This window comes from Vibrio sp. C8, from assembly GCF_054051265.1.
Genome location: NZ_JBPAOE010000001.1, coordinates 115,344 through 169,467, shown reverse-complemented (window position 1 = coordinate 169,467; position 54,124 = coordinate 115,344). Strand labels below are relative to the sequence as shown.

Here is a 54,124-nt window from a genome sequence, read left to right as displayed (position 1 = left end):
TGTACGTTTACCTATTGATTTCATGACATTCTCCAATTGGTTACTGGAAAAGTGTCAACCTTATTTAGGACGGGTCAATTTCAATAAAAAGAGCGCTAATTAAGCGCTCTTTTCCTTTTTTAACTTAGCTTGAAAATCGGACTTTACGATTTCTAACGCAGCGAGAACAACTTTTGTGTTGACGTTATTGGATTCCAGAAGATAAATAAGATCAACGGCAAGTTTGATTTCATCCGGAGCATTTTCTAAAGAGGAGCTGGTGTCATTCATTTATTGATTCTTCTCTCTAAAGGTAATCTGTTTTTCGATTTTTGTTTTCGCTTCCTGACAGCGTTTAAGCCTCTGTTCCGCTGCGAGCAAGGCTTGCTGGGCGGTTGTTTTATTGCTTCCAAACGCGCCATCAACAGCCACTTGCTTATCTTGAACTAGGAGCATCAGTCTTCGTTCCCAGTCTTGGTGTTGTGCGAGATCCTGATACAAATCGCTGATTGGCTTTCTGGTGTCTCTGTAATACTTTGGTTCTTTCTTACGAATAGCTTGGGTCGACATTTCGCGCTGAATCGCACTAATCTGCGCAAGAAGGCGTTCGGTTAGATATTCTGCTCGAAGTTGAGTTAGCTTCCCTGCATTTTGCTCTCGGAGAATGGCATTCAATGTGCTCTCTGTTTCTATAACACACGGAGTCAACAGTTTGCCGTGACAATGAAACAAGGTGTCATCAAATAATGGGCGATAGTGTTCGCCTCGAGTTCGGTCGATGAGTGCAGCCGTAGATTTAAGCTCTTCAATGATGGGATTTAATCTGGATAAGTCTTTCATAGCGTTACAAACCAAGCATCAAAAGCAAGTTTTACCGCAAGTATACTAACTACGGTGACAAATACAGGGCGAATGAATTTAGCACCAAAGCGAATCGCGGAATGCGCACCGACAAAAGCGCCAGCCATTAAACAAACGCCCATGGTTAAGCCGAGTACCCAGTCAATATGACCTAAAATAGCGAAAGTGATCAACGATGTCAGGTTGCTAGTAAAATTCATTGCTTTGGCTAAACCCGATGCCAACAGAATATTTAATCGATAAAGCGCCATGGAACTTACAGTCCAAAATGCGCCTGTTCCTGGGCCAGCTAAGCCATCGTAAAACCCTAAACCAAAGCCTTGCAAATATTGCTTAGTATTGAATTTCTTACATCCAGCAGGCATTTCATTTTGTACAGTTGTAGGAGCTTTATGCCAAACCGTATAAATTGCAGCGGCAAGAATGATCAAAGGAAGCACTTTTTGTAACCAGTCGGTACTGATAGCATCAACGACAAGTGTACCCACAGTTGCACCGATTAGCGTCATAACAAAAGCACGCAGCCAGTACTTGGGCTTGAATAGCTTCTTTCGGTAATAAGTCAATGCAGCGGTGGAAGATGCAAAAGTCGCTGCAAGTTTATTTGTACCCAATGCAATATGTGGAGGCAATCCTAAAGAAAGCAATGTAGGGACAGTTAACATGCCACCACCGCCAGCAACAGCGTCGATAAACCCGGCGATAAAAGCCACTAAAGCCAACACGACCAACATGGTTGGTTCGACTAATTCAATCAAAAATACGATCCTGAATTCTATTTTTTAAAATGATAAGTAGGGAAGGATATACCCAAACTATAGGGGCTGCAGTTAGGCAGCAAGCGAATGAGACCTCATAAGCATATTTTACTGTTTATTCACAGGTAAATCGTGATTAATGCGAATTGATAGAGTTAATTCCCTGCTATTTCATATAGCAAGAGAATTGCGATGCTATTTAATACTCGATGGTTCGCTTAAATGGGGGAAGGGAGTCTAACAACGCCTTTCCGTATCGTTTTGATACCACTCTGCGATCAAGTATCACGACTCTACCAGAATCCTTCTCTTTACGCAGCAAACGTCCTACTGATTGGATAAGCTTTTTGCTTGCCTCTGGTACTGAAATTTGTAAAAACGGATTACCGCCACGATGCTCAATATACTCAGCGTGCGCTTGCTCAACAGGTGAAGTTGGGACAGCAAACGGGATCTTGGTAATAATCAGGTTTTCCAATAAGTCGCCCGGTAAGTCTAATCCTTCGGAAAAACTACCAGTACCAAATAGCACGCTTGTTTTTCCGCACTGCACGAGCATTTTATGTTTTTTTAGAATTTCTCCGCGAGATTTTTCACCTTGAATTTGAAGCGTCCACCCTTTTTGAGTGATGGTTGACGACAACTTTTCTGCGACTTCTTTCATTTGCCAATAAGAAGCAAACAAAACAAGGTTGGCTTTATCAGCAACTAGATACTCTTTTACTTTATCGGCAAGATAAGGAGTAAAGTCTTTGGCTGGTGGTTCAAGTTTCATTACAGGTACTAACAACTCTCCCTGCTCTATATAGTTAAACGGTGACGCCAGTGAGAGAAATTGAACACCATCTTCAGGTTTTTCACTGATGCCTGCTTGGCGGCAGAAAAAACTGAACGAGTTGAGAGCCCGTAATGTCGCGGATACCAGAATAGCGCCAATACAACGGCTCCAAATTTGCTGATCTAGCTGCCAACCGATCTCTAAAGGGGAAACGTGAACGGTAAAATCACCTTCACGTTCATTATGAGTCTGTAACCAACGAGCGAGCGGTGCGCCTTTTTCCCGTTTAGGTTCCGCCATTAAGTTCCATACTTGGTACAAGTTCTCCAAACGCTGAATATAGAAGCCCAGCTCCGTCAATGCAGGTTCAGCTAAACGAGAAGCAAGTTCGCCTTCCTTTACTTTCTCTGCAATCAAATCTGCAATTTTCGCAACACTTTGATTGGCTTTCTGGCTTTGACGTTTTAGATGCTTTGATTCTTCTTCCAGCCACTGAGGCAAATCGCCGTGCTCAAAGCGATAAATGTTTTCTTCAAAAGAAGCGGGGTCAAAGCGCTGGGTCAGCTGGCTTAATCCCGGAATTAACTCTTGGATTGCGGTTTGTGCTTCATCTAAAAAGCGCGATGCCCTTTTCGCTTCAGCGAGATTGCTCAATTTAGGTAAAGTGCGGTTGAGACTTTCAAGCCAAGAGGCTGCGCCTTTTAACGAAGTTGCGGCTGAAGCGTGATCCCTAGCAACATGAGGAAGGTGGTGTGCTTCGTCAAAGATGTAAATGGTGTTTTCAGGCTCTGGCAGTATTATTCCGCCTCCTAAATCAGCGTCTGCCATTACTAAACTGTGGTTTGCGATAATTACATCCGCTTTATCTAACTCTGATCGAGCTTTTTGGAATGGACAGTGTCGGTGAGCCGGAAAACTGCCATTGCAGCTGTGTTTATCGCTGACAATAGAATTCCAGATTTCATCGCTGACCGTTTTAGGCCAGGAATCTCTGTCCCCATCCCATTTTCCTCTATTAAAGGCGTCAAACATGTTTTCTAACATGTTTATGTCAGCAGCCTTAGGCTTGGTTTCAAACATTGCGAGTTGAGCACCGTCTGCGCCTGAAGCCGCAGCCAACTTTTCAGCACAACAATAGCGTTGGCGACCTTTAGCAATAATAAAAGTAAAACTCTGATCAGTGATTCGTCTATATAAAGGTAAATCTTTGTGTACAAGCTGCTCTTGTAACGCAACTGTGGCGGTGGATACCACAATTTTACGATTATTGGAGATCGCGACAGGAATCACTCCCATTAGATAGGCGAGTGATTTACCAATTCCGGTACCAGCTTCGGCTACCATCATTCGCGTTGACTTGTGATAACTGCCACACAATGTCTTTGCAATTTCTGCAACAAGAAAGTTTTGTGCTCGGCGAGGAACGAAATTATCGAGCTGATTTTGCAGGTTTTGGTAACTACTGCGGATCGATTGTTGGATTTTTTTTGTAAGCATAACGAGCCCTGCGTGACGGGAATCGCATGTTAGCACAGTTTACAAATCCTACGTAGCTCACGAATTTGCATCATTTTAAGAGGAATATAGATCTCCTTCACAAAAAAAAACTGAACCTTCAGGAACTTAAATTTAATTCACAAAATAAAAAATATAAAACTTAACAATATTGCTGATGAGTTTATTTAATCCTGTATTGTTGGTCTTTATAATTATATTTAAGAGTATTATTCTGATTTGGCTGTTTGTGAAACGTTTACATTTTTATGAATATTTCAATACACGCTGTTCGATAAATGTGCGCTTTTTTGATTAAGTTAATGAATTTTAAATGATTTATTTATTTTTATGCGAGCAATTTAGAGTATTTGACACGCAGGATATTCTTTTGCAATCTAAACCTCGAAATTTAGTGGCGGTAGGAACTAACCGAAGAGTTGGTCACTACCATCAAAAATAAAAGGGAACCGGATAAGGATTTCCCACATTTAAGAAAAGGCAGTGGATTACTATGAAAAAGACTCTATTAGCACTAGCAGTTCTTGCAGCAGCAGGTTCAGCACAAGCTGGTATCGAAATCTATAACAACGAAGGTGTTACAGTTAACCTTAAAGGTGACATCGAAGTTACTTACCAAAATTCAACTTCTGCAGCTTCTATGAGCCAACAAATTGAAGATGCTGATTTCGGTTTTGACGTGCGTTACGCAATGAACGACCAAGTATCTATTGGCGCGTACTGGGAATTTAACGGTTCTGAGTCAAATAACGCAGAGTGGACAAAAAATGGCGATAACTATGTAGCCCTTTACACTGCTGACTTCGGTTCTGTAAAACTAGGTCGTCTATGTACTGCTATTGATGATATCGGTATTGGTAACGATTACCAGTTCGGTATCAACTCATTCTTCTCTAAGGATTCTTTTGAGTGTGCTGATGAAGCCGTTCGTTATGATTATGACAACGGTTCGTTCTACGCAACTTTGGGCTATGTACAAAATAAAGTAAAAGCAACAAACACTGATGGTGTTATCGATGATAACGCTTCCAACCAAGGTTCTGAAGGCGATTACATTGATGGTTATGTAGGTGCACGATTTGCTGGCTTTGATGTGAAAGCTATTGTAGCTGACTATGACAGTGACCGTGAAGTTTCAGAACTTGATTCAGATGGCAAATCTCTAGCAATTTCAAACACTCTATTTGGTCTAGAAGCGGCTTATAGCGGAGTTGAAAACTTAAACCTATCTGTTGGCTATTACACAGTTGACCGTACACAAGGTACTGCTAAGCAAGATAATGATACTTGGGCTCTAGCTGCAGATTACACTGTAGGCAAAGTAGTGTTTGGTACTGGTTACTCTCAGTCTGAGTACGATGCAACAGACGAAGAGCGTACAAACATGTTCGTAAACGTTGGTTACAAAGTGCTTCCAGCGGTTACAGTTTACGGTGAAGTTGCTAAACAAGAGAAAAGCGGCACTGGTGTAACTGCACTGAACAACGAAAATCTAGCTGCAGTTGGTGTTACAGCTTCTTTCTAATTTCGTAAGAAATTGAATATATTTAAAAGCCACCTTATGGTGGCTTTTTTACTACCTAAATGTTAGTAGTAAATACCTATAAAATTAGTGTAATTAAAGGTAAGTTAATGAAGAAGACATTATTGGCTGTTTTGGCTTCAGCCCTTTGCTTTAGTAGTAGTGCTTTGTACGCAGCGACAATTACTCCTACTCCAGGTGTATCTATCCTATACGTCAATGGGCAACCTGCGGTAGATCAGTTGTCGGAAAATCAACTTAACGATGGTTTTAACCAAGTGGTTGTGCGAATGGATAAAAATATGGCACCTGCTGGAGCGAGTAGCTCGGATGTCTTTACTTCAAAACCATACGTTTTAAATATTGAAAATGTGCATGGTGATTTAAAAATTGCTCATCCTCAAGCTCGTAGCAAAATGGAAGCAAACAAGGTTTTTAAATCTGACCAACCAAATTGGTTACTTGAGCAGGATGGAAAAGCAATTAGTTACAAGCAAGAAGTTCTAAAAGGTAAGTCTGGGTTATTTCCTTATCTAGGTATGGATAAGCTGATTGCGGAACATAACCAATCTCGTGGTGTTTACTTTAAGAATGGTCAGGTTGTTGATCAGCCAGTAGCAGTACAAGTTGCTACGGTTACTGCAAACTCAGCCGCAAGCGATAAAGCATCTAAACCCCAAGTCATTACCAACAATGTCGAGCAACTCAAAGCTTGGTATTTACAGTCATCAACTGAAGAGCGTAAAGCGTTCCGCCGTTGGATGATTGATCAAGAGTAATTTTAAAAACGCCAGTCTTTAGACTGGCGTTTGCTTTATAGCGGTTTGGTACTTTATTTCTCACAAAACGAAGTGGGTAGATTTAGCCGCAGCACTTTTTATACTTCTTACCACTGCCACATAGGCATGGTTCGTTACGGCCGATTTTCTTAGCTTCAGAAGAGGTAGGAAACTCGCCATCAATATAAAACCACAAGCCATCTTCACGGACAAAACGCGAACGTTCTTCTAAACACAGCTCTTTACCTTGGTCCGTCAAATATGCTTTAAAATGGACGAAGCCTTCGCTGGCCGTTGTCCCATTTGCACTATTGATAACTTCTAATCTGCACCAATCACTATTGATGGAATCTGCAATCGCGGCACGGTCGATTTCAGCATTGCAAGAAGGGTGATACGTATTCACAACGAAATCTACTAAGCCGAGCACATGAGCGCTATAGCGAGCTCTCATCAATTGCTCTGGCGTATGTGCTTGGGCATGGTCAGTGTTAATAGGCTGGCAGCATTCTGAATAAGGTTTTGCGTTACCGCAATAGCAGTTGTTCATAAGATGATAGGGATGAAAATGGCCTCAAATTGAGGCCAAGTTTAGGGATGTATAGATTAAAAGTCTAGATATCGACTTGTAGAAGATCAGCACTCCATTGAAGTGCTTCATCATAGCTCTGACTTAACACCTCATCGCTTAGTTCTAAACTGATTCTCAATTCAGAGACCTGTTCCCAATCTGCGTGCTCATAAGCTTTTGACAGGGATAAAATTTTACCTAATGCCCCTTCACCCTTGGTTAGTGCAATCTTCACGACTTCGTCGATGTGAATGAGCTCAACGATACTTTCTATAGGTTGGTCTAACAGACAGTCAAGCAACGAAAACATTCCGGTAAGGAATGCAAGATCTGCATCATTATGTTGCCCACTCTTGCTCCATGCTAACTGACAAAAACGAGCGCGTTGAATAGAAAGACCATAGAGATAGTTGGGCTTAGAGCTGTCAGTTGATGCTATAGCTACAAGCGAAATAAACTGCCTTAGTCGTTGTTCACCCAAATACACCAGCGCTTGCTTAAATGACTGAATCTTTGAGCTAACGATAGCTGAAGCATTAACGAAAGTGAGTAGCTTATAGGATAGAGAGAGATCTCGTGCTATCAAAGATTCTAATTCCTTGTAGTCTATCTCTTCTTTCGCTATCTCTTTACACAACTGGACTATGGTTAAAAACGTTGGCTGCAAAGCTTTGCGTTGGATGATCTCAGGCTTACTAAAGAAATAACCTTGAAAATAGTCAAACCCAGCTTTTTTCGCTTGCTCAAATTCATCATAGGTTTCAACTTTCTCGGCTAAAAACTTAATTTTTGAACCTCGCAGTTTACTGATGAATAGACCCGCTTTTGCGATAGGGACGATGCGAATATCAAATTTGATGAAAGAGACATAAGGTAAAAAAGGCTGCCACTCTTTACTTGGTACAAAATCATCTAGAGCGATTCTATAACCTTGTGTAGCCATCTTTTTAATTGCATCTAACAACTCTGAGGTTGGCTCGCAATCTTCTAGAACTTCAACCACTAAACTGTCTGACGGGAAGAGAGTTGGTACAAGGTTCACTAAACTTTGATAAGGGAAGTTCACAAAGCCGACGTGATTACCCAGAGTTTGATAATGGGTCGAAAGGAAATGATCCGAAAGCAGCCTGCTGGTTGCTTTATCGGGGTCAATTTCTGGAAACGTGTTCTTCGGCCCATCTCTGAATAGCAATTCATAACCGAAAGTTTTTCGGTCGCTATCTAATATAGGCTGTCTAGCGATATATGAGTACTTCAAGGCTTTACCCTAACTCCATTTTTGGTGTGCCAATTATATCAATATAAAATCGATTTATTGTGCACATCCTCAAATCCCTCTGAGACATCGGTCACCAATTTTATGATGCAAATTTTCTGTTTTGCAATTCATACCCTTGTTGCGAATAAACAAGGACAGAGCCTTGTGTGTACCAATCGCCTAAAACAATGCGAGTCTTTTCCTCGCCTTCCGCTGAAATCTTATGGATGTTTGGCCGATGGGTGTGTCCGTGAATCATGGTATTTACCTGATGCTTTTCCATCACTGCTAAAACTTCGCTGGGTGTCACATCCATAATAGACATTGATTTGTTGCTTTTATCGCTGCTGGTATCAGATTGGATCTTTCTTACAATTCGGGTTTTGATACAGAAAGGTAGGCGATTGAAAAACCATTGTAACCACGGTTTATGCACTTTCTCTCTGAATGCTAAATAGCGCACGTCTTCTGTGCACAATGTGTCACCATGAAGTACCACGACTTTATCACCATAAAGATCAATGACTTGTTCTTCATCGAGCAGAGTGACACCTGTTTGTTTAGCGAATCTTTTCCCAACCAGAAAATCACGGTTGCCGTGTGAGAAGAATACGGGAATGCCTTTGCCAACTAGTGTCTTAAATTCGCTTTTAATCTGCTCTGCGAAGTTGGTTGGGTCGTCATCCCCAATCCAAAAATCGAAAAGATCGCCTAACACATAGAGAGCATCTGCCTTGATGGCATCTTCACGCATAAAAGAGATAAAACAATCGGTAATATCTGGGCGCTTAGGAGTGAGGTGGAGATCTGAAATAAATAATGTATGCATAGGAAGAGTATTTTATGTTGGGTTATAGACAGTGGAGCGCATATCGCGCCCCACTTTAAAGATTACTCTTCGATAGTTGTGCCAGTGATGACAACATCTTCTAGTGGTACGTCTTGGTGCATACCGTAAGAGCCAGTGCTTACACCTTTAATTTTGTTTACTACATCCATGCCTTCTACAACTTCAGCAAAAACACAGTAACCCCAACCATCTAGGCTTTCTGAACGGAAGTCTAGGAATGTGTTGTTGTTTACGTTGATGAAGAATTGAGAACTTGCAGAGTGTGGTTCCATAGTACGAGCCATTGCAAGAGTGCCTACTTTGTTGCTTAGGCCGTTGTTTGCTTCGTTACGGATAGGTGCGCGAGTCTCTTTTTCACGTAGACCAGAAGTCATACCGCCACCTTGGATCATGAAGCCGTCGATAACACGGTGGAAAAGTGTGTTGTCGTAAAAACCGTCACGGCAGTACTGTAAAAAGTTTGCGCTAGTTTCTGGCGCTTGCTCTGTATTCAGCTGAACTTTAATGTCACCAAAGTTTGTATGAAGGGTGATCATGTGCATTACCTTTGCTTGTTTTGTATGAGTATTGGATTTTAGCTTAACTTTTTGCTCATTCAAAACATCAAATGGATGACCTAGCGATAACAGAGTTGTTATACTGCACAACTATTTTGGTTTTAACGGTAATTAGATAGAGATCATGCTGAAAATATATAACTCACTAACAAAACAGAAAGAGGAATTTAAACCCATTACTGCTGGTAAAGTCGGCATGTATGTCTGTGGAGTGACCATATATGATCTTTGTCATATCGGACATGGCCGTACATTCGTTTCATTTGATGTGGTTGCTCGTTACCTTCGCTACTTGGGTTACGATTTAACATTCGTTCGTAATATCACTGATATCGACGACAAAATCATTAAGCGCGCCTCTGAGAATCAAGAGTCATGTGATTCACTGACTGAACGCCTGATTCAAGAAATGTACACAGACTTTGATGCGCTAAACATCAAACGCCCTGATATTGAACCTCGTGCAACGGCTTATATCCAAGAAATCATCGAACTGGTTGAACGTTTAATTGAGCGTGGTTTTGCTTATGTTGCGGACAACGGTGACGTGATGTTCGAAGTAAGCAAATATGATGAATACGGTAAGTTGTCTCGCCAAGATCTAGACCAACTGCAAGCCGGCGCTCGTGTAGATATCGAAACAGCAAAACGTAGCCCATTAGACTTTGTACTTTGGAAAATGTCTAAGCCGGGAGAACCGACTTGGGAATCGCCATGGGGACCGGGTCGCCCAGGTTGGCATATTGAATGTTCAGCGATGAACTCTTCAATCTTAGGTAATCATTTCGATATTCACGGTGGTGGTTCTGACCTTATGTTCCCACACCACGAAAATGAAATTGCACAGTCTTGTTGTGCGCACGGTACTCAATATGTAAACACGTGGATGCACAGTGGCATGGTGATGGTAGACAGAGAAAAAATGTCAAAATCACTAGGCAACTTCTTCACCATTCGTGATGTATTGAACCACTACGACCAAGAAACTGTACGCTACTTCTTGATGTCGGGTCATTACCGTAGCCAACTGAACTACAGCGAAGAGAATTTGAACCAATCGCGTGCTTCTCTTGAGCGTTTATATACTGCACTTCGTGGTTTAGACATGAACGCGGCTGCGGCGGGTGGTGAAGAGTATGTTAGCCGCTTTACTGCTGCGATGAATGACGACTTCAATACACCTGAAGCTTATTCTGTGCTGTTTGATATGGCTCGTGAAGTGAATCGCCTTAAGAATGAAGATATGGCCAACGCGAGTGCTCTTGGGGCATTGATGCGTGAACTTGCAGATGTGATTGGTATTTTGTACCAAGACCCAGAAGCTTTCCTAAAAGGTGGTCAAGGTGACGATGATGAAGCAGCAGAAATTGAAGCTTTGATTAAGTTACGTAATGACTCTCGCGCTGCGAAAGATTGGGCAAATGCGGATTTGGCTCGCGACAAGCTTAACGAGATGGGTATCGTTCTAGAAGACGGTCCAGCAGGAACAACTTGGCGTCGTAAATAATTCGTTTTAGGTTTTAGATTGTGGGCGTAAGCCCACTTTCTTTATCTAGATTATTGTCCTTTTCTAGACTCTTTTTAAGTTACTCAAATTTTAAAATGGCACTGAATGTCGATTATTTTAGGGATTGACCCCGGCTCCCGAATAACGGGCTATGGCGTAATCAAACAACAAGGCAGACACCTTTATTATTTAGGCAGTGGCTGCATTCGCACCTCAGAGAAAGATCTTCCCACGCGCCTAAAGCAAATCTATGCAGGTGTCACCGAAATCATTACCCAGTTTCAACCTGATGTATTTGCTATCGAGCAAGTCTTTATGGCGAAGAACGCTGACTCTGCACTCAAGCTAGGTCAGGCGAGAGGTAGTGCTATTGTTGCAGCGGTAAACGCAGACCTTCCGGTTTACGAGTATGCAGCACGTCTAATCAAACAAGCGGTTGTCGGCACTGGTGGTGCAGACAAATCCCAAGTTCAGCATATGGTTCAACAGATGTTGAAGTTACCTGCAAAGCCACAAGCGGATGCAGCCGATGCGCTGGGAGTTGCTATTTGTCATGCCAATACCAATAAAACATTGATAGCTCTGGCTGGTAAAGCGACAGGGGCCAGAAAGGGGCGCTATCGATAAGGTTTGAATTCTCGCTGGCACAAAAGAAAGTGTGAGAATTTCCTTACCTATCTTTTACTGGCTATATATCCAGTTATTTATTATCATCTTTGCCATTACAAATTTCCCAACCAAAGGAATCTCAAGTGATTGGACGTCTTCGTGGCACTCTAATAGAAAAGCAACCACCAGAACTATTAATTGAAGTTGGCGGCATTGGTTATGAAGTGCAAATGCCTATGAGCTGTTTCTATGAACTACCAAACATAGGTGAAGAAGCCATCATTTATACTCACTTTGTTGTCAGAGAAGATGCACAGCTTCTTTACGGTTTTAATACTGTTAGCGAACGAGCACTCTTCCGTGAAGTGATTAAAGCAAATGGGGTGGGTCCTAAAATGGGCTTGGGTATTCTGTCTGGTATGACGGCATCTCAATTTGTCTCTTGTGTTGAGCGAGAAGACATTTCAACTCTGGTTAAATTGCCAGGGGTCGGTAAGAAGACGGCCGAGCGTCTAGTGGTTGAAATGAAAGACCGATTGAAAGGCTGGGGGGCAGGAGATTTGTTTACGCCTGCAACTGACGCTGCTCCAATCGATTCTCGACCGAATGTACAAGAGCAAGGTGCAGAAGACGAAGCGGTAAGCGCTCTGCTCTCATTAGGCTACAAAGCACCACAAGCGGCTAAAGTCGTGTCTCAAGTTGCTAAACCGGGGATGACCAGTGAGCAACTTATTCGTGAAGCATTGAAATCCATGGTTTAGAATGTTTGGTTTATTGCGGACGTGTTTTATCTTAGAAGTGTTGACACATAAGAACGACGAAGAGCAGACGTTAGGAAACTATATATGATTGAAGCTGATCGCCTCATTGCTCCAATGAACCCTTCATTTAAAGATGAAGAGGTGATTGATCGTGCGATTCGTCCTAAGAAATTGGCCGATTATCAAGGTCAGGATCACGTTCGTGATCAAATGGAAATTTTTATCAAAGCTGCGCAAATGCGTAGTGAAGCTCTCGACCATCTGCTGATATTCGGCCCTCCCGGGTTGGGTAAGACCACACTAGCAAATATTGTTGCTAATGAGATGGAAGTGAATATCCGCACCACTTCTGGTCCTGTGCTTGAAAAGGCGGGTGACTTAGCGGCACTGCTCACCAATTTGGAAGAGAACGATGTGCTCTTCATTGATGAGATTCATCGCCTTAGTCCTATGGTTGAAGAAGTTCTGTATCCTGCAATGGAAGACTATCAACTGGATATTATGATCGGTGAAGGGCCTGCGGCTCGTTCTATCAAAATAGATTTGCCTCCATTTACGTTAATCGGGGCAACAACCAGAGCGGGTTCCCTAACCTCTCCGCTAAGAGACCGCTTTGGTATTGTACAACGCCTTGAATATTACAAAATTGCTGACTTGCAACATATTGTGCAGCGCAGTGCCAACTGCCTAGGCTTATCTATGGATAGTGAAGGTGCGTTGGAAATTGCCCGTCGAGCACGAGGAACACCTCGTATTGCTAACCGTTTACTACGCCGTGTTCGTGATTATGCGGAAGTGAAGGGTAATGGACACATATGTGATGACACCGCAGACAAAGCATTGAATATGCTGGATGTCGACAATCAGGGCTTTGACTACATGGATAGAAAGCTGCTTCTCGCCATTATGGAGAAGTTTTCTGGTGGCCCTGTTGGTCTTGATAACCTTGCAGCTGCAATAGGTGAGGAGAAAGATACCATCGAAGATGTTATAGAACCGTATCTAATTCAACAAGGTTATTTACAAAGAACTCCGCGTGGACGTATTGCTACTGACCGTGCCTATCTGCATTTCGGTTTAGTTAAATAAAGTTACAATTGTGGTTGATTAAATTGTAGACACACGCTTTGTGATTGATGTCACATTTCAAAAATCTTAAAAGGTTATAAAGGGTTATCATAGTTTGTTGGCTTGTTAATTCTTTGTTGCTCAATATCTGCCTCCTTCGGCTATTTTTACCTAACGCTAACAATAAATATCAGTTTCTGTTGATCTGGGTCATTTTGTTGTTCTGTTGTATAAAATTCACGCAATAAAATTGATTTAAGTCAAAGCGCTTTTGTACGAGAAATCTTTTGAATCGTAGGTTTTTTCTCAGTAGTATTAGCTCAAGCTATATTAGCTGTTACTTAACAATTAACTAACCACAAAAGCACATAAATGCAACAACTAGCTGTTAAATAGCAACAAATAGACGCTATCCTTAACAGGTGCTGTGTTGTTGTAATATGTCATAAGGTGTCATTCAGCCGGCACAAAGGAGTTACTATGATTGACGTAGTTGATCTGTCGCGGTTGCAGTTCGCACTGACAGCGATGTATCACTTCTTGTTCGTTCCATTGACTCTTGGTATGGCTTTTTTACTAGCCATCATGGAGTCTCTATATGTAATGACTGACAAGCAGATCTACAAGGACATGACTAAGTTCTGGGGTAAGCTTTTCGGTATCAACTTCGCATTGGGTGTGGCAACAGGCCTGACAATGGAATTCCAGTTTGGTACTAACTGGTCTTATTACTCTCACTACGTAGGCGACATTTTTGGTGCTCCTCTTGCAATCGAAGCCTTAGTAGCGTTTTTCCTAGAATCTACCTTTGTTGGTTTGTTCTTCTTTGGATGGGACCGACTCACTAAGCGTCAACACTTGGCGGTTACGTGGTTAGTTGCACTAGGCTCGAACTTCTCTGCACTGTGGATCTTGATTGCTAACGGCTGGATGCAAAACCCTGTGGGTGCTGAATTCAACTTCGAAACCATGCGTATGGAAATGGTGAGTTTTGCGGAAGTTGTATTCAACCCAGTAGCTCAGGTTAAGTTTGTTCATACCGTGGCTTCTGGTTACACAACGGGTGCAATGTTCATTCTTGGTATCAGTTCATACTACCTATTGAAAGGACGTGATGTTGCTTTTGCTCGTCGCTCTTTTGCTATTGCTTCATCATTCGGTATGGCGGCTATTCTGTCAGTAATCGTACTGGGTGATGAATCAGGTTACGAAGTTGGTGAGGTTCAGAAAGTGAAGCTGGCTGCTATTGAAGCGGAATGGCATACAGAACCGGCTCCAGCAGCGTTCACCATGTTTGGTCTTCCAAACCAAGAAACCATGCATACAGATTACGCAGTTAAGATTCCATATGTAATGGGTATTATCGCGACTCGTTCATTTGATACTGAAGTAAAAGGTTTGCGTGACCTTCGTGATGAACACGTTGATCGCATTCGTAACGGTATGTATGCGTATGAACTTCTAGAAAAACTTCGTGCTGGTGATAAATCATCAGAAAACATGACGGCATTTGATGAAGTGAAAAATGACCTAGGTTATGGCTTGCTGCTTAAACGCTACACAGACAAAGTTACTGATGCAACTGAAGATCAAATTCAGGCAGCGGCAGATGACTCAATTCCAACAGTATGGCCTCTGTTCTGGTCATTTCGTGTGATGGTGGGTGTTGGCTTTATCATGCTGTTTGTATTTGGTATGGCATTCGTACAGACATGTCGTCAAAAAATCGAACAGAAACCTTGGGTTCTTAAAGCGGCACTGTTTAGTATCCCGCTACCTTGGATTGCAATTGAAGCTGGCTGGTTCGTGGCTGAATATGGTCGTCAACCATGGGCTGTTGGTGAAATCTTACCAACTAACGTTGCAGCTTCTGCGTTAAGTGCGGGTGAAATCTGGACTTCTCTGTTCGCGATTTTGGCTCTGTACACAATATTCCTGATTGCTGAAGTATATCTAATGGTTAAGTTTGCTCGTAAAGGTCCTAGTAGCCTGAAAACTGGTCGTTACCATTTTGAGCAAGACGCTAACTCTGTAGAAGACAAAGTTAGTCGCCAAGTAGAAGCATAAGCAAGGAGAGAACACATGTTTGATTATGAAATCTTGCGACTAATCTGGTGGGTACTAATTGGTGTATTGCTGGTTGGTTTCGCAATTACAGATGGCTTTGACATGGGCGTTGGCGCGCTAGTCCCGGTTATCGGCAAAAGCGACAATGAACGTCGTGTAATGATTAACTCTATCGCTCCTCACTGGGATGGTAACCAAGTTTGGTTAATCACAGCGGGTGGTGCTTTGTTTGCTGCATGGCCTTTGGTTTATGCAACGTCGTTCTCTGGTTTTTACCTAGCGATGATTGTGACTTTGGCTGCGCTTTGGTTGCGTCCACTTGGTCTTGATTATCGTTCAAAAATCGAAGAGCCAAAATGGCGCAATGCATGGGATATCTGTATCTCAATCAGTGGTTTTGTTCCACCAATCATTTTTGGTGTGGCATTTGGTAACTTGCTACAAGGTGTACCATTCCAACTGAATGATTTCCTGATGCCAACTTACCATGGTTCATTCTTTGGTCTGCTAAATCCGTTTGCACTTCTGTGTGGTCTAGTCAGCTTGTTCATGATCCTTCTACAGGGCGCTTCTTGGCTACAAATGAAGACCACTGATGCGGTTCATGCGCGTGCACGTGGAGTGGCACAACTTATGGGGCTGTTAACGACAGTTGCATTTGTTGCGGCGGGCTTCTGGGTACAAGGTATTGAAGGTTATGTTATTGCTGGTGGTATTGATGGCAATGCAGTCTCTAATCCTCTAAACAAAGAAGTCGTGCGTGAAGTGGGTGCTTGGATGAACAACTTTGAGCAATATCCGTTAATGTGGGCTGCGCCTGCATTAGGTGTGGTAATGCCACTACTTGCCGCTTTAGCTTCTCGTTTTGAGAAAGGTGGCTTTGCGTTCTTAGCTTCAAGCTTAGGTAACGCAGGTGTTATCTTCACGGCTGGTTTGGCTATGTTCCCATTTGTAATGCCATCAAGCTTAGATCCGAAGAGCAGCTTAACCATGTGGGATTCGACATCGAGTGAACTGACTCTGAATCTAATGACGGGTGTCGCATTTGTAATGGTGCCAATTATTCTGGCTTATACTTCATGGACTTACTACAAGATGTTTGGTCGTCTTGACAACAAGTTCATTGAAGAAAACAAGAACTCACTTTACTAAGGAGCAAACATTATGTGGTACTTTGCATGGATTTTAGGCGTATTACTCGCTTGTGCATTTGGCATCATCAACGCTCTTTGGTTAGAGCATACTGAAATGATGGATAAAGATAGTGAATAACTTGTCGACGCAGGTTGCCAAGTTACACTCTCCAATGGATAAAGCCTTATTCAAGGCTTTATCTTTAGTTCTGGGTTTCTATCATCTGTTTTCTATTATGTGGAACCCAGAATCTTACGCTGAAAGTATTGGTGGTTTTAATGCCATTGTAGCCCCATTGATCATTTGGGCTATGTGCTCAAGTATGGTGTATGGCGTAGGGTTTAAACCACGTTTTTGGGTCTGGCAGCTATTGTTTAGCCCTTACATTTCACTTCCGATACTGATTATTTTTACTGGGATACGACTTCTCGCTTAAGTAGTTGAAATTGCAGTTGGTGAAGAATTAAACGAATTAGCGCTTTCTCTTTGAGGTAGCGCTAATTTTTTTGACACTCTGTTACGAATTACCTCATTACCCCTTGTACTATCGACAACGAGTTGCGTTATAGTAAAACCTCATTCGGTAAATCAATTAATCCAAAATTATGAAAGCGTTTCATTGGCCAATCACCATTTACTACGAAGATACGGATGCAGGTGGTGTCGTTTATCATTCGAACTATCTCAAATTCTTTGAAAGGGCTCGTACGGAAATGTTGCGTGCTATAGGTGTCTCCCAACAAGTTTTATTGGAACAACGTATAGGATTTGTTGTCAGACATGCCGACATCGATTTTATACAAGGCGCGCGATTGGATGAACAGCTCAACGTTGTCACGACTATTTCAGAGCTAAAGAAAGCCTCGCTAATATTCTGTCAGGAGCTCGTCAATCCTGATAACAAGGTGTTGTGTAAAGCAATAGTTAAGGTAGCATGTATCGACAATGAGAAGATGAGACCTAAGGCCATGCCTCAATTAATTATTTCGGAGTTAACCAACAGTGCAAGCTGATATTTCAATTCTCGACCTTTTCCTTCAGGCCAGTTTGTTAGTCAAAATGGTCATGCTTATCCTTTTGGGAATGTCGATTGTTTCGTGGGCGATGATCATCAAACGTCATAAAATTTTATCAAAAGCTACCAAGGATGCTGAAGCGTTTGAAGACAAGTTTTGGTCAGGTACAGACTTAGCTGTTCTTTATCAAGATGTGAAAAAGCGCAAAGATGAAATCATGGGTACAGAAGAAATCTTCTATTCAGGTTTCACAGAATTTGCTCGTCTACGTAAAACGAACTCTGACTCACCTGATTTCGTTATGGAAGGTACAGGTCGAGCAATGCGCGTGTCTGTGGCTCGCGAAGTAGAAGAATTAGAAACAAACTTGCCATTTCTAGCAACGGTAGGTTCTATCAGCCCTTATATCGGCTTGTTTGGTACGGTTTGGGGTATTATGCACGCGTTCATTGCATTAGGTGCAGTAAAGCAAGCAACATTGGCAATGGTTGCGCCAGGTATCGCTGAAGCGTTGGTTGCAACAGCAATGGGTCTGTTTGCAGCAATTCCAGCGGTAATGGCATATAACCGTTTAAGTAATACAGTTGGCAAGCTAGAGCACTCTTACGCAACGTTTTCTGAAGAATTCCATAGCATTTTACACCGTCAAGCAATGGCGGGTAGGGAATAATCAATGGCCGGTTATCAGCCAAAAAAGCGTAAACTCACTGCTGAAATCAACGTTGTACCTTACATCGACGTTATGTTGGTATTGCTAATCATCTTCATGGTTACATCACCGTTTGTTACGCAAGGTGTCGATGTAGAGTTACCCAAAACATCAACGGCTAAACCAGCATCTGAGATGGCTGGCGATAGTGATGCGAGCTTTATCATTGTAGAAATTGATAAAGAAGGTAACTTAGGCTTGAGCGTCAACAATGAAGAGGTGCAGCGAGGACTGTCGCTACAAGATGTTATCGTCAGAGTGAAAGCAGAACTATCACTGAAGCCAAACTCTCCGGTTGCCGTAGGTGGTGATGCTGCCACACCGTATGCAGAAGTGGTACTTGTGTTAGATGAATTAAGTCGAGCCGGTATACCAAAAGTCGGGTTGTTAACGGATATCAAGGAATAGGCTTAACATCGTTCATGAAAGATCATAAGTCGAAAAAGAGTTCATATACCAAGCCGATAGCGATTTCTGTCGGCCTTCATGCAGTTTTGATTGTCGCTTTGCTTTGGGGGACGGACTTCACTATGTCCAAACCTGAACCTTCTGGGCAAATGGTGCAAGCGGTAGTGATCGACCCAAATTTGGTCAAGCAACAAGCGGATAAAATCCGTAGTCAGCGCGAAGCCGCATCTAAAAAAGAACAAGAACGTTTGGATAAGCTGCGCAGGGAAAGCGAGCAGTTAGAAAAGAATCGTAAAGCGGAAGAAGAACGCATTCGTAAGCTGAAAGAACAGCAAGTGAAAGAAGCTAAAGCTGCGAGAGATGCTGAGAAGCGTCGTCAAGAGCAAGAAGAGCAGCAAAAGATTGCTGCAGAGAAAGCGCGTGTAGCAAAAGAACAAGCGGCGAAAGCAGAAGCAGAACGTAAAAGCAAAGAAGAAGCGGCGAAGAAAGCAGAAGCTGAGCGAGTAGCGAAAGAGGCCGCGGCAGCGAAAGCAGAGCAAGAAAGAGTAGCAAAGGAAAAAGCAGCTCAGGAAGCTCAAGAAAAAGCCCGTCGTGAACGCGAGGCTGCGCAGAAAGCTGAACAAGAAAGAATAGCGAAAGAAAAAGCGGCAAAAGAAGCGGCTGAAAAAGCGAGACTAGAGAAAGAACGAGCAGAAAAAGCAAGACTAGAGCGTTTGGAACAGGAAAAGGCACTGAACAGTATCTTTTCAGGCTTAGAAAGTGAAGCTCAGCAGAACACCTCGGCTCGTTCACAATACGTAATGAGTGAAGCGGAACGTTGGGGCGCAATATATACCCAGATGATTCAACAAAATTTATTACTGGAAGACAGTTTTAAAGGAAAAGAATGTAAGGTGAACTTACGTTTAATTCCAACAGGTTCAGGCGCAATAGTAGGTGAGTTATCGGTTATGAATGGTGATTCTCGACTATGTTCTGCAACAAGACGTGCGGTAGCGCAAGTTGGAACATTTCCATTACCGAAAGACGACTCTGATGTTGTCGAGAAACTGAAAAATATTAATTTAACCGTAGTACCAGAGTAAAAAGGATAAAGCTTGTGTTTAAGCGATTGATTTTAGGATGTGTACTTGTCATCACAAGTAGTCTGCAATTTGCCAATGCAGCGTTGGAGCTGGTTATTACCGATGGTATTAACTCTGCGCGCCCAATAGCTATTGTTCCATTCAAATGGGAAGGTTCCGCTCCGTTACCACAAGATGTTTCGGCTGTTATTTCATCAGACCTACAAAGAAGTGGGAAATTCAGCCCAATTCCTACAAGCAAAATGCCGCAAACTCCGTACACTGAAACACAAGTGAAGTTTGATGCTTGGACCAGTATCGGTGTCGATGCGTTGCTTACAGGAAGCATTACCCAAAATGCTGAAGGTAACTATGTTATCAATTATCAACTAGTAGACGTTGTACGTGGGCAACTGACTCAGGGGCAAGGTAAAGCGTTGAGTTCAGATGGCCAGTTGGTTCTTTCTAAAGATCATGTACTGTTCAACAAGGTTGCGACCGTACCTGCGAAACGACTGCGTGAATACGCGCATCGAATTTCAGACCTTGTCTACGAACAACTCACTGGAGAAAAAGGTGCATTTTTAACTCGTATTGCCTATGTGGTCGTGAATGATAAAGACCAATACCCATATCAATTACGTGTTGCAGATTACGACGGTTACAACGAAAGATTGGTTCTTCGTTCTAAACAGCCTCTAATGTCACCTTCGTGGTCGCCGGATGGCAAAACACTGGCTTACGTTAGTTTCCAAAATGGTCAGGCAGAAATTTATCTGATGAACATTTACACCGGAACTCGTGAAAAAGTGACGTCATACCCACGTCATAATGGGGCACCAAAATTTTCTCCTGACGGAAAACAGTTGGCGTTAGTACTGTCCAAAACAGGCAGTCTACAAGTGTACACCTTGGATTTGGCTTCCCGTAAGCTGACGCAAATAACGAGTGGTCGCTCAAATAACACGGAGCCATTTTGGCATCCGAATGGTGAGTCGCTCATATTTACATCAGATCGGGGTGGTAAACCACAGATATATCAAGTAAATTTGTCAGACCGTGCAACGACGCGTTTGACTTGGCAGGGCAGCCAAAATTTAGGCGGTCAGATTACTCCGGATGGTCGATTCCTCGTTATGGTGAATCGTTCAAACTCTGGCTTTAACCTGGCAAAACAAGATTTGGAAACGGGATCAGTACAAGTTCTTACAAAAACTTTGCTTGATGAGTCTCCAAGTATTGCGCCGAATGGTGGTATGGTTATATACAGTTCCATCTACAACAAGACCAACGTATTATCGATGGTCTCAATAGACGGAAGATTTAAAGCTAGATTACCGGCAACCAACGGACGTGTACGCGCTCCTGCCTGGTCTCCGTTCTTATAGCGAAAAATACAAAATAAAGGAAAACAAGATGCAACTTAATAAAGTTCTTAAAGGGCTACTAATTGCGCTACCTGTACTAGCAGTGACAGCTTGTAGTTCAAGCGATGACGCAGCAAGCAACGCTGGTTCAGAAACAACTAACCAATCAACTTCAGGTTCAGCTAACCAAGTTGACACAACTGTTGTTTCTCCAATGGATCAAAACGGTCAGCTTTCTGAGCAAGAGCTTAAAGAACAAGCTCTACGTGAAACTTCAACAATTTACTTCGCATTCGATAACGCAACTATCGCTGGCGACTACGAAGAAATGCTAGCGGCTCACGCAGCTTACCTAAGCAAAATGCCAAGCCTTAAAGTAACTATCGAAGGTCACGCTGATGAGCGCGGTACTCCAGAGTACAACATCGCACTAGGCGAGCGTCGTGCGCAAGCAGTAGCTAAATACCTAGAAGCACTAGGTGTTCAAGCTGACCAAATCTCTATCGTTAGCTACGGTGAGGAGAAGCCTCTTCTTCTTGGCCAATCTGACGAAGTATATGCTAAGAACCGCCGTGCAGTTCTAGTATACTAATTCGGGGATGAACCTCATGTTCAGTAACTTAAAGCGCGTGATCACGCTTACGTTACTGGCAAGTGCAGCGAACAGTTCGTTCGCTGCACCAGCTCCAGTATCTGATCTCAGCAATAATTCATCTAGCCAAGCCTCTTCTACTCGAACAGCTTCTTCAGAATCGGAAGTTCAGCGATTAGAGCGTCTGCTTGAGAATCGTGCGCGCCTCCAAGTGCAAATGCAGCAACAGCTAGACAATATGGCTCTCGAAATTAATGAATTACGTGGGCAGATAGAAAAAAATAACTACGATATGCAGCAGATGTTACAACGCCAAAGGGAGTTGTTTGTCGAGCTTGACCGCGTTCGTGGTGAAATGAAAAAGCCTGCACCTGCGGCGGCAGCATCTAACGATGAAGACGTACCTCAAGGTACATTCAGCAGTGACGCTGATGAACAAGCGGCCTATCAAAATGCCGTAGACCTAATTCTGAAGAAACGTGACTACGCTGGCGCGATAGCTGCTTTTCAACAATTCCAAAAAGATTATCCAAACTCAAATTTTGCTCCTAATGCGCATTATTGGTTAGGACAATTGTATTTTGCTAAGAAACAAGACAAAGAAGCTGTGACTAGCTTTGCTGCTGTGGTTTCTTATCAAGATTCTAACAAGCGAGCGGATGCTTTAGTGAAGTTAGGTGATATCGCTAGCCGAAATAACAATGCTGCTCAGGCTAAAAAGTACTACCAACAAGTGGTTGATGAATATCCAACCAGCGCTTCGGCGAAAGTTGCCAGTGAAAATCTGAAATAATAAAAATTAGATGATAGAAAAGAGGTTGCCAAGTGGCAGCCTCTTTTTCCTTTAACAATTATCTATCGCAACGAATATTGCTTATAGGTGACTAAACCTCCTGTCGTTGTTCAAAAGAATCATTTTTGCCTATCTATTCTATGTCGGTGTACAATGCCCGGACTAAAGGAAGTTGCATAGAGCATGAGCAATGAGCCATATATTAGATAAAATCGATACGGTTTACCCATTCCCTCCAAAACCGATTCCATTATCGGCGGAAGAGAAGCAAACCTACCTTGCGAGTATTAAAGAGCTGCTGAAAGAAAAAGACGCAGTCTTAATCGCGCATTACTACACTGACCCAGAGATTCAGGCCCTTGCGGAAGAAACAGGCGGTTTTGTTGGTGATTCTCTGGAGATGGCAAAGTTTGGTAACCGCCACCCAGCAAGCACTTTGATTATTGCTGGCGTACGTTTTATGGGCGAGTCTGCGAAGATTCTTACCCCAGAAAAACGTATTTTAATGCCAACATTAGAAGCAGAATGCTCGCTTGATCTAGGCTGTCCTGCTGACAAGTTTTCCGAGTTTTGCGATGCGCACCCAGACCATACTGTGGTTGTGTACGCGAACACTTCTGCAGCTGTAAAAGCGCGAGCTGATTGGGTAGTGACGTCGAGTATTGCTCTTGAGATCGTAGAGCAACTTGAATCAGAAGATAAGAAAATCATCTGGGGACCAGATCGCCATCTTGGCTCTTATATCGCGAACAAAACTGGCGCAGATATGCTGCTTTGGCAAGGCGAGTGTGTGGTACACGATGAGTTTTCAGCAGATGCACTGAAGAAGATGAAGAGCCTTTATCCTGAGGCGGCAATTTTGGTGCACCCAGAATCACCTTCAAGTGTTGTTGAACTGGCTGATGCAGTAGGTTCTACCAGCCAGTTGATCAAAGCAGCGAAAGAACTTCCGCATCAGAAAATGATTGTCGCAACAGACAAAGGCATTTTCTTCAAGATGCAGCAGTTGGTTCCTGAGAAAGAACTGATCGAAGCGCCAACAGCAGGTGCGGGTGCAACTTGTCGTAGTTGTGCGCATTGTCCTTGGATGGCAATGAACGGCTTAAAAGCGATTGAAAAAGCATTAAAAGATGGTGGCAGCGAACACGAAATTTTTGTTGATGAAGATTTACGTGTTAAGTCTTTGATCCCACTAAATCGTATGTTGGATTTCGCAGAGCAGCTTAATATCAAGGTTAAAGGTAACGCTTAAGCGCGGCTACCAACTCATTGATACGCAAATTAAAATGAAAGAAGCCAGCATGATGCTGGCTTTTTTGTTTCTCATAGAAGATGTTTACTACTGAGCTTCAGCGAGAGCAACACCGCGCTGAGTTAAGCCGCAGAGCATGACTGGGATCGCAGCGTAGATCTCTTCAAACTGATCTAAGCCTTCCATACCTTGTTCGTTTAAAGTCGTCAATGCTGTCTCTGGATCGTAAAGCATACTGAGAGAAAGAAGAACGCCGCCCAGTAGAGCATTATCTTGGCTCTCTTCAGGCATTAGCACTTCCCAGTCATCACGGGCAAGCTGCCAACCCTGCAGTAGACCTTCACAGAAATCACGTACTGAATCGGTAACGATTTCCTCTTCGTCAAGGTCATAACCTTCAGGCCAAACCCAAGTACCTTCTAGAAACGAAGAGCGATACTGGTTCCACATATCAATAATATGCTGGATGTATGTTTCTAGCTGCTCTCCATCGCTAAAAGGCGCAACTTCTTCGCCACCCCAAAGAAAAGGTAACCATTCTTGCGGTGGAAGAATGTTTGGCGCACAGGCCATTGCAGCAACAAAACCACGTGACTTCGCTTCGTTGAGCAACTTATCTTCAAATTCAGGTTGGGTAAGGATATCGTGTAAGGTCAAAATAAGGTTCCATACTTCACTTCAAAAATTGGCACTATCTTACCTTTAACCGCCTTTTGATGCGAGTTCACAAAAGCCCCCCCGTTTTTTAACAAACAAAATGCGGTTTGGATTAACATTTACAGCCCGTAGTAGGTAAATTCCCATATAATTTCACTATACTGTTGTTAAAGGATTTTTTATCAAGGGCTTATGGAAATACGTTCATCATTAAAGCGCAAGAGCATGTTCGCTCTCATCGTGTATTTGTGCTTTTTCCTAGCCACGATTGGCTCGCTAACATACTTGGCTGTGGATTCCCCTTTCAGAAAAGAGTTGAAGCAGTATCTGGACTTGCGTGCTGAGCTTCTTTCGTCGCAAATTTTAGAGCCTCTTAATCGTTCGGTTGGCGTTCTGCAAAGTATTGTTAGTATTGCTCAAGCATCAGAAAGCCAAGAAGAGGCTTCTCGCATGCTACGTTCGATATTTTCTACTGTCGATGATGTTGTTATTAGCGGCGGTATTTGGCCTAAGCCCTACAGTATCAACGCTAATACCAAGTACAAAGGCTTGTTCTTTAACCGAGCCACAGATGGAAAAATCGATCAACTTTATTCTTGGAATAACCCTGAAGCAGGTGGATACGACAGTGAAGTTTGGTATGTGGCAGGAATGGAAGAGCCTAGCGGTAGTATATTTTGGTCTCCTGTTTATGTGGATTCATTCACTCAGATCCAAATGATTACAGTGACTTCGCCGTATTATGTAAACGGTGAATTTGCTGGTGTAGCCACGGTGGATCTTTCTTTACAAAGCTTGACGGCATTGATTTCACTTCACGCTGAGAGATACCAACTGGGTGTTTCGTTGCGAGATTCATACGGTTCAACGATTACAGAGCATAATTTCAGGTTACGAGATGGTGCGTATGTCAGTAAATACGCCTTTGGTGACTTTAACTGGAAGCTTGATGTAGTGAACTCACATCGATTGGTCGACGATGATGTGTTTGATTTAGTGATGAGTGTTGAGAAAGGTATTTTGCCACTACTACTTTTCTGCCTGATGTTCGGGTACTACTTAATTAATCGTTATTTGATTAACCCAATAGTCGTGATTGCGCAAAAAGTTGATGAATCAAAAGAGGGGGGCATAATTGATGTTCCTTACAACAGCCAAGATGAAATTCGCTATTTGATCGATACCTTCAATCAGAAGACTGTGTATTTGGAAGCGGAGAAAATCAAAGCGCAAGCCTCGACAAAATCGAAAAGTATTTTCCTTGCCACTCTGTCCCATGAAATTCGCACACCCATGAACGGCGTTCTCGGTATGGCTCAGATACTACTGCGTGGAGACTTAAAACCTCAGCAACGTAAACAGTTGAAAAGCCTGTATGAGTCAGGCGAACACATGATGTCACTCCTTAATGAGATGCTTGATTTCTCTAAGTTCGAACAAGGCCACATGGAGCTTGATAACAGCAAGTTCCCACTTGAATTCATGATTGGCAGTGTCACTAGTGTTTATTCCTCTCTCTGCAACGAAAAAGGTTTGCAATTTAAGGTTCACTCAGAAGTACCTGAAAATCGCTGGTACTATGCCGATAAGGCGAGAATTCGCCAAATTCTGTTTAACTTATTAAACAATGCGGTGAAATTTACCTCGCGTGGTTTTGTGGAAGTATTTTTCAGCGAAGTGAAGCTTGATGGTCAACTCTATCTGAGTATCAGAGTCCGTGACACTGGTATTGGTATCGAGAAGGCGGCGCAGGAGAAAATATTCCGGCCATTTGAACAGGCGGAATCATCAACCACCCGACGTTTCGGTGGCACTGGTCTAGGCTTAGCGATTGTTAAGCAGATCGCTGAACTTATGGAAGGAACCGTTTCCGTTAACAGTAAGGTGGATATTGGCACTAGTTTTCAAGTAAATCTGAAAATTGATGTTTGTGAGCCTGAATTGGTCGAGAGTCATCATTCGCGTCATTTAAGCTATTCTGGTTTGAAAGTCTTGATAGTGGAAGACAACCGCACCAACACCATGATCATCGAAACGTTTATGAAAAATAAAGGTTTTGAATGTGAATGTGTTGAAAATGGTGAACTAGCAATACAAGCTGTTGCGAATGGGCAATTTGACCTCATTCTTATGGATAACCACATGCCAGTCAAAGACGGTGTTGAAGCAATACATTCAATCCGTCAACTACAAGGCCCTCAATCTCAAGTTCTGATCCTTGGCTGTACCGCCGATGTGTTTAAAGATACAAGGGAAAGCTTATTGAATGCCGGAGCAGACTCGATAGTCGCGAAACCTATCAATGCAGGTGAGCTGGATGATGCTCTCTATAAGCACATCAACAAGCTTTACCAGTACCATTCAGAAATGCCTAAACTCACTTTTAGTGGCAGCGCTGAGGAGCTGTTAGTAAAACTCTATATCGCCATCGAAAATAAAGCAGTCGGTGAAGCATTAGACATAGTTGAGTTATTAGAAAACTCCTTGGATCTGCCTAGTGATAGTCAACTGGTAACGACGCTGGCATCGGTAAAATCTCATCTAGAAGAAGGGGAGCTACCGCCTAAAGCTTCTATCGATTTATTAACCATATTACTGTCAGATTTTTAAATCATTAGAAGAGTCTAAAGGCTTAAGTTTCACAACTTTAAGCATAGATGAATCATTTGTTATAACGGTGTGAAATAAGAGAGAGATGCTACTTTGCATTTCATTTATGGTTGTTTATTTAGTAACTGAATAAAAATACGAGATCAAAAACCATATAAGTTGTGCTCTAATGGCGCCATCAACTGCCTGATCTTTTGATGGTGGTGATATGTGTTATGAGAGCGCTAATTTTGCAGTTTATTATCTTGTGAGGACATAAATGAAAGCTCGTGGCCCTTTTTGTATACGTCATGCTGCTGCGGACACTTTTGCAATGGTTGTTTTCTGCTTTGTATCGGGGATGATTATTGAAATATTTATATCTCAGATGACATTTGAGCAGTCACTAGCGTCGCGAACTCTGTCTATTCCCGTAAATATCGCCATCGCTTGGCCTTACGGTGTATTTAGAGATTTTATGCTGAGACAAGGTCGCCGTATTTCAGAAACCAGTTTGATGAAAAACGTGTCAGACCTCGTTGCTTATGTGCTTTTCCAGTCACCAGTATATGCTGCAATCCTATACACAGTTGGTGCTTCTACAGACCAAATAATGACAGCCGTTGCGAGTAACGCTGTGGTTTCTTGTGGAATGGGCGTGATTTATGGCTACTTCCTCGATATGTGTCGTCGTTGGTTTAAGGTGCCTGGCTATTACCGTGCGATGTGATACAGATAAAGAAATAAAACACAGTTGTAGGGAAAATATTCAATTTAGCCAATTAGTAAGCAAATAACTTAGTTAGAACGCTTTTTTTTGGATTTTTCCTTGACGATCATTAGCTGAATCATTAAATTAGCGCCTCGTTAGCCGTTATGGTTAACCTCCGGTGAGTTGTCCGAGTGGCTTAAGGAGCACGCCTGGAAAGTGTGTATACGGCAACGTATCGAGAGTTCGAATCTCTTGCTCACCGCCAAATTAATGTTAAAAGACGCCTTATGGCGTCTTTTTTCTTATCTGAAAAAGAAGGTACGCATTGCGTACCTTCTTTGTATCCAGTCTTTAGAACAGCTTAACCTAAAAACGATATGTAGCCCTGTAAGATGATCAGGTTAACAATGTCGATGAAGAATGCTCCGACAATAGGAACCACCATGAAAGCTTGGGGTGATGGTCCAAAACGATTAACGATAGAACCCATATTCATCACCGCTGTAGGCGTTGCTCCTAAACCAAAGCCACAGTGTCCCCCTGAAATAACAGCCGCGTCATAGTTGCTGCCCATGACTTTAAACGTCACATAATAGGTAAATACCGCAAGCATGGCTGACTGAACCGCCAAAATGACTAAGAACGGAATCGCAAGGTCGAAAATGTTCCAAAGTTTAAGGCTCATTAGCGCCATGGCTAAGAACAAAGCTAAAGATACTGTACCCAACATATCGATGGTTTCAGCGTCTAATTTTCGGATTTTAGTGACTTCTAAGAAGTTGGTAATGATGACACCAATAAACAAAGCGTAGACAAAATCGGGAATCATCAGCCATGAGATTTCATAAGAGCTGACCCAAAGTTCCAAATACTTTGCCCCAGTTACGCAGATAAGTAGAAAGAACAGCTTTTCAATGACTTTCTTTGCTGTCACTTTATCTTCTTCATACTCATTGTAGGTAACCAATTCTGGGAATTTCTCGTGCGTTTTAGAACCTCTGCCGTACTCAGACTCAATGTTGTTCTTTTCCACCAGACGTTGTGCAACAGGACTGCCGATTATGCCGCCGATGATCAGACCAAAAGTAGCAGATGCCATTGCGATTTCGAGAACGTTATTCATGCCATAGACATCTTGGAAAGTCTGAGACCATGCCGCTCCTGTGCCGTGGCCGCCAGACAACGTGATTGAACCTGCTATCAAACCCATTAGCGGCTCTAAACCCAAGGCCGTTGCCAGTGACACTCCCACGGCGTTTTGGATGATGATATAGACGGATGCGATAGCTAAGAAAATAAACACTTTTGCTCCGCCTTTCATCAGCTGTGTATAGTTGGCCGCAAGACCAACCGTGGCGAAGAACATCAACATGAATGTGTTTTGTAGTGGTAAATCAAATTCTAAATCAACGCCATAAAAATGCAGTACTGTAATAGCGCAGGCGATAATCAAGCCGCCAACAATTGGCTCTGGAATGTTAAATTTGTTGAGAATTGGCAACCTGGCATTAATGAAATGCCCTAGGAAAAGTACACTGATTGCAACTAAAAATGACTCAAGTGCACTTACTGATATCAAATGATTCATATTGCCTCTTATTCGTGGTTATATTCATCGTTCTTGAGGTGAGAGTGTTATGCGTCTTGTAGGGTAATAGCAAGCCTTTACCAGCATTTTCCGAAAAAATTGATGGCAAATGTAAGACTTTCATCGGTTTTATCATCAGATGAGAAGAAAGGAGTCAATAAATGACCAGAGAAGAGCTTTTAAATGAACTCACGAACGCTGAATGCATAGACTTGGTAAAACTCTATCAAGCTAACCCTTCCCAACATTTTTACACTCTGGTCGAACAGCTATATACATTACGTGATGAACACGATTTAACAACTCGAATTTCGAGATTTAAAACAGACGTTGAGAAGCTAACCCAATCACTTGAAGGTTTCAATATTGCTCCAGAGCAGTTTAAGCAGATAGCTCAGTCGCTCGATCTTAATCAACGTACTCAAAAGGTGATTCGATTTATGCAAACCCAAGATAACCACATAGCTTTTGCTAAACCTGTCGAACTGGTGATGTATGGTGATTCCATAACAGAGTGGGGGCCTTGGCATGATGGTATTCAAGGCGTGACGTTAGCAAACCGTGGTTTGAGTGGCGATACAACGGATGGAATGAAGTATCGAATCGAAAGCACCACCGTCTGTCAGCCGAAACTCATCTGCATGATGGCTGGAATTAACGATTTGTCTCAAGGCTATAGTGTTGACGAAATTATGGAGAACTATAGCCAGATGCTGAACTACTGGCATGAGAGAGATATCGAGGTATGGGTGCAATCGACGTTATTTGTCGGTCAGCGACTAAACGAGTTAAATCCTCTCGTGGCACAGTTAAATCAAGAGCTCATTAAACTGTGTAACCACACTGGAGCAAAGTACATCGATTTGAATACGGTCATATGCCCGCAAGGTGTATTGCCATTAACTTGCAGTGCCGATGACCTTCACCTTAACTCATATGCGTATGGAAAGTGGCTGTCACTATTAACTCCAATGTTGGACGATTATTTCAAGCATGTTTAACAATGAATTCAGAATAAAGTTATCTGTGTGTTGGACGTGGGCAGAAAAGTATTAGCTAATTAAAAATTTGCATCAGTCTCTAACTTCGGTGACTCGGATTTATCACAATTGAGTAATCAAAGTTTCCATCAATTTTTCAGCTATTGCTCTGTGTAATTATCCGGTTTTTCTATTAGTTAACAGGGATAAACGATGAAAAAAACGCTAGTGGCTGCTGCAATGATTCTTGCTTCAATGAGCCAAGTTCAAGCTTCTGATTGGGGATATCACGGGGAGCATGCGCCTGAGCATTGGGGTAAGGTTTCAGCGATATGTGCTCAAGGGCAAAACCAGAGTCCTATCGATATCAGCGCTGTAACAAAAGCAGAACTGAAAAACCTTAAGTTTGATTATTCCGGTCAAGCAGTGTCTGTCACTAACAATGGTCACACTTTGCAAGCATCTGTTTCTGAGCAGAATACATTGTGGGTTGATAATAAGGCTTTTGAGTTAAAGCAGTTCCACTTTCATACGCCTTCAGAAAACCATGTCGATGGGCAGTCTTATCCGTTAGAAGCGCATTATGTTCATGCTGATAAAGACGGTCACTTAGCGGTTGTTTCTCTGTTTTTTAAATTGGGTGAGCAGAACACTGAGTTAGCAAATTTACTAACTGTAGCACCAAAAGAAGAAGCAAAAGCGGATCTGTCGAAACCGTTTGACGTGACGTCTTTGTTACCAAAAGAAAAGCAGTACTACCGCTTTAATGGTTCATTAACTACACCGCCGTGTTCTGAAGGTGTGCGCTGGTTGGTATTGAAGCAGCCATTAACCATTTCAGCCGATCAGGTTGAGAAGTTTGAACAGTTGATGGGGCATAATAACCGTCCGATTCAAGCAATTAATGCTCGTGTAGTCATGGGACAATAATTATCTCGAAGCCTACTTTAATCGGTTTGTTTCCGAGTAGGCTTCTTCATTTCACACATCAATTATTCTTTGTGAGACTTTTTGTCATTGTTGAGTTGAACCCACTTTAACTGTCCGTTAGTTTCAAAGTTGTTTGCTGCTTGGCAAATCATGTATAGCTCTCCGACCTGCAATAGTGCGCCTTCTGAATATGCTTGGTCTTGATAGTAGCAAACGCGTTTACCTACATTGCCATCGACAACTACAGGGACGGGAGTCGCTGGAGTTGAGATCGTTTTAGCCATCGAGATAGGGCTAACAAGTACCAACAATAGGGCAAAATATTTAGACATAAAGCCGTTCCTTATAGGTCAAATTGGCGTTGGTAACGAGGAAGCATGCTCTCATTACCTAACAGACCACCCTGATGAATATAGATGAGTGCAGGGCGTTTATCAGTTTGTATATCAGCGTTTGCAAATGACTTTTTTTCCAGCCAAGAGATCAAGCAGCGCCACATGAGAGGGTCATACAGCAAATCAAACTCGACATGGGTTTGCTCTTGAAGCTGTTGCCAGATATCAAAATCTTCACGATAGAGATGACCAAAGTAGTGTTTGCTATCAAGTTGCAGTATCTCTGGATGGCTTGTTTCACCAAGCTCGTAGAACTGTTCCGTAAGGTATTCTTCGCCACCGACACAAGGGCAGGTGATGACCTGAACTCCATGGGGTTCAAGCGCTTTGTGCAAAAAGAGCGCTGTAGTACCTGTTCCCGAAGGCAGTGCGACACACCACTCTTGTTTAGGTTGCATGCGAATCCATTCCAGAATCTCAGATGCCAGTTGTTTGACACCGGCTTCGGCCAATTTTGAACGCCCACCTTCAGGAACAGACAAACACCTTTCATCTGGCTGCCGAATCTGTTCAATATACTCTCTTGGATGCAGACCAAATGGACGGGTTTCTATGATGTTAGCGTTAAGTTCCAGAGCGCCACGGTAGTTGCCAATTGGGCGCTGTTTTAGCCATGCAGGAATATGGTCAACATAAAACTCTAGCTGCCAGCCACGAATACGAGCTAAAGCTGCCATTGAATACAACGAGTTAGCTTGAGCAGAGCCATAGCCAATCAGTGTTGTTACTTGAGGCAAATCAGCCTCCAGTAGAGACATGAATTTTCTGGCTTTATTACCACTAAACTGCGAGTGCAACTGGTCATCACGTTTGAGATAAAAATGATGACCGTTGAAATGGTGCTCAGTAATAGGGCTGTTTGCGAGTTTCATAACTCTTCCTGTTGCAATGAAATAGCCAAGGGAAGCGCATTATAACCTTAACAACTCTGCTCACACGTAAGTTTATTGCTCAAAACTGATTAAGGCTTCGCAGCCTATAGTAGGACGATTCTTAATCGAAAAATGCCAGTGATATCGGCGACATAAGTCTTCTACTATCAGTAAACCTAAGCCATGCCCATCTTGATTTTTTGCCTGATTAAGACCAGGGCCGTTGTCTCTGACGCACAAAGAGTCAGCCGAGACTTCCAGAGTGATCTCTCCTTGATGTGTGGCGGCAATGGCGTTTCGCAGCAGGTTTCCTACTACCATATTTAAAACAGCGGGTGCAGCTTTGAGTTTAGGCATTTGGTGGAAAACCAAAGCAATCTCGATATCTTTGTCTTTAGCCTGAGCACTGTTGAGTTCAATAATGGTTTCAAATTCGTCTTTACTCACGTCTCTTACAACGGCTTCTTCTTCGCTGCGTTCATAACGCACAAGACCGAGCAGAGCGTCAACCATGGTGCTCATTTGAGCGGTGGCTTCATTGATACGTACAATTTGACGTTTTTGGAAATCGTCAGAGGCATTGCGTTCCAATAATTTGCTCGCGCCTTTTACTATGGTTAACGGCGTTCTTAGTTCGTGGCTGGCATAGCGGGCAAACGCTTGTTCACGCTTAATTAGGTTGTGAATTTCATGACGATATTGATTGAGCTCGTCGGCTAGAATTTTAAATTCACTCGCACCGCCGCTAGGTATTTCAAATACATGAGCAGCGTTGCCACTGTGCGTTGTCAGTTGCTGTGTGAGGTTATTAATCGGTTCGATTAAACGTTGCGAGAGTCGTAACAGTAGGCCGCCAAAGATGAGTAGAAGTCCCGCGACACTGGTGATAACAATAAGGCCAGAAAATAAGGTTTCATTGTTTCCGAACTCTACCTGGTTGATATCCGACAGCAAGATGACCGGTTTTTTCGAACCGTCTTTATAGTAATAGCTGAAAAACACCATACGTGAATCTGGGTCGCTTCCAACTTCACCAACAAAGCTATCTCTGCCTTCAAAATACTTATGGTATTCGGCTGGAACTAGGCTGATATCGTTATAGGCAGTGGTAAGGACATCAATGGTGATTTTTCCTTGTTCACCATTCATAAAGCGAGCGATTGCTTCATTTTTATCTATTTCGATACGTCGTTCACCAACTTTGTCTTCTGACCAGTGCAGTGCTGTGTAAAAAATAATGTAACTGGCTAAGCCCATAACCAAAGCAACACCAGTAAAAAAAAAGGCTAACTGGCCAGTAAGAGTACGGGTATTGGCAAAACTAATGTTGTTCATTATACCTTCTCCAAACGGAAGCCAATTTTAGGTACGGTGACCAGCATAGAAGACTCGAAGGGCTTATCTAACTGGTTACGGAGTTGGTAAATATGGCTACGCAGTACATCGTTGTTTGGCTCGTTGTCCTGCCAAAGCATGTCCGTAATTTCTTCGCGAGTGACTACATCGGGAGCGCGTTGGCAAAGCAGTTCCAAAATGGAATAGGTGGTCGGATTTAATGAAAGCTTGATGCCGTCTCGATACGCCTGATGCGTTTTTTGATCGATGCGTAGGCTAGCGAATTCGAGAGACGTTTCGGTAACTGTCCTTCTATAACGCTTAATTAATGCGCGCAGGCGAGCTTCAAGAATTTCGAGATCAAAAGGTTTGGTCAGGTAGTCATCGGCGCCGTATTTAAAGCCGCTCAGCATATCTTCGCGACTATCCAGAGCAGTAAGCATTAGCACTGGTGTAGTGTTACCGGCTTCTCTAAGTTTCTCACAGACGGTTAATCCATCCATACGTGGTAGCATCAAATCTAAAATGATGGCGTCGAACGGGGTTTCTAAAGCTAGCTTAAGGCCTAGTTCGCCATTATCGGCATAGTCGAGCTCCATTGCTTCACTTTCAAAGTAATCAAACAATATTCCCGCCACTTCTCGATTGTCTTCTACCAGCAATATTTTTTTCATTTCAACGCTCGTTCATTTGCATCGCCTACCGTCTAAAGCGCTAGCCTAGACCTATTTGGTTCTATCTTGCATCTATTCATCGTCGAAGAAAAGCCATATCCCTTTGTGAATTTAACCAGAAGCTGTTTGAAACACATAAAAAAAAGCCCAGAACATAGGCGATCTGGGCGGATACAAAATGGAGTTAAATATGAAAAGCAGTGGTGTTCGTGTTGTTAGAAGAAAAAACAGTTTGACGGCCTGTGAAACTCTTAATGCGCTAACAACGGACACTAATTATGACTGTGCGTTTTTGGTTTAGTTCCTCGTGGATTGAAAAAATATGAAGTTTTTTTGCTTGGCGTTATCGATTACTAAGGATGCAAGGAAATGGCAAAGTAAGATCAAGAAGTGTGATGTTAATCTGTTGTTAATTTTGTGTATCAGAAGTATATTTCAAACAGGTGTTTGATTTAAGTATTTCCTGTGAGTGATGAATGGCGTCGAGAAGTAGTACCAAAAAAAAAATACTGGATGTAGCTGAAGGACTTTTCGCTGAACAAGGTTTTAATGATACCTCGTTAAGAACGATTACCGGCAAAGCCGGAGTCAATTTGGCTTCAGTGAATTATCACTTCGGTGATAAGAAAACTTTGGTTCGCGCAGTGCTGAACCGGTACTTAGAGGCGTTTATGCCGGAAGTACACAAAGCTCTGATTGCGTTGAATCAACGTGAGTCTTACTCAATGGAGGATGTGTTTGAATCATTGCGTGGACCTTTGAAGAATCTCAACAAGGTCAGTACACACGGTACGAGCCGATTTATGTTGTTGATCGGAAGGGGTTATACAGATGTACAGGGGCATCTGCGCTGGTTTATCACCACTCGTTACCAAGATGTATTGAAATTGTTTACTGACTCGGTAATGAAAGCGAACCCTGAATTAACACGCGAGACTCTGTTTTGGCGTCTGCACTTTACCTTAGGCACATGTGTTTTCACTATGGCTTCAAGTAAGGCGCTGGCAGAAATCGCAGAAAATGATTTTGGAAGTATGGTCGATGCAAAAGTTGTTGTTGACCAGATCATTCCATATCTTGCTGCTGGCGTTGCAGCGAAAATATAAGCAAAAAAATAATAATAAAGTCCCGTGAACAAAAGGATCTGAACAATGAGCTCTCTACGACAAAAATGGATAAGTGACCCTGCCTTTAAGCTGTTTAAGAAGGTATTGCCACCGCTGTCTAGTACTGAAAAAGAAGCAATGGAAGCGGGCAGTGTTTGGTGGGATGGAGAGCTGTTTTCTGGTCAGCCAGATTTTCAAAAGCTTCACCATTACCCAAAACCGTCGTTTACTGCTGAAGAACAGTCATTCATGGATAACGAGCTGGAAACCCTGCTTGAAATGCTTGATGACCATAAAATAGTAAAAGAAGATCGTGACTTGCCAGAGGATGTCTGGACATTCATGCGCAAAGAGCGTTTCTTCTCTTTGAATATTTCTTCAGAGTATGGTGGCCGTGAGTTTTCTGCTTTAGCAAACTCAACCATCGTTTCACGCATTGCGACACGTTCAATCAGTGCTGCTGTGACCGTCATGGTTCCTAACTCTTTAGGCCCAGGTGAGTTACTTTCTCATTACGGTACTCAAGAGCAAAAAGACTACTGGTTGCCGCGCCTTGCTGACGGTACAGATATCCCATGTTTCGCACTAACAGGACCAGAGGCCGGTTCTGATGCGGGTGGTATTCCTGATCAAGGAGTAGTGTGTTACGGCAAACACGAAGGTAAAGAAGTTCTGGGTATTCGCTTAAGTTGGAACAAACGCTATATCACGCTTGCACCCGTGGCAACAGTGGTTGGTTTGGCATTCAAGCTAAGTGACCCTGAAAAGTTACTGGGTGACAAAGAAGATATCGGTATTACCTGTGCGTTGATTCCAGCGAGTCACGAAGGCGTTGAGATAGGTGAACGCCATGACCCGCTCGGGCTTGCGTTTATGAATGGCCCAACACGCGGTAACGATGTGTTTATCCCTATGGATTGGCTGATTGGCGGATCAGATTACGCAGGTAAAGGTTGGCGTATGCTGGTGGAATGTTTGTCAGCAGGTCGCGGTATTTCTCTGCCTGCTTTGGGTACAGCGATTGGTCACCTAACGGCTCGTACTACAGGTGCTTATGCCTACGTTCGTAAGCAGTTTGGTATGCCGATTGGTAAATTTGAAGGTGTTGCTGAATCTCTAGGCCGAATTGGTGGTTTAACTTATCTGCTAGAGGCGACCCGAACACTGACGACTACATCTCTAGATCTGAAAGAGAAACCGGGTATTGTGACGGCAATTGCCAAATACCACATGACCGAGATCGCCCGTACAATTTTGAATGACTCTATGGACATCCATTCTGGTCGCGCAATTCAAGACGGCCCGATGAACTATTTGGCGAGTCACTATTTAGGTGTTCCGGTTGCGATTACCGTTGAGGGAGCGAACATTCTAACCCGTAACCTAATGATTTTTGGTCAAGGTGCGACGCGTTGCCACCCTTATGTATTGAAAGAGATGGAAGCAGCGGCGAACCCTGATGAAAAAGAAGGGGCGAAAGAGTTCGATAAGTTGTTGTTCAAACATATTGGTCACGCAACGAAAAATTCGATAGGTGCTCTTACTGCGGCGTTAACAGGTTCTGCATTTGTTAAAGCGCATATGAGTGGTCCAACGAAAACTTACTATAAACAGCTCACTCGTTTAAGCCGCGTGTTGGCAGTGAGTGCTGATATGGCGATGTTAACGCTTGGCGGTGAACTGAAACGTAAAGAGATGATCTCTGCCCGTTTGGGTGACGGCTTGAGCTATTTATACATGGCGTCTGCGGTCTTGAAAAAATACGAAGATGATGGTCGCCACCAGTCTGATCTCAACTATGTTCACTACGCAATGCAACATTGTTTGTACCATGCTGCGAAGTCTATGAACGAAGTGTATAGAAACTACCCGTCAAAAGCGGTGGGTAAGTTGTTAAAAGGCTTGTTATTCCCATTGGGCAACCATTATCAAGCACCAAGCAATGATTTAACGCTTGCTGTGGCTGAAAGCTTAATGATTCCAGGCGCTCATCGCGACCGTTTGACTCACCTTTGTTACATCGGTAAAGACGAAGATGACAGTGTTGGCTTGATGGAAAAAGCATTCCTGTCGCTTTACTCCATCCAAGGTCTTGAGAAGAAACTCTATCGCGGAGTGAAAGAGGGTAAAGTGGCTCGTAAAGGTTTGCTCGCGGATCGTTTAATTCAAGCCAAAGAAGCGGGTGTGTTAACAGTTGACGAAATTGATGCCATTTTGGCGGCTGAAAAACTGCGTTATATGGCGATTCAAGTGGATCACTTTAGCCATGATTTTTCAAAAGTTTTGACCAATCAGACAGTGAAACCTAAGCTAAACAACGTAGCTTAAGGACAAGAGTGCTCACTTATATAAAGGCTTCCATAGTGAAGCCTTTTTTATGTCGCTTGGAAAATGTTGATGGAAAGTGATCCAACCACTTGCTAAATCGGACTATTTTTACAGAAATAGGGTGCGAATTGTGGTTGAACCTTTTATCCTAGCGAAGATTTTTGAAGGAAGTTGAATATGATCATCAAACCTAAAATTCGCGGATTTATCTGTACAACAACGCACCCAGTGGGTTGTGAAGCTAATGTAAAAGAACAAATTGCTTACACTAAAGCACAAGGTCCAATTAAGAATGCGCCTAAGCGCGTGCTTGTTGTTGGCTCTTCTAGTGGCTACGGCATGTCTTCTCGTATTGCTGCTGCGTTTGGCGGCGGTGCTGCAACCATCGGTGTTTTCTTCGAAAAACCGGGTTCAGAGAAGAAGACGGGTACGGCAGGTTTCTACAATGCAGCAGCATTTGACAAACTTGCTCACGAAGAAGGTCTATATGCGAAAAGCCTGAACGGCGATGCATTCTCAAACGAAGCTAAACAAAAAGCTGTAGAGCTTATTAAACAAGACTTAGGTCAAATTGACTTAGTTGTTTACTCTCTTGCGTCTCCAGTTCGTAAAATGCCAGAAACAGGCGAAGTGGTTCGTTCTGCACTAAAACCAATTGGTGAGACTTACACTTCAACAGCGGTTGATACCAATAAAGATGTCATCATCGAAGCAAGCGTTGAGCCTGCAACTGAAGAAGAAATCCAAGACACGATTACTGTAATGGGTGGTCAGGACTGGGAACTTTGGATGCAAGCGCTTGAAGAAGGCGGCGTTCTGGCTGAAGGCTGTAAAACAGTAGCCTATAGCTACATCGGTACTGAGCTAACTTGGCCAATCTATTGGGATGGTGCGTTAGGTCGTGCGAAGATGGACTTAGATCGTGCAGCAGCAGCTCTGAATGAGAAGCTATCTGCAACAGGCGGTACTGCAAACGTTGCAGTTCTTAAGTCTGTTGTGACTCAAGCGAGTTCTGCAATTCCGGTAATGCCTCTCTACATTGCGATGGTATTTAAGAAAATGCGTGAAGAAGGCATCCATGAAGGTTGTATGGAGCAAATCTACCGCATGTTCAGCCAGCGTCTCTATAAAGAAGACGGCGCAGCGCCAGAAACAGACGACAAAAATCGTCTGCGTCTAGATGACTGGGAACTTCGCGAAGATATCCAAAAACACTGTAGTGATCTATGGCCTCAAATTACCACTGAGAACCTAAAAGAACTGACAGACTACGAACTCTACAAAGAAGAGTTCTTAAAACTGTTCGGTTTCGGTGTTGAAGGTGTGGATTACGATGCAGACGTTAACCCAGAAGTGGCATTTGACGTTATTGATATCTAATCCCTCGGATTCGAAATAAACAAAAGGCGCTTATTAAAAGCGCCTTTTTTCTTTTCATCGATTTTTACATTCATCGTTCATCTCATTGCTTTCAAACACTGCTTAAGCCGCGGTATTTGAAAGCTAGAACAAGAGAATAACGATGGTACCTGTCAGTGTCATCAAAACGTTGGCTATCGCATAAGTGCCAGCATAGCCCAGTGCTGGAATTGTTGACTTAGCGTAGTCGTTCACAATATCCATCGCAGGAGCACAAGTACGCGCACCGATGATCGCGCCGAAAAGAAGAGCTCTGTTCATCTTAAGCAAGTAAGCACCAACGAGATAAGCAAACACCACAGGTACGAAGCTGACCAAGAACGCAAGGCCAAGCACTTGCACACCTACTTCAGATAAGTGCTGGAACATGTTTCCACCGGCGCTTAAACCTATGCCCGCCATAAAAAACATCAAACCTAAGTCTTTCACCATGTTCAGAGCCCCTTGCGGAACATAACCGAAGGTAGGGTGGTTTGCTCGTAAGAAGCCCAGAGTAATACCTGATAGTAAAAGACCGACAGCATTACCTAAACCAAATGAGACCTGCCCGAAAGTCATAGTGACTAAACCGAACAGTATGCCCAAGATGAAGAAGCTACAGAATGCGAGCAAATCTGCCATTTGGCTGTGAATCGAAATGAAACCGATTTTGTCAGCTAAACCTAATACTTTGCTTTTCTCGCCACTAACCTGAAGAATGTCACCTTTGGCTAGCACGATATCTAGGTCCATCGGCATTTCTACCTGCGCTCGGACAACTCGGTTTAGGAAACAGCCGTATTCAGATAAATTTAAATCGGATAAACGTTTCTGAGCATATTTGTCGTTCTTAACCACGATCTCTTCTTCAGAAATACGCAAATCCAGCAAGTTACGATCGAAAACTTCTTTACCTTCTCGGAAACTAGAATCAAGACGCGCATGGCTATCAGGGTAACCAACCAGTGCGATTTCATCACCCTCTTGCAAGATAGCTTCACCGTCTGGATGGGCTAGAATACCGTTACGGCGGATTCGTTCGATGTAACAGCCTGTTTGGCCATAAATGCCTAGTTCGCGAAGGTTACGACCGTCGACCCATTTAATCAGTTCAGGGCCAACGCGGTAAGCGCGAATAATGGGTAGATAGACTTTGCGTTGGCTGTTACCGCCAATGCCTCGTTCTTGAGCAATCTGTTGTGCAGAGTCGGATAGATTCTGTTTTTGCAGCCTTGGTAACAGCTTAGCAAACAGAATCATACTGATTAAACCAATCAGATACGCCATCGCATAGCCAACAGACATATTCTCCAGAATGGTCGATAACTCCATATTACGAGGAGCGGTTGCTAAACCAGAATTCAACGCATCTTGAGCACCTACGAGCACGGGAGTAGAGGTTAGGGCGCCAGCCATCATACCCGCTGCAAGTCCAAAATCGAGGTTGAGATAATAGCCGCCGAAATAGGTGATCCACGTTGCTGTCGTCAGTACGACGACACTGAGAATGAGATAATCTTTACCGTCACGGAAGAAGATACCGAAAAAATTCGGTCCAGCTTCAATACCGACACAATAGATAAAGAGCATAAAACCGATAGTTAACGTTTCAGGGTTAATATAAAACCCTAAATGTCCCATCAACAAAGAAGTGATGAGTACACCGATGGAATTGCCTAACTGTAGGCTGCCAAAACGAATTTTTCCGATAGTTAAGCCAAGTGCTAATACGACAAAAATTAGCAATATCGGATTTTGTTCAAGTAAAAGGACGACGTCGATGTTCACAAATTATCTCAATTATTACATGTGCAACAGTAGAACTATAAAGTGTGACGATTCTAACGTAATAACAAAAAAAAATAAGTAAATTATTGAGCAAACCTGCCGTTCATCAATAAAAAAAGCCCGCATAATTTTGCGGGCTTTTTAGCAATCGTTTTTATGCAGTAATTTGCATTCTTACTCGTCGAAAAGACCTAGGTGTTCTTTCGCGTAAGCTTCAAACTCTGTACAGCCACCAATGTGTTCTTGGTCTAGGAATATCTGAGGAACCGTTTCTACTGGTTTACCAACAGTTTTTTCTAAATCTGCTTTCGAGATACCTTCCGCATGAATATCAACATAACGGTAGTTAAAATCGTCACGTTTTGCTTTTAGCGTTTCAGCGTGCTCTTTAGCACGAACACAATAAGGGCAAGCTGGGCGACCAAAAATAACTGCGAACATATCTTTCTCCTAAAATTCATTTGAGACTACTATGCCCGATCCCACATAGAAAATAAAGCTGCATTTATCACTTGTTTTAATAGTTAAAACCTATTGAAGGATGGGTGTTTTGAGCGCGTTACTGATGAAGTTATGAGTTGTTTAAAAAGACGACTTTTTACGATTAATTATTATTCTGTTAAAGAAGAGCTGAAAAGAAACCTTATTACTGAATTCGGGCATACGTGATTTGGAGCATATTCTCAGTTAAAAAAAACGGTTATTGCTTACGAATTGCCCTGAGTCAAAAAAAGCCGTTTGGGATAGGGGCAATCTAGTTGCAATTTATTGTAGCGGAATGGAGTTCCACTATGTTCCAGTTCATGACTTCCAGTCGAATTATCTTTGGAGAAGGGGCTCTCGAAAACTCCCTCTCATTGATTAAACAGTTTGGTTACAGCGTTCTATTAGTTTCTGGTAAACAGAGTGAACGTGCTCGCCCAATTGTTGACTATCTCAATCAACAAAAGCTCCGATATCAGCATGTGTCTATTTCCGGTGAGCCGAATATCACCATGGTGGAAGAAACTGCCATCATCGGGCGGCGTTTTTCTCCAAACCTCGTTGTCGCGATAGGTGGTGGTAGTGTTCTTGATATGGGTAAAGCGCTAGCGGCAATCATTCCCAATCAAGGCAACGTTTATGACTATGTCGAAGTCCTTGGGCGTTGTGTCCCTCTAAAAACTAAACCTTTGCCTATGATTGCGATTCCCACAACCGCAAGCACTGGTTCGGAGGTCACGCGTAAAGCCGTTTTAAAATCTGGTCAGGATAAGGTGAAAGTGAGCCTGCGCAGTCCGGATATGATCCCTGATGTTGCGATAGTGGATCCGACGTTGACCTACGGCACTGAGCCGATGATTTCAGGACGCGGTGCGATGGAAACCTTTACCCAGCTTATGGAGTCGTATGTTTGCGGAGACCCAAATCCACTCACGGATATGGTCTGTGAAGAGGGGATGCGCAAACTTTCTCGGGCGGTACTACCAGCGTGTTTGCAAGATGATAGGACTGCTCGTGCTGATCTTTCTTTTGCGGCCATGTTGGGCGGCATGGCTTCAACCAATGCTAAGTTGGGTGCTGCTCACGGGTTAGCGTCGGCACTGTGTGGCAAGTTGGAAGCTCCGCACAGTGTAATTACTGCCCGTCTCTCGCCCTATGTGATGCTGGAAAACATCAATGCAGCACGATTAGCTGGCCGAAATGACATTCTTCATAGATATACGCACTTAGCTGAACTTCTAACGGGTAAGGCTCAGGCAAAAATAGAAGACGGAATCGCTTGGGTTGAAGATATGCTCGACACGCTGGGATTACCGTTACTGAGTAGCTTTGGTGTATGCAATACCTCTTTTGAAAAAGTGGCTCAAGATGCACTGAAATCCAATTCGATAAAGGGAAATCCGATCCCACTGACCAGAGAGCGCTTAGTATATATTTTGAATCAAGTTTGTGAGTGCAGTGGTGTTTGCCAAGAACCTGTAGAGGTTCAGATAGGTGGTAAGGTTGAACTACTCTACAATTCTATGCGAGAAGAAGGTTCAAAAACAGAATAGCTAACCGAATGAAAGGAAAGAAAAACGGAGCCGAAGCTCCGTTTTTTTAGAATTGTGAAGACTTGTCATAGCGAGAGTCTTTCAGTACTTCTTTTACTCTCTTCAAGTTTTCGCGGAAACCTGAGCCTCTGCGTAAAGTAAAGCCTGTAGCCAAAACATCGATGATTGTCATCTGAACAACGCGGCTCGCCATCGGCATATACACATCTGTATCTTCTGGAATATCCAAACAGATAGATAAAGATGCTGCTTTATCAAGAGGTGAATCTTTTGCTGTAATCGCAATCACAGTCGCGCCGTTTTCACGAGCGAGATTTGCGATTTCAACTTGGCTCTTTGTTCTGCCAGTATGCGAGATAAGAACGATAACGTCATTATCAGTGCAGTTAATGCAGCTCATACGTTGCATTACAATGTCTTCAAAGCAGCTGATCGGAATATTAAAACGAATGAACTTATTTTGCGCATCACGAGCGACTGCTGACGATGCCCCTAATCCGAAAAACGAAATACGCTTCGCTTGTGTCAGAAGGTCAACGGCACGATTGATTTGCATTGGCTCTAAGCTGTTTTTCGCTACATCTAAACACGCCATAGTTGATTCGAAAATCTTATGGGTATAAGCATCCGGACCATCGTCTTCTTCAACATTGCGGTTGACGTAAGGCGTTCCGTTAGCAAGGCTTTGCGCTAAATGTAGTTTGAAATCAGGAAAACCTTTTGTGTCTAGGCGACGACAAAAACGGTTTACAGTCGGTTCACTCACATCAGCCATTTTCGCCAATGTTGCAATGCTAGAGTGAATGGCAGTCTGTGGTGAAGCCATAATAACTTCAGCGACTTTGCGCTCTGACTTGCTAAAATTTTCCAGATTTTTTTGAATTTTTTCTAATGTATTCATAGTGTTCACGCAGGCATAGAGAACAACTTGTTGGCTTCATGGATAAACCATTTAAAAATAAGGAAATAATCAATTTCCTAATACCAACGCCATGATGTCAGTATAAACCTAAGCTGTAGGAATCCCGAAACGAAAAATCCACGGGATGATGAGAATATGACAAGCCTCAAACTAAAAATAAAAAAAAACTACAGTTTTTAGCTGCGATTTATCGATATTAGAGAATATTAGCGAGTGAATGATGAAAAAGTTACAGCAAATCGAAAGTAATTTTCAATTTCACTGTAACTTTCAAAGCTTTTACGCGCTTAGGATACTTTGCGCCATCTGTTCAATTTGGCACATTAAGTTAGGTGCCTGTTGAACAATTTTACGTTGTTCATCGATCACCGAATGTAGAATATCGTGAGTCGTCAACGGGTTTGCTAATACTACACGGAAAACGATCGTATTAAGTTGATCCCAACATTTTGGATTTAACTGAGTACGTGATACGAATGATTTACCCGTTTCACGTTGAGTTTTTTGCACAAATTTGGTTAGCGCATTGAGCAATTCATTAAGAGCAAGCTTCTGCTTGGCATCTGCTTTTTCCAATGCCTGTTTAATATGTGCTGGTAAATAACGATAGGTCAGCAGGCATAGCTCAGGTTCTGATACCAGCTCAAAATCCGGCTGAGCTTTGATTAGATCAGCAAAATAGCGTGCTTTAGCGATGCTTTGGTCGATCAGAAGTTCATAACCAGCTCGGCTTATAATGTGCATGCTTGCATAAACTAGCATTGCCATACCAGAGCGAGAACCTTCTAATGTATGACTGCCGAGATCCTTTGAGCCTTTACGCAATATATATTGAGCGTGGTGTTCAATCGACTTCATCGCGTCAGGGTCTTTAAACAACACCATACCCGCTCCCATAGGGATGTAGAGCTGTTTATGGGCGTCAATGGTAACCGAATCAGCCAGTTCGATACCATCGAGTAGGTGACGATGGTTATTCGACATTAATGTGGCGCCGCCCCACGCTGCATCGATGTGGAAGTGACAGCCTTCGTCCTGGCAAATTTTTGCAATTTCTCTTAACGGGTCGATATTACCTGTTTCGGTCGTACCAGCGACACCGATAACCGCAAACGGCTTGATGTTTTGTTGTTTAAGCTGGGCAATTTTATCTTGCAAGTTTTTAGGGCAGATGCGGTTGTTATCCGCCGTTTTTACTGACACTAAGCCTTCTTGCCCGATACCGAGAACATCTGCTGCCTTTTTAAGAGAGTAGTGTCCTCGTTCGGAAACGAGAACAGCCAAGCCTTCATAACCATAATGCTTCATGGCTTTGAACAGGCCTTCTTTTTCTACGCCTTTAAAGCTACCTTGCGCTTTTAATGCTTTGTTGCGCGCGACCCATAATGCGGTAATGTTGGCGATAGTTCCGCCAGAGCAAAATGCACCCAAAGAGTGCTCTGCACTGTGCATCCAAGAGGAGTAGAAACTGTCATCACGGTTGTAAATCAAACGGTGCAACATACCTAAAACTTGACGCTCTAAGGGCGTAAAAGCTTTCGATGTTTCAATTTTTACCAAGTTTTGGTTTAAGGCGATCATGATTTTCGACAGCGGCATTAAGAAGTAAGGTAAAGCCGACGTCATATGACCAATAAAACTTGGTGAAGCGGTATGAACAGAATGAGACACAAGGGTGTCTAGCAGATGCTGCGTGTGGTCAGAGACAAACTCCGGTTGCTCAGGAATGTGAGCATCGGAAAAATCTTTTTCGATATCCTTGAGAGATTTCTCTTCGGCAACGATATGCTCTCGCAAAAACTTGTTTAGATTGCGTGAGAGTTCTTCTTCTATTTTGGTCAGCGTTGAGTCTGGCCCTTCTGGTACGGTGAAGATTCGAAGCAGAGATTCGAAATTCGCATCAGCGGTTCTTTGTTCTGATACCATGTCGCGTCTATATATAGTTGTAGTTTTAGGGTTGCAGCGGGACAATCTAAACGAAAACGGGACTAATGTCCCGTCTTAATTCGGAAAGCCTAAATTACGAAAATTATGTGCTAAAAAATCTATTTTTAATTACATTCAATTTTTTCTAGTTTCGCAATCGCAGTGTTGTAGCGGTTAAGCGCAGTATCGATTTGTTTCGGGTGGCTTAAAAGCTCTGCAAATGCGGAACGTAACTCATAATTTTTCTCGTGCGGCTTTGATTGGCGGTCATCGAAGGTAGTTTTTGCGATTTTTCCTAGCTCGTCACTGCGTGATGCCATTACTTTAACATCATGCTGTTCAAGTTTTAACCAAGCTTCAACAGGTTGGCTTGTGGCAACTTTTGATGCATCGTGATCGAGGTAGTAGTGTACCGCTGCACGGTTAAGTTCGAAGTGGTGTTTACGTCCTTCCAGAAACCATTGGCTAACATCAGCCAGCTCTGGGTAACTATCTGTAGTGAGTTGTGCAAGATCCTCATACCACCCTAATGAAGCATCAATGTATGCGTCATACTTACCAGCAAAGCACTGATTATCTGCGGCAGCCGCACTTAAAGACGTGGCGGAAAGAAGTAGTGTGGTTAGCAGGCGTTTCATAACTGTTCCTTTGTTAACTATTGTTATTATGCTCTCGCGGGCCTTGTTTTGACGCGCTGGCATTTCTTTTTATGTTGGGCTGACAAATTCGTCTTTTATAAGCGTTGCATAATGTACATAAATTATCATGCAATTAGTGCGAGAGAGATACAAAAAATAGCATCAAAACTGGAACGAGCAAACTTAGTATAAATCCGCTGACGATAGCGACAGGAACACAACGAACTCCGCCGGTAGTTTGAATCACCGGAAGCGTAAAGTCCATCGCGGTTGCTCCCGCATATCCAATCGATGTGGAAGGCATACGGCCAATAAACATAGGGATAAGAACCAAAGAGATCAGTTCACGAAGCAATTCAATCAGGAAAGAAGCACCGCCAAAAACAGGGCCGAATGCATCACCCATCAAAATGCCAGCTAAAGAGTACCAGCCAAAACCTGATGCCATCGCTAGTCCTTGGTAGAGCGAAATATCCAAAATGAATGAAGCGATTACGCCGCCGACGAGGCTAGTGACGACGATGACACTGGCGATAACCATGCCATGTTTATTCAGCAATATTTGACCTAGCGATAGTCCACTGTTTCTTAATTGAATACCAATAAAGAACAGCAGAATGAATAAAATCCATTCACTTGCGGTATCTACCCAACTCAGATCAAAGCCAAGCACTATGCCTATGACTAATCCTCCACCGACAACTAAAATCAGCTTTGCAGATTCCAGAGCCATTCGGGAAAGTGGTAATTTGGTATGGCTGACATCGGTTTCTAATGGCAGAAGCTTATCGACAAACGGTAAAACAGCTAGGTTGCAGCTACCAATGACGAGGAAGAATACCGCGGTATATTTAATGATGAGCTGTAAGTTGTCACCCAGATTGTCAAGCGAAGCAAGACTTAAGCCCATGAGAAACAAGATCACATAAACAAGCGACGCAGTCGCACTGTTGAGTTTTACTAGCCAATTTTTATTGTTAATAGAGAACAGATACCCCACCACAAGTGGGGCAAAGATAAACAACATCCCTGAAAGCATACATTCCTCGAAGTAAGGTTTAGAAACCGCTGGCGTTTATAACCGCTCTAAGTTTGGAATTAAATTCCATTTCGCTAAGGTTGCTTAGGTTAAAGAGAACTTCCGCACCAGTTGTGTTGATTTCCACTTCGTGGTCATCAATGGCATCGTCTTGTTTTCTAAACATAAGCAAGTGGTTTGATATTCGTGCTACATCAAGGTAACTGACTTCGAAAGAATCTTCTACACTTTGTTTGTTGCAACATACGTCTAAGAAGTCAGCATCGAAACCCCAATGCTTTAATACCAATTGACTGGTGTCTGAACAGCGGGAGTGAAAAATTTGCAAAGCTATGTCTTGGTCAAGGTAGTTACCATTTTCCAGATACTGATGGTACTCGTTGACCAAACAAAATAATCCAATATCAGCTAATAAGCCTACAAGCAGGGCTTTTTCTTGTTCCAGATGATGATAGTGCTCAGGATCTAACTCTTTGAAAGCCTGTGTTACCAATACCATTGTTGCGCCCAACTCACGAGAAACGGTAGCACTGTGGATAAGTATATTGTTGCACTCTTTACTCAGGTTAGTGGCGTGTTTTAACTGCTCGATTGCTTGAGCAGTTACTATATCTCTGACGCGCAAAATACCGAGTCGTGAAACGGCGGTAATCAAATCATTGCAGGTAATATTGCGGCGGTTAAAAATGACGGAATTCGCAATACGAATCACGACGGCGGCAAGACTGGGATCATCGGCAAGACAATTCGCTACATCAGAAATTGTTGTCGATTCTTGTGACGTCATCTTTTGTATTTTCAATACCACATCTGGTATTGGAGGGAGCGTAATTCTCCCTGTGCTGACCGAGGTTTCTACAAGTTTTGCAAACTCGCTCTCGACACCCTTGATCAGAAGTTGTTTGTTATCTGGAAGCCAGTAAAAAGATAAGTGATTCATAAAAATTATTAGTAGGCAGAAGTCGGCATATTTTAACTTTCGCTAATGTGTATAAGCAACCGATTCCCTCTCAGTGCCGCTAATTTATTCTATTGCAAGTCAAAAATCGGAATGTGGAAGGAATTTTTAAATCTTAAATACTTAAAAACGTACCAATGCGAGTCGAATCTCATTTCTAATAAATAAAAAGTAGTTGAGTGTGAGATATGTCCTGACTTAATTCGCTTCGTTAACTATCATAGTCCCATAACAAAGTAGGTATCCTCATAGTTATGAGATGCTAATAATTAAACTATTAATTTTATTCGCTAAATTGTACTGCTATCTGGTGATCTTTCTTAATCGGGGAATTTGATTAAAGGGTCAATGACTATGGTAGAGCGAACATTTTTCGACTATGTAAATAAGTTTGGTGAAAGCCAACAGCGTTCAATGTTTGGTGGTATAGGTTTATTCCAGGAAGAGGCTATGTATGCGTTGTTAACGAACGATTGCATATATATCCGCGGTGGAGAGGAGTTAGACGATCAGTTAACCGCGTTAGGTTGTGAAAAGTACCGTCATGTGAAGAAACAAACGGTAGCGACAGTTAACTACTATGACATCACAGACCTTTACTCGAGTAATTATCATGAATTAGATGCCATTGTTGGCACGTCAATTAAAAACGCAGTTTCTCAACGTGTTGTGCAAAAGTCGTCGTTGAACCGTCGTCTGCGCGATTTGCCCAACATGCAGCTCACATTGGAGAGAATGGTTAAAAAGTCCGGTGTAGATGATGTGGATACATTTATAAAGCTAGGTGCTCCAACGGTGTTTAATAAAGTTTGTCAGACTTATGGTAATGACGTTGATATTAAACTGTTGTGGAAATTTGCTGGGGCGATAGAAGGTATTCATTGGAAACTATTGCAAGAGCCTCGTAAACGTCAGTTGTTAGAGAGTTGCCAGCGTTAATTCAATTAAAAAGCCGAAGTGTCAAACTTCGGCTTTTCTTTTTTATGAACTGCTAGATTCAAATTAAAGCTTGAAGCGAGTAGTAAACATAATTTGGTCACCGTAAGAGTCGTTGAAACGAGCTTCGGCACCAATTGAGAACAATTCTGTTGAGTGGAATCGTGCGTAGAAAGAAGCGATCCAGTCATCGTTGTCATCAATTGAAACGTAACCGCCTTTGCCACCCACTTCAAGTTGTGGACCTAACCATTGGCGAATACCCAAGTTTAGTTCCATACCAGTATCAGCACTTGAACCGTCTTTTTTATCTTCTAGGCGCAGTAACATTTCACCAGTGAAATCAGCCCAGTTATTTACTGGAGCGTGGAAGCCGAAACCGGCAGCTGCAGCGTAATCGCTATCAAGTTCAGAATCGATTCGGCCAACTATGTGAGCATTTGGGTGAATTGATTTGCTGATACCAGCACCAAAAGTCATTGGGCTCGCACCAATTCGAGCTTCCGCATAGTCATAACTAAAGTTGCTCATAATTGATGGGCTGTTACGGTCAACTTCGGCTAAGCTTTGTCCCGAAGCAATTAGTAGTGCTGCTGCAATGATTGTTTTACGCATAGTTACGGTAAACCTATTTTTTTATCGTTAATTCCATGGTTTTAAAGAAGGATTCCCACTTGCTCCTGAATCCAACTTCAACTCTTTTGACATCATAAAGCATTGATGTATAGAGAAACCATCAAAAATGTCATAGTTTTGTCGTTTTTAGCTATCTAGCAATTTAAATGCCAGTTTGTGGAAGGAGGTTACTCTCCAAAATCCATACGCTTCTCTGCGATAGCGTTGAGTATTTTTTCGGTATCCAGAATCTTCACCCAAGGCATAAGTTCTTTTTCATTTTCAATCATATAGTGGGTGAGTTGCTCTTTAACCACTTGTCTAAGTTGTTCACCCATCCAAGGTTTAGCAATAAAAAAGTCTAGGCTTGCATGGTTGACCGCTTCAACGGTGTCATTGAGTCCGGCTTGCCCAGTTAACAAAACTTTACGAGTTTTTGCCGTATCTGGTTCATCATTCAGTTCAATTAAAAAGCTAATTCCAGTCTGTTCCGGCATGATGTGGTCACATAGGATGAGTGCCAATGCGACTTCTTGCTCGCGGTAGTCCTCAATTACTGACTTGGCTTCGCTAACAGATTGTGCTGCTTCAACAATGAAGCTTTCTTCAAAGCAATCAATATCCTGCAAGACGCTATCAAGTACTTCTCGTTCATCATCGACACATAAAATCATGAATTTGTTCATGTTATTTTCCTTATTAATCAGTGCTGGCGAGGAGTAAAGGAAGCCATACTCGCATGTTTGTGTATTCGCCGAGCTTAGACTCGACGTCAATCCAGCCATCATGCTGATGCATAATTTGCTGGCAAATAGAAAGCCCAATACCTAAACCAAAATTACCTTCACGTTTCGTTGTGTAATTGAGTTCGAAAATCTTTTCTTTGGTCTCGTCTGAAATTCCATGACCGTTATCTTTGAAGCTAACAACGGCATAGGTTTGCCCGTCTTTCTCTCCCAAATAAGAATGTATTTCTAACACACCTTTGTCTGGGAATGCGTCTATCGCATTGGAAATTAAGTTCGTCCACACTTGTTGAAGTGCAATCGGTAGGCAGCGCACGGGCGGGATAGATGAATACTCTTTAACTAATTTATGAAGTTTCAAGCGGTTCTCAAAAATGACCAGTGTATCCTCGATACCTTCATGGATATCGACCACATGGAAGGTTTCATCATCGGCTCGTGCGTAGCCTTTTAGGCTCTTAACCATATCGGTAATTCTTTTCGCGCACACCTTAATGGAACGCAGAGTACTGCCAGTCAGATGGTAACGTTCCAATGACTCTAGGTTCATCAACATGGCATCCGGATTTGATTTGGCTTGTTTGATGGACTCTTCGTTATTATTAAGGCCGAGTTTGACCATCTTCTTAGCGAGAAGACGATTGTGTATTTGATTTTCCAGCAGTTTTGCGAGTTCACGTTCTTCTGAGGTCGACATAGGTTTTGCCGCCAGAGCTGCTTTGAGCATTTGTGAACCTTGATGATTGGTTGCTGAATCAGCGTATGACTCGACAATATTTTCAATATTATTGGAAAGAGTGTCGGTACCGCGCAAAATTGCTGACACTGGATTATTAAGTTCATGAGCAACTCCAGCGACCAACTGCCCAAGCATTGCCATTTTTTCACCTTCAATTAACTGTTGATGCGCAGATTCCAGTGATTCAAGAGTTTCTTGTAACTGTATTTTAGTGTTGATGCTTCTTTGTAGTCGCCGATTGAAGTGACGCAATAATAGGTTGGTAAAAAGCGGCAACAAGCTGGTGTTGGTGTGCATCACTTTGGCGAACACATCTCTGTCTAGTTTAATCACCTCGGTTTTAGTCAAAGTAATTGCGGTAGAGAAGGAGTTTTCACCAGTCACAAATGACATCCCGCCAACGATATTCCCTTTTTGATGTCTTACGACCTCGCGTTGCTGTCCATGTTTATCCTTTTTGTAAAGAGCAACTTCGCCTTCAGTGATAAACCATAAAAAGCGGTTTTCCTGACCTTCGACAGTTAACAGGTGCTCTGCGGAATATGTCCGACAAGCCTTAGTGTCATCTTGCTTATCAAAAAATTGATATAATGCGCCAATCACCTGGTCAGCGAGTTCTACGTCGGTTAACTGATGGTACTCAGAGATAAAACCTTGTCGGTAAGAGTGCATTTTGTTGTCGATATGCGAACGCAGCAGCCTTTGCTGATCAAGAACACTGCTGTAGTGGAGTGCGTTCTCTTTGTCATTTTCTAACACGTAGGTGGTGAGTTCTTGGACGACCGTTTTATAGAGTACGTTGTCTTGCAGAGGCTTAGTTAAACAGTAATCCAAGCGTCCTTCATTGACTGCACTGACGATTGCCTGAATATCTTGACCGCAACTAATCAGTACTTTCCGTGCCGTCTTGGTATTGTCCATTCTGTCTAGATGTATCAAAAAGTCTGCGCCGTTTAAGTTCTCGTTATGGCTGGCGATGACTAACGCTACTGTCTGATCCTGAGATTCCAGATACTCCAGTGCCTGTTGAGCTTCTTCAAAAGAATCGGCGGTATGTAGGTCAAATTTAGTGGCGAACGAGCGCAGTTCATGTCGCCATTGTTCGATACTAATGGGGTTGTTATCTAAGCAGAGTAGGGCGTATTGATTCACGTTGCTCTCATCATATTGAAATCTGACAGTAATACTCTAGCAAGCGAGCGAAAAACGAACTGAGAGCGAGGTTTTAGAATGCTAAATCAGTAGCAACTATTGACTCAAATTCTGGAAGAACAAACACTTTTACAATCAATTCACTAAGCGCTGCCTTGAGCTAATAGAGCCTTGTCGGTAGACTGCATGAAACAGGATAGGAACCTACTTATATGAAAAAGTTAAAATTAATTGGTGCAGTTGGTGGCGCAGTCTCGCTGGCGTTATGTTGGCCTTTAGCTGTGGGACAAATTGGTCAGAATGTGATTAGTGACGGCTTAAAACACATCAGCAATAATGATATCTCTGCAGAACTGATTAGTTATGACCGTGGTTACTTTTCTTCTCATGCGCAAACACGTTTTGCTGTTACCAACCCAGTTCTTAAACTGCAAATGGAGCACGAAGGTTTGCCAACCGAAGTGACCGTAGACAGCGATATTCAACATGGGTTGGCTAGTCTTTCTTCTGTGTCTACGTTCCCTGATTATCCAGAGTCGCCGCTGGTTGTGAACAGTACTACGCAACTGAATGGAAATACCCGTTTCTCTTCCACATTAGACAACTGGCATTATCAAAGTGAAGGTCCAGATTCTGTTGCGATTTCTATTCTTTCTTCTCAAGTAACGGGCACGGTTACGGCTTTGGGGCAAGTGGATTTCAATGTTTCCATCCCGTCTGTCGCTTTGAATTTTGACACTGGCGAGAACATGTTAATTTCTGATTTGTCAGGCCAAGGCAATGGTAAACAAGATTCAGGATTTTGGATTGGTAAGCAAAACGTCACTCTTGGAAGTTTAACCGTTGACGATGGTCTAGGTTCGACGTTGTTTGCTGCTGACAATACTTCTTATCAGTTTGAGTCTAAATTCAACACTGAAAAATCACGTTTTACTAGCAACCACAAAATGAACGTCGGTAAAGTTATGGTTGATGGCGGTGAAGTGAACAATGTTGAGCTCGGCTTCACTTTAGGTGATGCAGATAGTGATGCTTTCCTTGCATTGTCAAACATCTATCAAAGTAATCCCTATTTAGAAGCTGAAGATCTTGAAAAAGCGATGCCATACGTTGATTCACTATTTTCTAAAGGCTTCTTTGTCAGCATCAAACCTTTTGCTCTTAATCTTGGCGAGGGAGAGTTTTCATCAAAAATGACGCTTAACATTCCTGAAGGCACCAATGATGTTCAGAAAGACCCGAGTGTTATTATGTCTGCGTTAACGGGTGATCTTGAAGCGTTTTTATCAA

At 42.8% G+C, this 54,124-nt stretch carries 52 protein-coding genes and 1 tRNA gene (1 of these 53 running past the window's edge); 29 read left to right on the top strand and 24 right to left on the bottom strand.

Features of this window, described 5'->3' with window-relative positions:
* Nucleotides 1–99 precede the first annotated feature (99 nt).
* From rsmS to dinG, 4 genes are all read right to left on the bottom strand, one after another.
* Nucleotides 100–270: a pleiotropic regulatory protein RsmS gene (rsmS, locus tag ACRQQK_RS00815; protein WP_457509449.1), complete on the bottom strand. Its 171-nt coding sequence runs from the start codon at nucleotides 268–270 to the stop codon at nucleotides 100–102.
* Nucleotides 271–819: a primosomal replication protein gene (locus ACRQQK_RS00810; protein ID WP_457509447.1), complete on the bottom strand. Its 549-nt coding sequence runs from the start codon at nucleotides 817–819 to the stop codon at nucleotides 271–273. It abuts the gene before it with no gap.
* Complete coding sequence (locus ACRQQK_RS00805; RefSeq protein WP_457509461.1) at nucleotides 816–1,595, bottom strand: TSUP family transporter; 780 nt, start codon at nucleotides 1,593–1,595, stop codon at nucleotides 816–818. Before ACRQQK_RS00805 ends, ACRQQK_RS00810 begins: the two co-directional genes overlap by 4 nt.
* Before the next feature lie 202 nt (nucleotides 1,596–1,797).
* On the bottom strand, nucleotides 1,798–3,873 hold the full coding sequence (gene dinG / locus ACRQQK_RS00800; protein WP_457509445.1) for an ATP-dependent DNA helicase DinG: 2,076 nt from the start codon (nucleotides 3,871–3,873) through the stop codon (nucleotides 1,798–1,800).
* Between the two features lie 511 nt (nucleotides 3,874–4,384).
* Here dinG and ACRQQK_RS00795 point away from each other — a divergent pair.
* Both ACRQQK_RS00795 and ACRQQK_RS00790 read left to right on the top strand, forming a co-directional pair.
* Nucleotides 4,385–5,416, top strand: a complete 1,032-nt coding sequence (locus tag ACRQQK_RS00795; RefSeq protein ID WP_457509443.1) for a porin — start codon at nucleotides 4,385–4,387, stop codon at nucleotides 5,414–5,416.
* Nucleotides 5,417–5,523: 107 nt separating this feature from the next.
* Nucleotides 5,524–6,192 carry a YccT family protein gene (locus tag ACRQQK_RS00790; RefSeq protein ID WP_457509441.1) on the top strand — a complete coding sequence of 223 codons (669 nt, stop codon included), beginning with the start codon at nucleotides 5,524–5,526 and terminating at the stop codon, nucleotides 6,190–6,192.
* A gap of 82 nt (nucleotides 6,193–6,274) precedes the next feature.
* On the opposite strand, the gene ACRQQK_RS00785 is transcribed toward ACRQQK_RS00790, so the two are convergent.
* From ACRQQK_RS00785 to ACRQQK_RS00770, 4 genes are all read right to left on the bottom strand, one after another.
* The gene (locus ACRQQK_RS00785) at nucleotides 6,275–6,742 is read right to left on the bottom strand and encodes a YchJ family protein (RefSeq protein WP_457509439.1); all 468 of its coding nucleotides are present in this window, start codon (nucleotides 6,740–6,742) and stop codon (nucleotides 6,275–6,277) included.
* A 64-nt stretch (nucleotides 6,743–6,806) separates the two neighbouring features.
* Complete coding sequence (locus ACRQQK_RS00780; protein ID WP_457509437.1) at nucleotides 6,807–8,021, bottom strand: EAL and HDOD domain-containing protein; 1,215 nt, start codon at nucleotides 8,019–8,021, stop codon at nucleotides 6,807–6,809.
* 100 nt (nucleotides 8,022–8,121) lie between these two features.
* A complete protein-coding gene (lpxH, locus tag ACRQQK_RS00775) occupies nucleotides 8,122–8,850 on the bottom strand; it encodes a UDP-2,3-diacylglucosamine diphosphatase (RefSeq protein WP_457509435.1) in 729 nt (242 codons plus the stop codon).
* 62 nt (nucleotides 8,851–8,912) lie between these two features.
* A complete protein-coding gene (locus ACRQQK_RS00770) occupies nucleotides 8,913–9,407 on the bottom strand; it encodes a peptidylprolyl isomerase (protein WP_042486635.1) in 495 nt (164 codons plus the stop codon).
* A gap of 145 nt (nucleotides 9,408–9,552) precedes the next feature.
* Between ACRQQK_RS00770 and cysS the strand changes: the two genes are divergently transcribed.
* The 16 genes from cysS (at nucleotide 9,553) to nadA (ending at nucleotide 23,775) form a co-directional block, all read left to right on the top strand.
* Nucleotides 9,553–10,935 carry a cysteine--tRNA ligase gene (gene cysS, locus ACRQQK_RS00765; RefSeq protein WP_457509433.1) on the top strand — a complete coding sequence of 461 codons (1,383 nt, stop codon included), beginning with the start codon at nucleotides 9,553–9,555 and terminating at the stop codon, nucleotides 10,933–10,935.
* A gap of 105 nt (nucleotides 10,936–11,040) precedes the next feature.
* Nucleotides 11,041–11,562: a crossover junction endodeoxyribonuclease RuvC gene (gene ruvC, locus ACRQQK_RS00760; protein ID WP_042486630.1), complete on the top strand. Its 522-nt coding sequence runs from the start codon at nucleotides 11,041–11,043 to the stop codon at nucleotides 11,560–11,562.
* A gap of 125 nt (nucleotides 11,563–11,687) precedes the next feature.
* On the top strand, nucleotides 11,688–12,305 hold the full coding sequence (ruvA, locus tag ACRQQK_RS00755; protein ID WP_042486627.1) for a Holliday junction branch migration protein RuvA: 618 nt from the start codon (nucleotides 11,688–11,690) through the stop codon (nucleotides 12,303–12,305).
* 84 nt (nucleotides 12,306–12,389) lie between these two features.
* Nucleotides 12,390–13,394 (top strand): Holliday junction branch migration DNA helicase RuvB, encoded by a 1,005-nt coding sequence (gene ruvB / locus ACRQQK_RS00750; RefSeq protein ID WP_457509431.1) that lies wholly within the window; start codon nucleotides 12,390–12,392, stop codon nucleotides 13,392–13,394.
* A 459-nt stretch (nucleotides 13,395–13,853) separates the two neighbouring features.
* The gene (cydA, locus tag ACRQQK_RS00745) at nucleotides 13,854–15,440 is read left to right on the top strand and encodes a cytochrome ubiquinol oxidase subunit I (RefSeq protein ID WP_457509429.1); all 1,587 of its coding nucleotides are present in this window, start codon (nucleotides 13,854–13,856) and stop codon (nucleotides 15,438–15,440) included.
* Nucleotides 15,441–15,455: 15 nt separating this feature from the next.
* Nucleotides 15,456–16,592 carry a cytochrome d ubiquinol oxidase subunit II gene (gene cydB / locus ACRQQK_RS00740; RefSeq protein ID WP_457509427.1) on the top strand — a complete coding sequence of 379 codons (1,137 nt, stop codon included), beginning with the start codon at nucleotides 15,456–15,458 and terminating at the stop codon, nucleotides 16,590–16,592.
* 12 nt (nucleotides 16,593–16,604) lie between these two features.
* A complete protein-coding gene (cydX, locus tag ACRQQK_RS00735; RefSeq protein WP_000270285.1) occupies nucleotides 16,605–16,712 on the top strand; it encodes a cytochrome bd-I oxidase subunit CydX in 108 nt (35 codons plus the stop codon).
* On the top strand, nucleotides 16,705–17,010 hold the full coding sequence (gene ybgE / locus ACRQQK_RS00730) for a cyd operon protein YbgE (protein ID WP_457509410.1): 306 nt from the start codon (nucleotides 16,705–16,707) through the stop codon (nucleotides 17,008–17,010). Before cydX ends, ybgE begins: the two co-directional genes overlap by 8 nt.
* Before the next feature lie 169 nt (nucleotides 17,011–17,179).
* Nucleotides 17,180–17,587, top strand: a complete 408-nt coding sequence (gene ybgC, locus ACRQQK_RS00725; protein WP_167411041.1) for a tol-pal system-associated acyl-CoA thioesterase — start codon at nucleotides 17,180–17,182, stop codon at nucleotides 17,585–17,587.
* A complete protein-coding gene (tolQ, locus tag ACRQQK_RS00720) occupies nucleotides 17,577–18,260 on the top strand; it encodes a protein TolQ (RefSeq protein WP_457509408.1) in 684 nt (227 codons plus the stop codon). The genes ybgC and tolQ overlap by 11 nt, the downstream gene beginning before the upstream one ends.
* A 3-nt stretch (nucleotides 18,261–18,263) precedes the next feature.
* Complete coding sequence (gene tolR / locus ACRQQK_RS00715; RefSeq protein ID WP_457509406.1) at nucleotides 18,264–18,707, top strand: protein TolR; 444 nt, start codon at nucleotides 18,264–18,266, stop codon at nucleotides 18,705–18,707.
* 14 nt (nucleotides 18,708–18,721) lie between these two features.
* Nucleotides 18,722–19,792 carry a cell envelope integrity protein TolA gene (gene tolA / locus ACRQQK_RS00710; RefSeq protein ID WP_457509404.1) on the top strand — a complete coding sequence of 357 codons (1,071 nt, stop codon included), beginning with the start codon at nucleotides 18,722–18,724 and terminating at the stop codon, nucleotides 19,790–19,792.
* 14 nt (nucleotides 19,793–19,806) lie between these two features.
* Complete coding sequence (gene tolB / locus ACRQQK_RS00705) at nucleotides 19,807–21,159, top strand: Tol-Pal system beta propeller repeat protein TolB (RefSeq protein WP_457509402.1); 1,353 nt, start codon at nucleotides 19,807–19,809, stop codon at nucleotides 21,157–21,159.
* A 28-nt stretch (nucleotides 21,160–21,187) separates the two neighbouring features.
* Nucleotides 21,188–21,730, top strand: a complete 543-nt coding sequence (gene pal, locus ACRQQK_RS00700) for a peptidoglycan-associated lipoprotein Pal (protein WP_042486596.1) — start codon at nucleotides 21,188–21,190, stop codon at nucleotides 21,728–21,730.
* A gap of 16 nt (nucleotides 21,731–21,746) precedes the next feature.
* Nucleotides 21,747–22,523: a tol-pal system protein YbgF gene (gene ybgF, locus ACRQQK_RS00695; protein ID WP_457509400.1), complete on the top strand. Its 777-nt coding sequence runs from the start codon at nucleotides 21,747–21,749 to the stop codon at nucleotides 22,521–22,523.
* A 190-nt stretch (nucleotides 22,524–22,713) separates the two neighbouring features.
* Nucleotides 22,714–23,775, top strand: coding sequence for a quinolinate synthase NadA (gene nadA, locus ACRQQK_RS00690; RefSeq protein ID WP_102986875.1), 1,062 nt, complete (start codon nucleotides 22,714–22,716; stop codon nucleotides 23,773–23,775).
* A gap of 87 nt (nucleotides 23,776–23,862) precedes the next feature.
* Here nadA and ACRQQK_RS00685 read toward each other — a convergent pair whose 3' ends face one another.
* The gene (locus tag ACRQQK_RS00685) at nucleotides 23,863–24,435 is read right to left on the bottom strand and encodes a UPF0149 family protein (RefSeq protein WP_457509459.1); all 573 of its coding nucleotides are present in this window, start codon (nucleotides 24,433–24,435) and stop codon (nucleotides 23,863–23,865) included.
* Nucleotides 24,436–24,624: 189 nt separating this feature from the next.
* Here ACRQQK_RS00685 and ACRQQK_RS00680 point away from each other — a divergent pair, with 189 nt between their 5' ends.
* From ACRQQK_RS00680 to ACRQQK_RS00670, 3 genes are all read left to right on the top strand, one after another.
* Nucleotides 24,625–27,042, top strand: a complete 2,418-nt coding sequence (locus ACRQQK_RS00680; protein WP_457509397.1) for an ATP-binding protein — start codon at nucleotides 24,625–24,627, stop codon at nucleotides 27,040–27,042.
* Nucleotides 27,043–27,301: 259 nt separating this feature from the next.
* Nucleotides 27,302–27,751, top strand: coding sequence for an L-alanine exporter AlaE (locus ACRQQK_RS00675; protein WP_042486582.1), 450 nt, complete (start codon nucleotides 27,302–27,304; stop codon nucleotides 27,749–27,751).
* A 159-nt stretch (nucleotides 27,752–27,910) separates the two neighbouring features.
* Nucleotides 27,911–27,998: transfer RNA gene (locus tag ACRQQK_RS00670), tRNA-Ser, on the top strand.
* A 96-nt stretch (nucleotides 27,999–28,094) separates the two neighbouring features.
* Here the strand turns inward: ACRQQK_RS00670 and gltS are convergent.
* A complete protein-coding gene (gene gltS, locus ACRQQK_RS00665; protein WP_457509395.1) occupies nucleotides 28,095–29,321 on the bottom strand; it encodes a sodium/glutamate symporter in 1,227 nt (408 codons plus the stop codon).
* A gap of 161 nt (nucleotides 29,322–29,482) precedes the next feature.
* Between gltS and ACRQQK_RS00660 the strand changes: the two genes are divergently transcribed.
* Complete coding sequence (locus ACRQQK_RS00660) at nucleotides 29,483–30,322, top strand: SGNH/GDSL hydrolase family protein (protein ID WP_457509393.1); 840 nt, start codon at nucleotides 29,483–29,485, stop codon at nucleotides 30,320–30,322.
* 192 nt (nucleotides 30,323–30,514) lie between these two features.
* Nucleotides 30,515–31,231: a carbonic anhydrase gene (locus ACRQQK_RS00655; protein ID WP_457509392.1), complete on the top strand. Its 717-nt coding sequence runs from the start codon at nucleotides 30,515–30,517 to the stop codon at nucleotides 31,229–31,231.
* A 62-nt stretch (nucleotides 31,232–31,293) separates the two neighbouring features.
* On the opposite strand, the gene ACRQQK_RS00650 is transcribed toward ACRQQK_RS00655, so the two are convergent.
* The 4 genes from ACRQQK_RS00650 to ACRQQK_RS00635 form a co-directional block, all read right to left on the bottom strand.
* The gene (locus ACRQQK_RS00650) at nucleotides 31,294–31,563 is read right to left on the bottom strand and encodes a DUF1496 domain-containing protein (protein ID WP_457509390.1); all 270 of its coding nucleotides are present in this window, start codon (nucleotides 31,561–31,563) and stop codon (nucleotides 31,294–31,296) included.
* An 11-nt stretch (nucleotides 31,564–31,574) separates the two neighbouring features.
* The gene (locus ACRQQK_RS00645) at nucleotides 31,575–32,498 is read right to left on the bottom strand and encodes a 1-aminocyclopropane-1-carboxylate deaminase/D-cysteine desulfhydrase (RefSeq protein ID WP_457509389.1); all 924 of its coding nucleotides are present in this window, start codon (nucleotides 32,496–32,498) and stop codon (nucleotides 31,575–31,577) included.
* A 72-nt stretch (nucleotides 32,499–32,570) separates the two neighbouring features.
* Nucleotides 32,571–33,833 (bottom strand): sensor histidine kinase, encoded by a 1,263-nt coding sequence (locus tag ACRQQK_RS00640; protein ID WP_457509387.1) that lies wholly within the window; start codon nucleotides 33,831–33,833, stop codon nucleotides 32,571–32,573.
* A complete protein-coding gene (locus ACRQQK_RS00635) occupies nucleotides 33,833–34,507 on the bottom strand; it encodes a response regulator transcription factor (RefSeq protein WP_457509385.1) in 675 nt (224 codons plus the stop codon). The genes ACRQQK_RS00640 and ACRQQK_RS00635 overlap by 1 nt, the downstream gene beginning before the upstream one ends.
* Before the next feature lie 476 nt (nucleotides 34,508–34,983).
* Here ACRQQK_RS00635 and ACRQQK_RS00630 point away from each other — a divergent pair, with 476 nt between their 5' ends.
* From ACRQQK_RS00630 to fabV, 3 genes are all read left to right on the top strand, one after another.
* Complete coding sequence (locus ACRQQK_RS00630) at nucleotides 34,984–35,613, top strand: TetR/AcrR family transcriptional regulator (RefSeq protein WP_457509383.1); 630 nt, start codon at nucleotides 34,984–34,986, stop codon at nucleotides 35,611–35,613.
* 45 nt (nucleotides 35,614–35,658) lie between these two features.
* Nucleotides 35,659–37,941, top strand: a complete 2,283-nt coding sequence (locus ACRQQK_RS00625) for an acyl-CoA dehydrogenase (protein ID WP_457509381.1) — start codon at nucleotides 35,659–35,661, stop codon at nucleotides 37,939–37,941.
* 177 nt (nucleotides 37,942–38,118) lie between these two features.
* Nucleotides 38,119–39,321 (top strand): enoyl-ACP reductase FabV, encoded by a 1,203-nt coding sequence (fabV, locus tag ACRQQK_RS00620; RefSeq protein WP_457509379.1) that lies wholly within the window; start codon nucleotides 38,119–38,121, stop codon nucleotides 39,319–39,321.
* A 123-nt stretch (nucleotides 39,322–39,444) separates the two neighbouring features.
* Here fabV and ACRQQK_RS00615 read toward each other — a convergent pair whose 3' ends face one another.
* The gene (locus tag ACRQQK_RS00615; protein WP_457509377.1) at nucleotides 39,445–41,127 is read right to left on the bottom strand and encodes an aspartate:alanine antiporter; all 1,683 of its coding nucleotides are present in this window, start codon (nucleotides 41,125–41,127) and stop codon (nucleotides 39,445–39,447) included.
* Between the two features lie 174 nt (nucleotides 41,128–41,301).
* On the bottom strand, nucleotides 41,302–41,568 hold the full coding sequence (locus ACRQQK_RS00610) for a GrxA family glutaredoxin (protein WP_042488255.1): 267 nt from the start codon (nucleotides 41,566–41,568) through the stop codon (nucleotides 41,302–41,304).
* A gap of 350 nt (nucleotides 41,569–41,918) precedes the next feature.
* Between ACRQQK_RS00610 and ACRQQK_RS00605 the strand changes: the two genes are divergently transcribed.
* Nucleotides 41,919–43,163, top strand: a complete 1,245-nt coding sequence (locus ACRQQK_RS00605) for an iron-containing alcohol dehydrogenase (protein ID WP_457509375.1) — start codon at nucleotides 41,919–41,921, stop codon at nucleotides 43,161–43,163.
* 46 nt (nucleotides 43,164–43,209) lie between these two features.
* Here ACRQQK_RS00605 and ACRQQK_RS00600 read toward each other — a convergent pair whose 3' ends face one another.
* The 5 genes from ACRQQK_RS00600 to ACRQQK_RS00580 all read right to left on the bottom strand — a co-directional run bounded on the left by ACRQQK_RS00600 (nucleotide 43,210) and on the right by ACRQQK_RS00580 (nucleotide 48,628).
* On the bottom strand, nucleotides 43,210–44,064 hold the full coding sequence (locus ACRQQK_RS00600) for a MurR/RpiR family transcriptional regulator (RefSeq protein ID WP_042488260.1): 855 nt from the start codon (nucleotides 44,062–44,064) through the stop codon (nucleotides 43,210–43,212).
* A gap of 300 nt (nucleotides 44,065–44,364) precedes the next feature.
* Nucleotides 44,365–46,011, bottom strand: a complete 1,647-nt coding sequence (gene panP / locus ACRQQK_RS00595) for a pyridoxal-dependent aspartate 1-decarboxylase PanP (RefSeq protein ID WP_457509373.1) — start codon at nucleotides 46,009–46,011, stop codon at nucleotides 44,365–44,367.
* A 125-nt stretch (nucleotides 46,012–46,136) separates the two neighbouring features.
* The gene (locus ACRQQK_RS00590; protein WP_457509371.1) at nucleotides 46,137–46,649 is read right to left on the bottom strand and encodes a hypothetical protein; all 513 of its coding nucleotides are present in this window, start codon (nucleotides 46,647–46,649) and stop codon (nucleotides 46,137–46,139) included.
* Nucleotides 46,650–46,782: 133 nt separating this feature from the next.
* A complete protein-coding gene (locus tag ACRQQK_RS00585; RefSeq protein ID WP_457509369.1) occupies nucleotides 46,783–47,688 on the bottom strand; it encodes a lysine exporter LysO family protein in 906 nt (301 codons plus the stop codon).
* Between the two features lie 19 nt (nucleotides 47,689–47,707).
* Nucleotides 47,708–48,628, bottom strand: a complete 921-nt coding sequence (locus tag ACRQQK_RS00580) for an HDOD domain-containing protein (protein WP_457509368.1) — start codon at nucleotides 48,626–48,628, stop codon at nucleotides 47,708–47,710.
* 366 nt (nucleotides 48,629–48,994) lie between these two features.
* Between ACRQQK_RS00580 and ACRQQK_RS00575 the strand changes: the two genes are divergently transcribed.
* Complete coding sequence (locus ACRQQK_RS00575; protein WP_457509366.1) at nucleotides 48,995–49,585, top strand: TfoX/Sxy family DNA transformation protein; 591 nt, start codon at nucleotides 48,995–48,997, stop codon at nucleotides 49,583–49,585.
* Nucleotides 49,586–49,648: 63 nt separating this feature from the next.
* On the opposite strand, the gene ACRQQK_RS00570 is transcribed toward ACRQQK_RS00575, so the two are convergent.
* The 3 genes from ACRQQK_RS00570 to ACRQQK_RS00560 form a co-directional block, all read right to left on the bottom strand.
* The gene (locus tag ACRQQK_RS00570) at nucleotides 49,649–50,197 is read right to left on the bottom strand and encodes a hypothetical protein (protein WP_457509364.1); all 549 of its coding nucleotides are present in this window, start codon (nucleotides 50,195–50,197) and stop codon (nucleotides 49,649–49,651) included.
* Nucleotides 50,198–50,385: 188 nt separating this feature from the next.
* A complete protein-coding gene (locus ACRQQK_RS00565) occupies nucleotides 50,386–50,883 on the bottom strand; it encodes a response regulator (protein ID WP_457509362.1) in 498 nt (165 codons plus the stop codon).
* 13 nt (nucleotides 50,884–50,896) lie between these two features.
* Nucleotides 50,897–52,834, bottom strand: coding sequence for an ATP-binding protein (locus tag ACRQQK_RS00560; RefSeq protein WP_457509360.1), 1,938 nt, complete (start codon nucleotides 52,832–52,834; stop codon nucleotides 50,897–50,899).
* 212 nt (nucleotides 52,835–53,046) lie between these two features.
* On the opposite strand from ACRQQK_RS00560, the gene ACRQQK_RS00555 reads away from it, so the two are divergent.
* On the top strand, nucleotides 53,047–54,124 hold the 5' portion of the coding sequence (locus tag ACRQQK_RS00555) for a DUF945 family protein (protein WP_457509358.1). The gene runs 188 nt beyond the window's last position; 1,078 of the gene's 1,266 nt are visible here — the first part of the coding sequence; its start codon is at nucleotides 53,047–53,049; the stop codon falls past the right edge of the window.

What these genes read in the sequence shown, in the direction of transcription:
- tolR (WP_457509406.1), top strand. Translation starts at nt 18,264, where the DNA reads ATGGCCGGTTATCAGCCAAAAAAGCGTAAACTCACTGCTGAAATCAAC.
- ACRQQK_RS00635 (WP_457509385.1), bottom strand. Translation starts at nt 34,507, where the DNA reads ATGAAAAAAATATTGCTGGTAGAAGACAATCGAGAAGTGGCGGGAATA.
- nadA (WP_102986875.1), top strand. Translation starts at nt 22,714, where the DNA reads ATGAGCCATATATTAGATAAAATCGATACGGTTTACCCATTCCCTCCA.
- dinG (WP_457509445.1), bottom strand. Translation starts at nt 3,873, where the DNA reads ATGCTTACAAAAAAAATCCAACAATCGATCCGCAGTAGTTACCAAAAC.
- ACRQQK_RS00610 (WP_042488255.1), bottom strand. Translation starts at nt 41,568, where the DNA reads ATGTTCGCAGTTATTTTTGGTCGCCCAGCTTGCCCTTATTGTGTTCGT.
- cydA (WP_457509429.1), top strand. Translation starts at nt 13,854, where the DNA reads ATGATTGACGTAGTTGATCTGTCGCGGTTGCAGTTCGCACTGACAGCG.
- pal (WP_042486596.1), top strand. Translation starts at nt 21,188, where the DNA reads ATGCAACTTAATAAAGTTCTTAAAGGGCTACTAATTGCGCTACCTGTA.
- rsmS (WP_457509449.1), bottom strand. Translation starts at nt 270, where the DNA reads ATGAATGACACCAGCTCCTCTTTAGAAAATGCTCCGGATGAAATCAAA.
- cydX (WP_000270285.1), top strand. Translation starts at nt 16,605, where the DNA reads ATGTGGTACTTTGCATGGATTTTAGGCGTATTACTCGCTTGTGCATTT.
- ACRQQK_RS00790 (WP_457509441.1), top strand. Translation starts at nt 5,524, where the DNA reads ATGAAGAAGACATTATTGGCTGTTTTGGCTTCAGCCCTTTGCTTTAGT.
- ACRQQK_RS00575 (WP_457509366.1), top strand. Translation starts at nt 48,995, where the DNA reads ATGACTATGGTAGAGCGAACATTTTTCGACTATGTAAATAAGTTTGGT.
- fabV (WP_457509379.1), top strand. Translation starts at nt 38,119, where the DNA reads ATGATCATCAAACCTAAAATTCGCGGATTTATCTGTACAACAACGCAC.
- ACRQQK_RS00600 (WP_042488260.1), bottom strand. Translation starts at nt 44,064, where the DNA reads ATGAATACATTAGAAAAAATTCAAAAAAATCTGGAAAATTTTAGCAAG.
- ACRQQK_RS00660 (WP_457509393.1), top strand. Translation starts at nt 29,483, where the DNA reads ATGACCAGAGAAGAGCTTTTAAATGAACTCACGAACGCTGAATGCATA.
- ACRQQK_RS00625 (WP_457509381.1), top strand. Translation starts at nt 35,659, where the DNA reads ATGAGCTCTCTACGACAAAAATGGATAAGTGACCCTGCCTTTAAGCTG.
- panP (WP_457509373.1), bottom strand. Translation starts at nt 46,011, where the DNA reads ATGGTATCAGAACAAAGAACCGCTGATGCGAATTTCGAATCTCTGCTT.
- ruvC (WP_042486630.1), top strand. Translation starts at nt 11,041, where the DNA reads ATGTCGATTATTTTAGGGATTGACCCCGGCTCCCGAATAACGGGCTAT.
- ybgF (WP_457509400.1), top strand. Translation starts at nt 21,747, where the DNA reads ATGTTCAGTAACTTAAAGCGCGTGATCACGCTTACGTTACTGGCAAGT.
- ACRQQK_RS00795 (WP_457509443.1), top strand. Translation starts at nt 4,385, where the DNA reads ATGAAAAAGACTCTATTAGCACTAGCAGTTCTTGCAGCAGCAGGTTCA.
- ACRQQK_RS00580 (WP_457509368.1), bottom strand. Translation starts at nt 48,628, where the DNA reads ATGAATCACTTATCTTTTTACTGGCTTCCAGATAACAAACAACTTCTG.
- ACRQQK_RS00630 (WP_457509383.1), top strand. Translation starts at nt 34,984, where the DNA reads ATGGCGTCGAGAAGTAGTACCAAAAAAAAAATACTGGATGTAGCTGAA.
- ACRQQK_RS00585 (WP_457509369.1), bottom strand. Translation starts at nt 47,688, where the DNA reads ATGCTTTCAGGGATGTTGTTTATCTTTGCCCCACTTGTGGTGGGGTAT.
- ACRQQK_RS00680 (WP_457509397.1), top strand. Translation starts at nt 24,625, where the DNA reads ATGGAAATACGTTCATCATTAAAGCGCAAGAGCATGTTCGCTCTCATC.
- ACRQQK_RS00640 (WP_457509387.1), bottom strand. Translation starts at nt 33,833, where the DNA reads ATGAACAACATTAGTTTTGCCAATACCCGTACTCTTACTGGCCAGTTA.
- cysS (WP_457509433.1), top strand. Translation starts at nt 9,553, where the DNA reads ATGCTGAAAATATATAACTCACTAACAAAACAGAAAGAGGAATTTAAA.
- tolA (WP_457509404.1), top strand. Translation starts at nt 18,722, where the DNA reads ATGAAAGATCATAAGTCGAAAAAGAGTTCATATACCAAGCCGATAGCG.
- ACRQQK_RS00785 (WP_457509439.1), bottom strand. Translation starts at nt 6,742, where the DNA reads ATGAACAACTGCTATTGCGGTAACGCAAAACCTTATTCAGAATGCTGC.
- gltS (WP_457509395.1), bottom strand. Translation starts at nt 29,321, where the DNA reads ATGAATCATTTGATATCAGTAAGTGCACTTGAGTCATTTTTAGTTGCA.
- ACRQQK_RS00675 (WP_042486582.1), top strand. Translation starts at nt 27,302, where the DNA reads ATGAAAGCTCGTGGCCCTTTTTGTATACGTCATGCTGCTGCGGACACT.
- ACRQQK_RS00605 (WP_457509375.1), top strand. Translation starts at nt 41,919, where the DNA reads ATGTTCCAGTTCATGACTTCCAGTCGAATTATCTTTGGAGAAGGGGCT.
- ACRQQK_RS00645 (WP_457509389.1), bottom strand. Translation starts at nt 32,498, where the DNA reads ATGAAACTCGCAAACAGCCCTATTACTGAGCACCATTTCAACGGTCAT.
- ACRQQK_RS00650 (WP_457509390.1), bottom strand. Translation starts at nt 31,563, where the DNA reads ATGTCTAAATATTTTGCCCTATTGTTGGTACTTGTTAGCCCTATCTCG.
- ybgC (WP_167411041.1), top strand. Translation starts at nt 17,180, where the DNA reads ATGAAAGCGTTTCATTGGCCAATCACCATTTACTACGAAGATACGGAT.
- ACRQQK_RS00655 (WP_457509392.1), top strand. Translation starts at nt 30,515, where the DNA reads ATGAAAAAAACGCTAGTGGCTGCTGCAATGATTCTTGCTTCAATGAGC.
- ACRQQK_RS00590 (WP_457509371.1), bottom strand. Translation starts at nt 46,649, where the DNA reads ATGAAACGCCTGCTAACCACACTACTTCTTTCCGCCACGTCTTTAAGT.
- ACRQQK_RS00770 (WP_042486635.1), bottom strand. Translation starts at nt 9,407, where the DNA reads ATGATCACCCTTCATACAAACTTTGGTGACATTAAAGTTCAGCTGAAT.
- lpxH (WP_457509435.1), bottom strand. Translation starts at nt 8,850, where the DNA reads ATGCATACATTATTTATTTCAGATCTCCACCTCACTCCTAAGCGCCCA.
- ruvB (WP_457509431.1), top strand. Translation starts at nt 12,390, where the DNA reads ATGATTGAAGCTGATCGCCTCATTGCTCCAATGAACCCTTCATTTAAA.
- ACRQQK_RS00565 (WP_457509362.1), bottom strand. Translation starts at nt 50,883, where the DNA reads ATGAACAAATTCATGATTTTATGTGTCGATGATGAACGAGAAGTACTT.
- ACRQQK_RS00810 (WP_457509447.1), bottom strand. Translation starts at nt 819, where the DNA reads ATGAAAGACTTATCCAGATTAAATCCCATCATTGAAGAGCTTAAATCT.
- ACRQQK_RS00570 (WP_457509364.1), bottom strand. Translation starts at nt 50,197, where the DNA reads ATGCGTAAAACAATCATTGCAGCAGCACTACTAATTGCTTCGGGACAA.
- cydB (WP_457509427.1), top strand. Translation starts at nt 15,456, where the DNA reads ATGTTTGATTATGAAATCTTGCGACTAATCTGGTGGGTACTAATTGGT.